The 55,532-nt window shown below is 64.2% G+C and carries 56 protein-coding genes (1 of these 56 running past the window's edge); 20 read left to right on the top strand and 36 right to left on the bottom strand.

Annotation, left to right across the window (positions count from 1 at the left end; translation table 11 throughout):
* Together CQ015_RS17745 and argH are read right to left on the bottom strand one after the other, a co-directional pair.
* On the bottom strand, positions 1-73 hold the start of the coding sequence (locus CQ015_RS17745; RefSeq protein ID WP_105569953.1) for a maleylpyruvate isomerase family mycothiol-dependent enzyme. The gene continues 668 nt to the left of window position 1, outside the view; 73 of the gene's 741 nt are visible here — the first part of the coding sequence; its start codon is at positions 71-73; the stop codon falls past the left edge of the window.
* Between the two features lie 131 nt (positions 74-204).
* On the bottom strand, positions 205-1,623 hold the full coding sequence (gene argH, locus CQ015_RS17740) for an argininosuccinate lyase (protein WP_105650767.1): 1,419 nt from the start codon (positions 1,621-1,623) through the stop codon (positions 205-207).
* Positions 1,624-1,969: 346 nt separating this feature from the next.
* Between argH and CQ015_RS17735 the strand changes: the two genes are divergently transcribed.
* Positions 1,970-2,521 carry a macro domain-containing protein gene (locus CQ015_RS17735; RefSeq protein ID WP_105554645.1) on the top strand — a complete coding sequence of 184 codons (552 nt, stop codon included), beginning with the start codon at positions 1,970-1,972 and terminating at the stop codon, positions 2,519-2,521.
* Positions 2,522-2,604: 83 nt separating this feature from the next.
* Here the strand turns inward: CQ015_RS17735 and CQ015_RS17730 are convergent, their stop codons facing one another.
* From CQ015_RS17730 to argC, 7 genes are all read right to left on the bottom strand, one after another.
* A complete protein-coding gene (locus tag CQ015_RS17730; RefSeq protein ID WP_105650766.1) occupies positions 2,605-4,554 on the bottom strand; it encodes an HNH endonuclease signature motif containing protein in 1,950 nt (649 codons plus the stop codon).
* A 110-nt stretch (positions 4,555-4,664) separates the two neighbouring features.
* Complete coding sequence (locus CQ015_RS17725; protein WP_105554647.1) at positions 4,665-5,168, bottom strand: arginine repressor; 504 nt, start codon at positions 5,166-5,168, stop codon at positions 4,665-4,667.
* Entirely contained in the window at positions 5,169-6,128 is a 960-nt protein-coding gene (gene argF / locus CQ015_RS17720; RefSeq protein WP_105650765.1) for an ornithine carbamoyltransferase, read from the bottom strand.
* Positions 6,129-6,173: 45 nt separating this feature from the next.
* Complete coding sequence (locus CQ015_RS17715; RefSeq protein WP_374955701.1) at positions 6,174-7,424, bottom strand: acetylornithine transaminase; 1,251 nt, start codon at positions 7,422-7,424, stop codon at positions 6,174-6,176.
* Positions 7,421-8,347 carry an acetylglutamate kinase gene (gene argB, locus CQ015_RS17710; protein WP_096288006.1) on the bottom strand — a complete coding sequence of 309 codons (927 nt, stop codon included), beginning with the start codon at positions 8,345-8,347 and terminating at the stop codon, positions 7,421-7,423. Before argB ends, CQ015_RS17715 begins: the two co-directional genes overlap by 4 nt.
* Positions 8,348-8,373: 26 nt before the next feature.
* Positions 8,374-9,573 carry a bifunctional glutamate N-acetyltransferase/amino-acid acetyltransferase ArgJ gene (argJ, locus tag CQ015_RS17705; protein WP_105554650.1) on the bottom strand — a complete coding sequence of 400 codons (1,200 nt, stop codon included), beginning with the start codon at positions 9,571-9,573 and terminating at the stop codon, positions 8,374-8,376.
* Positions 9,570-10,601 carry an N-acetyl-gamma-glutamyl-phosphate reductase gene (argC, locus tag CQ015_RS17700; protein ID WP_105554651.1) on the bottom strand — a complete coding sequence of 344 codons (1,032 nt, stop codon included), beginning with the start codon at positions 10,599-10,601 and terminating at the stop codon, positions 9,570-9,572. Before argC ends, argJ begins: the two co-directional genes overlap by 4 nt.
* A 171-nt stretch (positions 10,602-10,772) precedes the next feature.
* Here argC and CQ015_RS17695 point away from each other — a divergent pair, with 171 nt between their 5' ends.
* The gene (locus CQ015_RS17695; protein ID WP_105650764.1) at positions 10,773-11,741 is read left to right on the top strand and encodes a quinone oxidoreductase; all 969 of its coding nucleotides are present in this window, start codon (positions 10,773-10,775) and stop codon (positions 11,739-11,741) included.
* A gap of 274 nt (positions 11,742-12,015) precedes the next feature.
* On the opposite strand, the gene CQ015_RS17690 is transcribed toward CQ015_RS17695, so the two are convergent.
* Positions 12,016-13,503 carry a DUF5129 domain-containing protein gene (locus CQ015_RS17690; RefSeq protein WP_105650763.1) on the bottom strand — a complete coding sequence of 496 codons (1,488 nt, stop codon included), beginning with the start codon at positions 13,501-13,503 and terminating at the stop codon, positions 12,016-12,018.
* Positions 13,504-13,820: 317 nt separating this feature from the next.
* Between CQ015_RS17690 and CQ015_RS17685 the strand changes: the two genes are divergently transcribed.
* The 8 genes from CQ015_RS17685 (at position 13,821) to CQ015_RS17650 (ending at position 23,271) form a co-directional block, all read left to right on the top strand.
* On the top strand, positions 13,821-17,741 hold the full coding sequence (locus tag CQ015_RS17685) for a Pls/PosA family non-ribosomal peptide synthetase (protein ID WP_105650762.1): 3,921 nt from the start codon (positions 13,821-13,823) through the stop codon (positions 17,739-17,741).
* Between the two features lie 11 nt (positions 17,742-17,752).
* Positions 17,753-19,057 (top strand): M1 family metallopeptidase, encoded by a 1,305-nt coding sequence (locus CQ015_RS17680; protein ID WP_105650761.1) that lies wholly within the window; start codon positions 17,753-17,755, stop codon positions 19,055-19,057.
* A gap of 211 nt (positions 19,058-19,268) precedes the next feature.
* Positions 19,269-19,622 (top strand): PadR family transcriptional regulator, encoded by a 354-nt coding sequence (locus CQ015_RS17675; protein WP_105554656.1) that lies wholly within the window; start codon positions 19,269-19,271, stop codon positions 19,620-19,622.
* On the top strand, positions 19,619-19,987 hold the full coding sequence (locus CQ015_RS17670) for a DUF1048 domain-containing protein (RefSeq protein ID WP_105650760.1): 369 nt from the start codon (positions 19,619-19,621) through the stop codon (positions 19,985-19,987). The genes CQ015_RS17675 and CQ015_RS17670 overlap by 4 nt, the downstream gene beginning before the upstream one ends.
* Entirely contained in the window at positions 19,984-20,763 is a 780-nt protein-coding gene (locus tag CQ015_RS17665) for an ABC transporter ATP-binding protein (RefSeq protein WP_105650759.1), read from the top strand. Before CQ015_RS17670 ends, CQ015_RS17665 begins: the two co-directional genes overlap by 4 nt.
* Positions 20,760-21,524 carry an ABC transporter permease gene (locus CQ015_RS17660; RefSeq protein WP_105650758.1) on the top strand — a complete coding sequence of 255 codons (765 nt, stop codon included), beginning with the start codon at positions 20,760-20,762 and terminating at the stop codon, positions 21,522-21,524. The genes CQ015_RS17665 and CQ015_RS17660 overlap by 4 nt, the downstream gene beginning before the upstream one ends.
* Before the next feature lie 318 nt (positions 21,525-21,842).
* Positions 21,843-22,739 (top strand): polyphosphate kinase 2, encoded by an 897-nt coding sequence (ppk2, locus tag CQ015_RS17655; RefSeq protein WP_105554659.1) that lies wholly within the window; start codon positions 21,843-21,845, stop codon positions 22,737-22,739.
* A 100-nt stretch (positions 22,740-22,839) separates the two neighbouring features.
* Positions 22,840-23,271 (top strand): VOC family protein, encoded by a 432-nt coding sequence (locus tag CQ015_RS17650; protein ID WP_105650757.1) that lies wholly within the window; start codon positions 22,840-22,842, stop codon positions 23,269-23,271.
* A gap of 26 nt (positions 23,272-23,297) precedes the next feature.
* Here CQ015_RS17650 and CQ015_RS17645 read toward each other — a convergent pair whose 3' ends face one another.
* On the bottom strand, positions 23,298-23,573 hold the full coding sequence (locus CQ015_RS17645; RefSeq protein WP_105554661.1) for a hypothetical protein: 276 nt from the start codon (positions 23,571-23,573) through the stop codon (positions 23,298-23,300).
* Between the two features lie 7 nt (positions 23,574-23,580).
* Entirely contained in the window at positions 23,581-23,904 is a 324-nt protein-coding gene (locus tag CQ015_RS17640; RefSeq protein WP_105650756.1) for an antibiotic biosynthesis monooxygenase, read from the bottom strand.
* A 238-nt stretch (positions 23,905-24,142) separates the two neighbouring features.
* Between CQ015_RS17640 and CQ015_RS17635 the strand changes: the two genes are divergently transcribed.
* A complete protein-coding gene (locus tag CQ015_RS17635; RefSeq protein WP_105554663.1) occupies positions 24,143-24,556 on the top strand; it encodes a hypothetical protein in 414 nt (137 codons plus the stop codon).
* 73 nt (positions 24,557-24,629) lie between these two features.
* On the opposite strand, the gene CQ015_RS17630 is transcribed toward CQ015_RS17635, so the two are convergent.
* From CQ015_RS17630 to infC, 9 genes are all read right to left on the bottom strand, one after another.
* Complete coding sequence (locus CQ015_RS17630; protein ID WP_105650755.1) at positions 24,630-24,860, bottom strand: hypothetical protein; 231 nt, start codon at positions 24,858-24,860, stop codon at positions 24,630-24,632.
* 178 nt (positions 24,861-25,038) lie between these two features.
* Positions 25,039-27,579, bottom strand: coding sequence for a phenylalanine--tRNA ligase subunit beta (pheT, locus tag CQ015_RS17625; RefSeq protein WP_105650754.1), 2,541 nt, complete (start codon positions 27,577-27,579; stop codon positions 25,039-25,041).
* Between the two features lie 3 nt (positions 27,580-27,582).
* Positions 27,583-28,662, bottom strand: coding sequence for a phenylalanine--tRNA ligase subunit alpha (locus tag CQ015_RS17620; protein WP_105569967.1), 1,080 nt, complete (start codon positions 28,660-28,662; stop codon positions 27,583-27,585).
* A 116-nt stretch (positions 28,663-28,778) separates the two neighbouring features.
* Positions 28,779-29,429, bottom strand: a complete 651-nt coding sequence (locus CQ015_RS17615) for an LppM family (lipo)protein (RefSeq protein ID WP_105650753.1) — start codon at positions 29,427-29,429, stop codon at positions 28,779-28,781.
* A gap of 76 nt (positions 29,430-29,505) precedes the next feature.
* Positions 29,506-29,940: a (deoxy)nucleoside triphosphate pyrophosphohydrolase gene (locus CQ015_RS17610; protein ID WP_105650752.1), complete on the bottom strand. Its 435-nt coding sequence runs from the start codon at positions 29,938-29,940 to the stop codon at positions 29,506-29,508.
* A gap of 18 nt (positions 29,941-29,958) precedes the next feature.
* On the bottom strand, positions 29,959-30,831 hold the full coding sequence (locus CQ015_RS17605; protein WP_105650751.1) for an RNA methyltransferase: 873 nt from the start codon (positions 30,829-30,831) through the stop codon (positions 29,959-29,961).
* 112 nt (positions 30,832-30,943) lie between these two features.
* Positions 30,944-31,606, bottom strand: a complete 663-nt coding sequence (gene rplT, locus CQ015_RS17600) for a 50S ribosomal protein L20 (RefSeq protein ID WP_105554670.1) — start codon at positions 31,604-31,606, stop codon at positions 30,944-30,946.
* A gap of 103 nt (positions 31,607-31,709) precedes the next feature.
* Positions 31,710-31,904 (bottom strand): 50S ribosomal protein L35, encoded by a 195-nt coding sequence (gene rpmI / locus CQ015_RS17595; RefSeq protein WP_096288052.1) that lies wholly within the window; start codon positions 31,902-31,904, stop codon positions 31,710-31,712.
* 167 nt (positions 31,905-32,071) lie between these two features.
* Positions 32,072-32,722, bottom strand: a complete 651-nt coding sequence (gene infC, locus CQ015_RS17590) for a translation initiation factor IF-3 (RefSeq protein ID WP_374954800.1) — start codon at positions 32,720-32,722, stop codon at positions 32,072-32,074.
* 328 nt (positions 32,723-33,050) lie between these two features.
* Between infC and CQ015_RS17585 the strand changes: the two genes are divergently transcribed.
* The 3 genes from CQ015_RS17585 (at position 33,051) to CQ015_RS17575 (ending at position 34,654) form a co-directional block, all read left to right on the top strand.
* Positions 33,051-33,416 (top strand): DUF1844 domain-containing protein, encoded by a 366-nt coding sequence (locus CQ015_RS17585; RefSeq protein WP_096288056.1) that lies wholly within the window; start codon positions 33,051-33,053, stop codon positions 33,414-33,416.
* A gap of 154 nt (positions 33,417-33,570) precedes the next feature.
* Positions 33,571-34,125: a GNAT family N-acetyltransferase gene (locus CQ015_RS17580; protein WP_105650750.1), complete on the top strand. Its 555-nt coding sequence runs from the start codon at positions 33,571-33,573 to the stop codon at positions 34,123-34,125.
* 37 nt (positions 34,126-34,162) lie between these two features.
* Positions 34,163-34,654, top strand: a complete 492-nt coding sequence (locus CQ015_RS17575) for a GNAT family N-acetyltransferase (protein WP_105554672.1) — start codon at positions 34,163-34,165, stop codon at positions 34,652-34,654.
* Here the strand turns inward: CQ015_RS17575 and CQ015_RS17570 are convergent.
* From CQ015_RS17570 to CQ015_RS17540, 8 genes are all read right to left on the bottom strand, one after another.
* On the bottom strand, positions 34,651-35,988 hold the full coding sequence (locus CQ015_RS17570) for an MFS transporter (protein ID WP_105554673.1): 1,338 nt from the start codon (positions 35,986-35,988) through the stop codon (positions 34,651-34,653). The genes CQ015_RS17575 and CQ015_RS17570 overlap by 4 nt on opposite strands.
* 21 nt (positions 35,989-36,009) lie before the next feature.
* A complete protein-coding gene (locus CQ015_RS17565; RefSeq protein ID WP_105650749.1) occupies positions 36,010-36,891 on the bottom strand; it encodes an SseB family protein in 882 nt (293 codons plus the stop codon).
* 156 nt (positions 36,892-37,047) lie between these two features.
* Positions 37,048-37,785, bottom strand: a complete 738-nt coding sequence (gene priA / locus CQ015_RS17560) for a bifunctional 1-(5-phosphoribosyl)-5-((5-phosphoribosylamino)methylideneamino)imidazole-4-carboxamide isomerase/phosphoribosylanthranilate isomerase PriA (RefSeq protein WP_105554675.1) — start codon at positions 37,783-37,785, stop codon at positions 37,048-37,050.
* Positions 37,786-37,807: 22 nt separating this feature from the next.
* Positions 37,808-37,957, bottom strand: coding sequence for a hypothetical protein (locus tag CQ015_RS19085; protein WP_176484251.1), 150 nt, complete (start codon positions 37,955-37,957; stop codon positions 37,808-37,810).
* Positions 37,958-37,960: 3 nt separating this feature from the next.
* The gene (hisH, locus tag CQ015_RS17555; protein ID WP_105554676.1) at positions 37,961-38,596 is read right to left on the bottom strand and encodes an imidazole glycerol phosphate synthase subunit HisH; all 636 of its coding nucleotides are present in this window, start codon (positions 38,594-38,596) and stop codon (positions 37,961-37,963) included.
* The gene (gene hisB / locus CQ015_RS17550) at positions 38,597-39,217 is read right to left on the bottom strand and encodes an imidazoleglycerol-phosphate dehydratase HisB (protein ID WP_096288070.1); all 621 of its coding nucleotides are present in this window, start codon (positions 39,215-39,217) and stop codon (positions 38,597-38,599) included.
* 25 nt (positions 39,218-39,242) lie between these two features.
* Positions 39,243-40,349 carry a histidinol-phosphate transaminase gene (locus CQ015_RS17545; protein ID WP_105650748.1) on the bottom strand — a complete coding sequence of 369 codons (1,107 nt, stop codon included), beginning with the start codon at positions 40,347-40,349 and terminating at the stop codon, positions 39,243-39,245.
* Between the two features lie 74 nt (positions 40,350-40,423).
* Positions 40,424-40,777 (bottom strand): LysM peptidoglycan-binding domain-containing protein, encoded by a 354-nt coding sequence (locus CQ015_RS17540; RefSeq protein ID WP_146114090.1) that lies wholly within the window; start codon positions 40,775-40,777, stop codon positions 40,424-40,426.
* Between the two features lie 257 nt (positions 40,778-41,034).
* Here CQ015_RS17540 and lexA point away from each other — a divergent pair, with 257 nt between their 5' ends.
* Positions 41,035-41,751 carry a transcriptional repressor LexA gene (gene lexA / locus CQ015_RS17535; RefSeq protein ID WP_105554679.1) on the top strand — a complete coding sequence of 239 codons (717 nt, stop codon included), beginning with the start codon at positions 41,035-41,037 and terminating at the stop codon, positions 41,749-41,751.
* 62 nt (positions 41,752-41,813) lie between these two features.
* Here lexA and CQ015_RS17530 read toward each other — a convergent pair whose 3' ends face one another.
* The 4 genes from CQ015_RS17530 to hflX all read right to left on the bottom strand — a co-directional run bounded on the left by CQ015_RS17530 (position 41,814) and on the right by hflX (position 48,408).
* The gene (locus tag CQ015_RS17530) at positions 41,814-42,896 is read right to left on the bottom strand and encodes a glycoside hydrolase family 76 protein (RefSeq protein WP_258138821.1); all 1,083 of its coding nucleotides are present in this window, start codon (positions 42,894-42,896) and stop codon (positions 41,814-41,816) included.
* 88 nt (positions 42,897-42,984) lie between these two features.
* Positions 42,985-44,667 (bottom strand): DUF222 domain-containing protein, encoded by a 1,683-nt coding sequence (locus CQ015_RS17525; RefSeq protein ID WP_105650746.1) that lies wholly within the window; start codon positions 44,665-44,667, stop codon positions 42,985-42,987.
* An 86-nt stretch (positions 44,668-44,753) separates the two neighbouring features.
* Positions 44,754-46,751, bottom strand: coding sequence for an ATP-dependent DNA helicase (locus CQ015_RS17520; RefSeq protein ID WP_105569972.1), 1,998 nt, complete (start codon positions 46,749-46,751; stop codon positions 44,754-44,756).
* Positions 46,744-48,408: a GTPase HflX gene (gene hflX / locus CQ015_RS17515; RefSeq protein WP_374954801.1), complete on the bottom strand. Its 1,665-nt coding sequence runs from the start codon at positions 48,406-48,408 to the stop codon at positions 46,744-46,746. Before hflX ends, CQ015_RS17520 begins: the two co-directional genes overlap by 8 nt.
* 320 nt (positions 48,409-48,728) lie before the next feature.
* Here hflX and CQ015_RS17510 point away from each other — a divergent pair, with 320 nt between their 5' ends.
* From CQ015_RS17510 to CQ015_RS17500, 4 genes are all read left to right on the top strand, one after another.
* On the top strand, positions 48,729-49,334 hold the full coding sequence (locus tag CQ015_RS17510) for a class I SAM-dependent methyltransferase (protein WP_105650745.1): 606 nt from the start codon (positions 48,729-48,731) through the stop codon (positions 49,332-49,334).
* 232 nt (positions 49,335-49,566) lie between these two features.
* Entirely contained in the window at positions 49,567-50,229 is a 663-nt protein-coding gene (locus tag CQ015_RS18825) for a hypothetical protein (RefSeq protein ID WP_146114089.1), read from the top strand.
* A gap of 19 nt (positions 50,230-50,248) precedes the next feature.
* Positions 50,249-50,509 (top strand): hypothetical protein, encoded by a 261-nt coding sequence (locus CQ015_RS17505; protein WP_146115289.1) that lies wholly within the window; start codon positions 50,249-50,251, stop codon positions 50,507-50,509.
* 24 nt (positions 50,510-50,533) lie between these two features.
* Positions 50,534-50,665, top strand: coding sequence for a hypothetical protein (locus CQ015_RS17500; protein ID WP_258138818.1), 132 nt, complete (start codon positions 50,534-50,536; stop codon positions 50,663-50,665).
* A gap of 74 nt (positions 50,666-50,739) precedes the next feature.
* Here CQ015_RS17500 and dapF read toward each other — a convergent pair whose 3' ends face one another.
* From dapF to miaB, 3 genes are read right to left on the bottom strand one after another with little or no spacing between them, the layout of a single operon-like run.
* Complete coding sequence (dapF, locus tag CQ015_RS17495; RefSeq protein WP_105650743.1) at positions 50,740-51,672, bottom strand: diaminopimelate epimerase; 933 nt, start codon at positions 51,670-51,672, stop codon at positions 50,740-50,742.
* A 9-nt stretch (positions 51,673-51,681) separates the two neighbouring features.
* A complete protein-coding gene (miaA, locus tag CQ015_RS17490) occupies positions 51,682-52,602 on the bottom strand; it encodes a tRNA (adenosine(37)-N6)-dimethylallyltransferase MiaA (RefSeq protein ID WP_105650742.1) in 921 nt (306 codons plus the stop codon).
* Between the two features lie 4 nt (positions 52,603-52,606).
* Positions 52,607-54,118, bottom strand: a complete 1,512-nt coding sequence (gene miaB, locus CQ015_RS17485) for a tRNA (N6-isopentenyl adenosine(37)-C2)-methylthiotransferase MiaB (protein ID WP_105569975.1) — start codon at positions 54,116-54,118, stop codon at positions 52,607-52,609.
* A gap of 216 nt (positions 54,119-54,334) precedes the next feature.
* Here miaB and CQ015_RS17480 point away from each other — a divergent pair, with 216 nt between their 5' ends.
* Positions 54,335-55,507 (top strand): ATP-dependent RecD-like DNA helicase, encoded by a 1,173-nt coding sequence (locus CQ015_RS17480; RefSeq protein WP_105650741.1) that lies wholly within the window; start codon positions 54,335-54,337, stop codon positions 55,505-55,507.
* The last annotated feature ends 25 nt before the right edge of the window (positions 55,508-55,532 follow it).

The raw sequence follows: 55,532 nt of genomic DNA, 5'->3' as shown, positions 1-55,532 counted from the left end.
GCTGCGTGGCCAGTTCGTCTAAGGCGGTGGTGACCTGCTCAAGGAGTTGTTCCGGCGGAAGTTCAGATGTCATGGCACACACTCTAGCGCGCGGGCATATCCGCGCAGAAGTAGCCAGCTCGTTAAATGCCTACGGCGGCGCAATAGCTTCGCGGCATTTCGAAGCTATTGCGCCGCCATCGGTTGCGGAACGAAGGTTTGTGCTTAGCCCTTGACCCAGGCGCGGATCTCGTCGAGCTGGCGCTCGAATTCGGCTAGCTGCGCCGCGACGGCGCTCGGCGCGGTGCCGCCCTGCCCGTTGCGCGCGTTCAGCGAGCCCTCGGTGGAGAGCACCTCGCGCACCGCCGGGGACAAGTGCTCGGAGATGCCCGCATATTCTTCGTCGGTCAGGTCCCACAGCTCCACGCCGCGCGACTCGGCCAGCTGCACGGCGCTGCCGGAGAGCTCGTGCGCATCGCGGAACGGCACGCCCTGGCGGACCAGCCATTCAGCGATGTCGGTGGCCAGCGCGAAGCCCTGTGGCGCAAGCTGCGCCATGCGCTCGGTGTTGAAGGTCAGTGTGCCCATCATGCCGGCCATCGCCGGCAGCAGCATCTCCAGGGTGTCCGCGGCGTCGAACACCGGCTCCTTGTCTTCCTGCAGGTCGCGGTTGTAGGCCAACGGCAGCGCCTTCAGCGTTGCCAGCAACCCGGTCAGGTCCCCGATCAGGCGACCGGCCTTGCCACGGGCCAGCTCGGCGATGTCCGGGTTCTTCTTCTGCGGCATGATCGAGGAGCCGGTGGAGAAGGCATCGTGCAGCTTCACGAAGCTGAACTCCTTGGTGGCCCAGAGGATCACTTCTTCGGACACGCGGGAGAGGTCCACGCCGATCATCGCGGTGATCCAGGAGAATTCGGCGAATACGTCACGTGCGGCGGTGCCGTCGATCGAGTTGAACACCGCGGAGTCGAAGCCCAGCTCGCTGGCGACGAAGTTCGGATCCAGTCCCAAGGTCTGCCCGGCCAGCGCGCCGGAACCGTAAGGGGAAACCGCAGCGCGCTTATCCCAATCGGCGAAGCGCTGCACGTCGCGCAGCAGCGGCCACGCATAGGCCAGCAGCAGGTGCGAAAGCAGGATCGGCTGCGCGTGCTGCAGGTGGGTGCGCCCGGGCATCGGCGCGTACGGGTGCGCCTTGGCCTGTTCGACCATCGCGTCGATGGTGTCGATGACACCGGAGGCGATGATGCGCGCGTGGTCGCGCAGGAACATGCGGCCCAGGGTGGCGATCTGGTCGTTGCGCGAGCGGCCCGCGCGGAGCTTGCCGCCCAGCTGCGTGCCGGCGCGTTCGAGCAGTCCGCGTTCCAGCGAACCGTGCACGTCCTCATCGGATTCTGCCGCCACGTAGGCTTCGGACTTCACATCCGCTTCGAGCTGGTCAAGGGCGGAGATCATCTCCGTCAGTTCGGTCTCGGTCAGCAGCCCGGCGCGGTTGAGCACCTTAGCATGGGCGCGGGAACCGGCGATGTCGTAGCTGGCCAAGCGCCAGTCGAAGTGGGTTGACTTACTCAGGGCAGCCATTGCTTCTGCCGGTCCACCGGCGAAGCGTCCGCCCCAGAGCGATCCTTCATTTGTTGACGAGGCCATGACTCGTTCCTTTCAGCCAGATCCCGCCGGGAGACGGGTAAAGTTTATTAATTCGCTGAAACCACTCTAGCAAAGCTTTATGCATTGGCGCTCATAAATATTCAGCGAGTTTGCGATTGTCCCGTGCGCATCTTGCGGAGCTCCGGTCCTCATCCGTTCGCAGCACCGGCCACCCGCCGTCACATATTTGCGCCCGGCGTGGGTATCGATCGGCTACCTGTGAACTATGCACCGGTTTTTTGAGAGGAGTCGGTGAGTTGCGCGTTTTACACTTCCGCAGGTGCGGAGGCGAGCGTATGGTGAGAGACACACAATCGAATACGGATACTTCGTTGGAGGAAACCCCATGGAAATCCAGTTATACCGCGGTGATATCACCACGTTGAACGTTGATGCCATCGTGAACGCAGCCAATCCCTCATTGTTGGGCGGCGGCGGCGTTGACGGAGCTATTCATGCGGCAGCCGGCCCCGGCCTGCTCGCCGCCTGCCGCGAAGTGCGCACGGCCCGGTACCCCGATGGGATCCCTTCCGGTATTGCCGTAGCGACGAAGGCGGGGAACCTTTCGGCGAAGTGGGTTATTCACACCGCGGCGCCGAACCTGGCACTGATCAAGCCCAACCCGAAAATACTGGCCGATTGCTTCAGCAATTCGCTCTATCTAGCCGCGCGCCATGAGGCGCACTCGATCGCATTCCCGGCTTTGGGCGCGGGTGCGTTCGGCTGGCCGCCAGCGCAGGTCGCACAGATTGGCTTCGAAACGATCAGCGCCTGGATCGAGACGAATAAGCATATTTCGCCGATCCATCGAGTCGTGATGGTGTCACATACCGACGAGGTTCAAGAAGCCTTCGAGCAGGCATTTAACATGTCCTCCGTGGACCAGCTCGCAGCCTAAACGCTCCGATACCCCGGTGTCAGGCACCAAGAACTGCCCGTCATGGCACAGCGCCTGACGGGCAGTTCTTCTCTGGGCCGCGGTCAAGCAGCCGGGTGGGCACTATCGCCCGGGGCTTGCCGGTTGTGCCCCGTTTCCGGATGCTGGTTCATCACGGACGGAGGATCGGCTCCGGATGGAATTCCGGGGCCCTGCGCAGAACCATGTCCGGTGGCATCGAAGGTTTGGAAGTACTGGTTGCGTCTCGGCCTTCGATCCGGATCGAGGTGTTCGGGCAAGATCACGTGCGGCAGCCCGTCGATGCTCACGATCTTGAGGTACCCCAGGTGCACCGCGACATGATGGGCCGGGCATAAGGGGCAGCAATTGGACAGGCTGGTTTGGCCTCCGTGTTCCCAGTACCGGATGTGGTGGTAATCCAGCAGCGCCGGATCCATGGTGCAACCGGGCACGATGCAGCCGCCGTCGCGTGCCCGCGCCGCCCGTTTGATCGATTTGGGAAACAACCTCTGGGATCGTCCGACATCGAGCACCTGCCCCGCCGCATTGAAAACCATGGGGATGATCTCTGCGTCGCACAATAATTTGCGCAGCTCCTCCGGTTCCAGCTCGATCCCGTGGGCGGTGCGGGCGGTACCGCTGGCCAGCTCGCGCAGGTCGCGTAGCGCCAGGTACACGATCAGCTCCGGGGTCACGATTTTTCCCTCGCCGCCTTCACCGCCATGGGGTTGGTTTCGCAAGATGCCCAGCAGGGCATTCAGCCGGCGTCGCGGCACGCTGCACAGCGGATCCAGGTCCGCCTGCGCGGCCAGGTCAGCGGCGGAGGCCGGAAGAGGTTCGATTCCAGCCGGGACCGGCGGTGGGTTGCAGCGCCGCGTCCGGGAAGAAGGTGCTGGCATTGCGGAGTTTTCCTTGCCCTGCGGCGCTCCTTCAGCCTCGCTGCTAAGGTCGGGCGCCGCTTCCTCCGCGGCCGCGGGTTCCGGGATCTGCTCGGGGTCGGGATCTGCAGCCCACCGCGGAGGCGGGCTGCCGCTGCTCCACTGTTGATCCAGTTTTTCTCGCCAGGCCGGCAGCCGCTCCTCGGCCTTTGCGGCGGTTGGCTGCATTTGCGGTGAATCCGTAGGCCGTTTGGGTACCGCCGCGGTCAAGCGGGCCGCCGCCCCGGCGGCCGTACGCTTGTTGTCGGCCTGGGCGATCAGCGATTCGAAGAGCTCGGCGTCGAGCCCCTCCACTCGGATGAGGTACTCGTGCACTCCCTGCTTGACCGGGCGGGGGAAAACCCCGAGTTCCGGGCGGGGCTGCACGGCATGCGTCAGCTTGTATCGGGCCATCAGGGCAGAGATTTTCTTCCGGCTGGTGGCTCGATCGTGTTCCTTCAGCAGCCGGTTGGCGTGCGCCTCGAGGGTTTGGCCGTCCTCTGCCGTGGCGCTGGCGGTGCTGGGCAGCCCATCGAAGGTGGTGTCCTCGGGCTCCATCTTGTCCAGCGCCCTGGCCTGGGCGAGCACCGCGCGCGGATCAAGCTGCTTGTGCTCGGCGAAGGTGCGGGCCAGTTGCGTAAACCGCGGGGCGCAGCCGGTGCCAGCGATGCTGCGCCGGGCATGGATCAGGTGCGCGTCGGCGATGCGGCGACTGGCCTCCTGATAGTCCAGCCCGAGCCACTTGCCCAAAAAATCCGCGGCATCCCGGTAGCAGGTTCGCCCCGGAGCCAGCCGCGCGGCGGCGCTGAAATCGGTGGAGCCGGCACGCAGCGCGTCGAATTCCTCCAGGGCCAGGGCGTGGCTGGCGGTAATTTCCACGGCGCTGACCGCACGCGGCAGCTCGCGGTAGACCTCGCGGTTCAACCGCTCGAGATGCTCGGCGAAGGCGGCCGCCATCCGCGGATCATCGACGGCGGCGGCTTGCTCGGCAAGGACCCCGAACAGCGTGCGGCACGCGTCTTGCGCGGCGATGAGCTGTTCGATACTCAGCGCCGGCGCGGTAACGATCTGGCCGGCCAGCTCGCTGAGCGTCAGGGGCAGTTGTTCGGGGTCCATGCACCGATGATGCCCCGGGGCGGGCGCGGGTTAAACGGCACCGCCACCGGGTGTGGATAACATCCGGTGGCGGGTCGATCGTGCGTGGAGATCGTGCGCGGGCGAGCCGGTTAGCGTGGTTCGGCCAGCTGCAGGAAACGCCCGGCGACCTCCGCTGCTCCATCGGCGGCCCGGGTGATGATCATGATGGTGTCGTCCCCGGCGATGCAGCCGAGGATGGAGGGCATCTGCGAGTGGTCGATGGCCAACGCGAGCAGGTTCGCGGCGCCCGGCGGGGTGCGCAATACGACGATGTTGCCCGAGGCTTCGGCGGTGACCAGCTGCTCCTGGCAGATCTTGGCCAGCCGCGCGTCGAGCACCTCCTGGGTGATGGCGGTTTTCGGGGAACGGTCCCCGCCCTCCTGGCGCACGGCGTAGATCAGCTGGCCGAGGTGGTCGCGGATGCGTACCGCCCCGATCTCCACCAGATCCCGGGACAGCGTGGCCTGGGTGACCTCCAGCCCGTCGTCCTTCAGCAGCCCGAGCAGCTCGGCCTGGCTCTTGACCGAATTGTTCCCCAGGAATGCGCGGATCCGCGCCTGGCGTGCGGTCTTGGTGCTTGGCTGGGCTCCCATTTAAAACTCGACCCGCTCGTCCGCGGCCAGCTCGGAGGCGACCATCAGCCAGGTCATGATGGCCTTCTGCGCGTGGACCCGGTTTTCGGCCTCGTCGAAGACCACCGCCTGCGGGCCGTCGATCACCTCGGCGGAAATCTCGTAGCCGCGGTAGGCCGGCAGGCAGTGCAGCACGATGGCATCGGGCTTCGCCAGCTTCATGGCTTCGGTGGTCACCGAGTAGTCGGTGAACAGCTTCTGGCGCGTCGCCTTCTCGGCTTCCTGCCCCATGGAGACCCAGGTGTCGGTGACCACCACGTCCGCGTCGGCCAGCGCGGCGGCCGCGTCGGTGGTGATCATGATCGACGCGCCGGTCTGCTCGGCGCGGATTTCCGCGGCGGCGATGATCTCGGCGGACGGCAGGTAGCCTTCCGGGCCGGCGATGCGCACGTGCATGCCGGCGGTGACCCCGGCCAGCAGGTAGGAGTTGGCCATATTGTTCGCCGCGTCGCCCAGGTAGACCATGCTCAGACCCTGGGTCTTGCCCTTGTGCTCGCGCACGGTGAGCAGGTCGGCGAGCAGCTGGCAGGGGTGGTAGTCATCGGAGAGCGCGTTGATCACCGGCACCCGGGAGTTCGCCGCCATTTCCTCCAAGCCGGACTGCGCGTAGGTGCGCCAGACGATGGTGGAGACCATGCGCTGAAGCACCTTGGCCGAGTCCGCGATGGATTCCTTGTGGCCCAGCTGCGATTCGCCGGAGTTGATGATCAGCGGGGAGCCGCCGAGCTCGGCGATGCCCGCGTGGAAGGACACCCGGGTACGGGTGGAAGTCTTGTCGAAAAACACCGCGACGGTTTGCGGGCCGGCGTAGGGCCGGTAGCCGTATTTGTCGGCCTTCATCTTAGCGGCGAGGTCCAGGACCTTGGACTGCTCGGCGGGGCTCAGGTCGAGGTCGGTCAAGAAGTGGCGTGTAGCGCTCATGAATCGGTTCCTTTTGCTTCCGGTGGTGCCGGGAAAATGTGTGGGCTAGGCGGCGGTGGCCGCGGTCAGCAGCGCCGGCAGGGCGGCGAGGAAGGTGCCCAGCTGCTCGCGGGTGATGATCAGCGGCGGGGCCAGGCGGATGGTGGACTCGTCCGTGGCGTTCACGATGAACCCCGCATCCAGCGCGGCGCCAACCAGCTTCGGCGCCGAACCATCCATCAGCTCGAAGGCGGTGAGCAGGCCGCGGCCGCGGACCTCCCCCACCCCGTCGATGCCGGCCAGTTCGGCGCGCAGCCAGTTCCCGGTTTCGCGCACATGGCCCAGCAGCTTCTGATTTTCGATGGTGTGGATGACCGCGAGCCCGGCGGCGCAGGCCACCGGGTTGCCGCCGAAGGTGGTGCCGTGGTCCCCCGGGGTCAGCCAGGCGGTGTTCTGCTGCCCGAAGACGATCATCGCCCCGATCGGGAAGCCGCCGCCCAGGCCCTTGGCCAGGGTCATCACATCGGGGATCACGCCGGTGGAGGCGAAGAACTCGCCGGTGCGCCCCATGCCGGTCTGCACCTCGTCGAAGACCAGCAGGGCCCCGGCCGCGCTGGTGATCTCGCGGGCCGCGCGCAGGTACTCGGCGCCCAGCTCGCGCACCCCGGCCTCGCCCTGGATGGGCTCGATGAATACCGCGGCCACGGTTTCGTCCACCGCGGCGCGCAGCGCGGCCTCGTCTCCGGCCGGAATCCAGCTGACGTTGCCCGGCAGCGGCGCGAAGGGAGCGCGGTACTTCTCCTTGTAGGTCAGCGACAGGGCGCCGAGGGTGCGGCCGTGGAAGGCGTGCTCCAGGGCGATCACCTTGGTGCGCGGGACCGCCGCGGTGCCGGTGTTCCGGCGGGTGAGCTTCAGCGCCGCCTCGTTCGCCTCGGTGCCGGAGTTCGCGAAGAACACCTTCGAGCCTTCCGGGGCGGCCGAGATTTCGAGCAGCTTCTCGGCCAGCGCGATCTGCGTCGGGGAGCTGAAGAAGTTCGACACGTGGCCCAAGGTGGCCAGCTGGCTGGTGATCACGGAAGTCAGCAGCGGGTTCGCGTGGCCCAGGGTGTTCACCGCGATGCCGCCGAGCAGATCCAGGTACTGGTTGCCGTCGGCGTCCCAGACATGGCAGCCGGCCCCGCGCACGAGCACCCGCGACGGGGCGCCGAACACGCCGAGCAGCGACTTGGCGTAGCGGGCGGAGAGATCCGCGCCGTGCAGCGCGGAGAGTTCGTTGGCCTCGTTCAGCGCGCCGGTGGCGCGCAGTTCCTGACTCACTTGGATTCCTTAATCTGGGGTACCACCTGGGTGCCGACCCCGGCGGTGGTGAAAATTTCGAGCAGCATCGAGTGCGCCTCGCGGCCGTCGACGATATGCGCCTGGGGCACTCCGGCGTCCACCGCCTTCAGGCAGGCACCCATCTTCGGGATCATGCCCGATTCCAGCGTGGGCAGCATGCTGCGCAGCTCCTCGTTGGTGATCGAGCTGATCAGCGAGGACTTGTCCGGCCAGGCGGCGTAGAGCCCCTCCACGTCGGTGAGGATCACCAGCTTGGCCGCGCCCAGCGCGGTGGCCAGCGCCGCGGCGGCGGTGTCCGCGTTGACATTGAGGATCGCGCCGGTGGGATCGGCGTGCTCGTCGAACTCCGGGGCGACGGTGGAGATGACCGGGATCATTCCGGCCTTGACCAGCGAATCCACCTGGTCGGTGCGCACCCGGGTGACCTCGCCGACCAGCCCGAGGTCAACCTCGACGCCGTCCACGGTGGTGCCGGTGCGCACCGCCTGCAAGGTGGCCCCGTCCTCCCCGGACATGCCCACCGAGTAGGGTCCATGCGAGTTGATCAGGCCCACCAGATCGCGCTGCACCTGGCCGGTGAGCACCATGCGCACCACATCCATCGCCTCCGGGGTGGTCACCCGCAGCCCGCCGCGGAATTCGGATTTGATGCCCAGGGTGTCGAGCATCTTGTTGATCTGCGGTCCGCCGCCGTGCACCACCACCGGGTTGATCCCGGCGTGGCGCAGGAACACGATGTCCTCGGCGAAGGCGCGGCGCAAGGACTCGTTGACCATCGCGTTGCCGCCGTATTTGATGACCATCGTGGTCCCGGCGAAGCGCTGGATCCAGGGCAGCGCCTCGATGAGCGCTTCGGCCTTGGTGCGGGCGGCGCCGAGGTTGGTATGTGCTGTGTGCGGCATGGTGGGTTTGCTCCTGCGAAGGCGGCCTAGCTGGAGTAGGCGGAGTTTTCGTGGACGTAGTCGTGGGTCAGGTCGTTGGTGAGGATCGTCGCCTCGATCGCCCCGGCGTTCAGGTCGATGTCGATGGTGACGAAGCGGTCTTCCAGCGAGATCAGATTGCGGTCCTCGCCGACGCCGCCGTTTTTGCAGACCATCACGCCGTTGATCGCCACGTTCAGCTCATCGGGTTCGAAGGCCGCGGCCGTGGTGCCGACCTCGGAGAGCACCCGGCCCCAGTTCGGGTCCTTGCCGAAGATCGCGGTCTTGACCAGGTTCGAACGGGACACCGCGCGGGAGACCTCCAAAGCGTCGGCCTCGGTGGCCGCGTTGTAGGTGCGCACCGCGATGGTGTGTTGTGCACCTTCGGCGTCGTCGATCAGCTTCGCGGCCAGCTCCTGGCACAGATCTGCCAGGGCGGCGGTGAATTCTTCCAGGTCCGGGGCGATGCCCGAGGCGCCGGAGGACATCAGCAGCACGGTGTCGTTGGTGGACATGCAGCCATCGGAGTCCGCCCGGTCAAAGCTCACCGCGGTGGCCGCGCGCAGGGCCTGGTCCAGCGCCTGGGGCTCGAGCACCGCATCGGTGGTGAGCACCACGAGCATGGTGGCCAGCGCCGGGGCGAGCATTCCCGCACCCTTGGCCATGCCGCCGATGCTATATCCGCTCACGCTGCGCGAGGCGATTTTCGGGACGGTGTCGGTGGTCATGATGCCGGCGGCGGCCGCATCGGCGGCTCCCTGGCCGTCGGCGAGCGCTCCGGCCGCCTGTTTCACCCCGGGCAGCAGCTTATCCATGGGCAGTTGCATGCCGATCAGCCCGGTGGAGGCCACCGCCACGTCGCCCGAAGAGAGGTTCAGCAGTTCGGCCACGTATTCGGCGGTGCGGTGCGTGTTGCCGAATCCCTCGGCACCGGTGCAGGCGTTGGCGCCGCCGGAGTTCAGCACGATCGCATCCACCCGGGCGTCCTTGATGATCTCCTTGGACCAGTGCACCGGGGCGGCGGCCACGCGGTTCGCGGTGAATACCGCGGCGGCGGTGAAGTCCGGGCCCAGGTTCTGCACCAGCACGACGTCGTTCTTGCCGGTGGATTTCAGGCCCGCGGGGACCCCGGAGGCCAGGAAGCCGGCCGGTGCGGTGACGCCGGCCAGTTCGGCCGGCGGAAAGGTGGGGGTGTGGGACAGGCTCACGGTGCGACTCCTTGCATCATCAATCCGGTGGTTTCGGGCAGGCCGAGGGCGATATTCATCGATTGCACCGCGGCGCCCGCGGTGCCCTTGGTGAGGTTATCCAGCGCGAGGGTGACGATCACTCGTCCGGCGTGCTCGTCGAGCGCCAGCTGCAGTTGCACGTGGTTGCTCGCCTGCACCGCGCCGGTGGTCGGCCACTGGCCCTCGGGCAGCAGGTGCACAAATGGCTCGTTGGCGTAGGCCGATTCCCAGGCTGCGCGCAGCGCCCCGGCGGTGACCCCGGGCTTGATCCGCGCGGTGGCGGTGGTCAGGATGCCGCGCGGCATCGGCGCGAGGGTCGGGGTGAAGGATACGGTGACTTCCTCCCCGGCGAGCTTGGACAGGCCCTGCTCCATCTCGGGGATGTGGCGGTGGATGCCGCCGACGCCATAGGTGCTCATCGAGCCCATGGTTTCGCTGCCCAGCAAATGGGTTTTGGCGCTCTTTCCGGCTCCGGAGGTGCCCGAGGCGGAGACGATGACCACGTCCTTGGCCTCCAACAGGCCCGCGCCGTAGCCCGGGGCGAGGGCCAATTGGCCGCCGGTCGGGTAGCAGCCGGGGACGGCCACGCGCTTGGTGCCGATCAGTTGTTCGCGTTGGCCGGGCAGTTCGGGCAGCCCGTAGGGCCAGGATCCGGCATGCGGCGAACCGTAGAATTTCTCCCAGGCGGCGGCGGATTCCAGTCGGTGGTCTGCCCCGGCGTCGATGACCAGGGTGGATTCGGGCAGGGCCGCGGCGACCGCGGCGCTCGCGCCATGCGGAAGGGCGAGGAAGACCACGTCGTGCCCGGCCAGGTTTTCCACGGTGGTCTCCACGAGCACGCGCTCGGCCAGGGAGTGCAGATGCGGGGCGACGCCGCCCAAGCGCAGCCCGGCCTGGGAGTGCGCGGTGATCGCACCGATCTCTACCTGTGGGTGGTTGGCCAAAATTCGAAGGACCTCGCCGCCGGCGTATCCGCTGGCGCCGGAGACAGCAACTGAAATCGTCATGACCTCACTCTACAACTGGTTATGCATCAAACCTAATAAATATGCATAAATAGTTCGTCATTTACGCAACCCGGGGGCTGCCACCCACCCGGCTCACACCCTTCAGTCCTAGACTGGTTACCAGGAGCCGTCAGCAATATGGCATAGGGACAAAGATTGGAAGCGCATCGCATGAATCAGCAGAGCATACTCGTCTCCCACGCAGGTGGGCCCGAAGTTTTGGAGCTCGGCGAAACCCCAATCCCTGCCCCGGGCGCAGGGCAGGTGCTCGTCAAAATCGAGGCCGCCGGCGTGAACTTCATCGAAACCTATCAGCGCTCGGGAGTCTACGCCGTGGACTATCCGTTCACCCCGGGCAGCGAATTCTCCGGCACCGTCACCCAGGTCGGCGAGAACGTGCGCCATTTGAAGGTCGGCGACCGGGTCGCCACCTCCAGCGGCACCAAGGGCTACGCCCAGTACGCCGTGGTCGGCGAGGCCGAGCTGGGCAAGGTGCCCGACAAGGTCGACCTGCGATTGGCCGCGGCGCTCCCCCTGCAGGGCATGACCTCGCACTATCTGACGCATTCGAGCTATCTGGTGCATTCGGGCGATGTCATCCTCAGCTACGCCGGCGCCGGCGGAGTGGGACTGCTGCTCACGCAGATCTTGAAGATGAAGGGCGCCACCGTCATCACCACCGCTTCCACCCAGGAGAAGAAGGACCTGGCCCGCGCCGCCGGAGCCGACTACGTGGTGGATTATGACCAGGTCGAAGCCACCGTGGACAAGGTCACCGGCGGAGTGGGCGTGCACGCGGTCTACGACGGCATCGGCAAGGACACGTTCGAAACCTCGCTGAAGGTACTCAAGCGCCGCGGCACGCTGGTGCTCTTCGGCGGGGCCAGCGGCCAGGTTCCGCCCTTCGACCTGCAGCGGCTGAATGCGGCCGGGTCGCTGACCGTGACCCGGCCGAAGCTCTCGGACTTCCTGGCCACGGACGAGGAACGCGCATGGCGCTTCGGCGACGTCTTAGGCTGGGCCGCCAGCGGGGACTTGGATGTCCGCGTCGGGCAGAAATTCGCGCTGGCCGACGCGAGCAAGGCGCATAGTGCGTTGGAATCGCGCAAAACCACCGGCAAGGTGCTACTCGTTCCCTAACTCCCAGCCCCAGTTAGCTAATGCCTGCCACTGCACCTCAGCGGCGGGCATTAGTCGATTAATGAACTAGCGCTTTGAGCCAATAGCCACTGGCCCATGCCGCTGGCCGATTCCATCTTCTGGAACCACGGCAGCACTCCGGTTTCGAAATACGAGCCACGGTGAAGCACCCTCTTCGCCAAGATTCCGCAGACCATGCAGCCGGCGGAAAACCACCGATCTTCCGAGGGCCCGCAGCGAGCCGGGCCAGCCCAGATCCCCGGGAACCCAGAATCTAGAATCGCGAGGATCCCCCGGCGCCGGAGAAGCTGCCGCCACCGGAATAGCCGTGGGAGACGCCCGAGGAGCTGGCGGCCTCCCGGGAGGTGTCCACCGCGTTGACCCCGGTGGCGTACCCGGCGTTGTAGGAGTTCACCCGCCAGAACATCGAAGCCGGGTAGATCACATCGAGAATGGATCCCGAACGGCTCGCACCGGTGCTGTCGTAGCGGGAGTGGCGCAGCGCTTCGTGCATCTCCTGCTTCTCTTCGGCGCTCGACGCATAGACCTCGACCTGCGCGCTAGCGTAGGCATCGAGTCGTTCGGTGAGCTGGCTGCGCAGTTCGGACAACTTATCAAGGGCGGTATCCACATCGAGCTTTTCGGCCTTCAGCTCGTTGCCCAGATCTGCCACGGCGCGTTTTGCGGTGGCGGAGTAGGAATCCAATGCGGCGGCTTGTGCCTGCAGTTCTTCCGGCGCATCTTCGATCAGCGCGGGCAGCTCGGTCAGATCTTCGAGCAAGGGTGCGGTTTGGCGGCGCCAGGCATCTTCCCACGCGGCACCGCGGGTGTAGAGGGCCGCGGCGTCGTTGATCGCATCGTCGGTGAGGTCCAGGGCCTGGGCGTTGGCGTGGAATTCCTTGGCGCGAGCCACCCCGGGGCTGCTTGAACGCAGCTTCTTGCTCGCCTGCGCCAGCTCTTGCTGCGTGGTGAAGCAAGCGCGGTAGGTGGCGGCAAAGTCGGCGAAGCGGCGTTCGAGTTCCGCGGCGTGGTGCGAGTCGCCAGGCAAGGTGCGCGCGGATAGTTCGGTGGCGTCCAAATCCATGGTCACATTGGTCAGGTGCGCGCTGCCCGATTCCAGCTGCTCGGCGAAGCTCTTTCGCCGCCCCGAACGCACCGCGAGCGCTATGCCGGTACCTCCGATGGCGCCCAGGCTCCCCAGCCCCACGGTCCAGCCGAGCGCCGGATGCCGATACCAGGGGCGGTTGATGATGTTCGCGCCGCGCGCGGCGACGGCGACAACTCCGTCGGTCCAGCGGGCCTGGTTAAAATCCTCGGAGCCCGCCTCATGGATCGAGCGTATCTGGGAGTCGGACACCTTGCGGTCCTCGCCGAAGTAGGTCCCGATCTGGCCATCTCCAGGGCCCTCCACGGACAGCGTGATGATGAAGTAGCCGTTGGCCCAGTAGTCGCCGTAGTCCTCGGGGTCCGCCGAGATCCATTCGGGGTGCGCGCTGCGGGCGTGGCCTAGCGTCTGGCTGTTGATGTCATCCGCATACTGGCCCTCGCGCGAATACACGGCGACCTTGGTGGGCTCGTTGAAGTCGATCTCGCCCACCGCGTCGCGCAGCTTCTGCTCGTTGAGCACGTTGGCGGTGTCATCGATGGTGATCGAATCCAGGTTTATTCCCTCTGCCTGCGCCGCGGGCGGCACGGCGAGGAACAGCAGCGTGGCGGCGGCCGCCGCGGCCAGTGCACGGCGTGGAGAATTGAGCTGGCGCATGGAGAATTCCTCTCAGGCAGATGATGCGAATTATTCCGAACGTTAGGCCAATAGCTCCATCCTAACGGCTGGAACGGGGTAGCTTCGCAGCCCGCGGGGCGCCGCGGCACGCTGCCAGGAGGAGCAGTGATGTGATTCCAACGACCAATTGACCCTTCAACTTCCCGGTAGGCGGTCCGAGGGTATTTAATGGGTTCTGGACGCCGCAACGTCCGATCCCCTCCAGGATCCGTACCCCCTTTTCCGAGAGTTCACTCCCCCTGAGCGCTCGAACCACTTGTGCATGACACTTTAGTGAAGGGACGGATCCGCAAAGTATGGACTCCGTAAATAGTTCAAAGACCGAGGAGCCTGGGCTCCACTCGCCCCAGTTCCCTTCCGGTGCGCTAGCTCCTGCCGAGCGCACCCTCATCGACATTCTGCAGGCCACCGCCACGGCGCATCCCGACGCGCCGGCCATTGACGACGGCGAACGCAGCGAAAGCTACGCGGAGCTGATCGAGGAGGTTAAGGCCAAGGCCCGCGCCCTGCATGAACACGGGCTTGGCGCCGGCGACCGAATCGGCGTGCGCGTCCCCTCGGGAACCCGCCAGCTTTATGAATGGATCCTCGCGATCCTCTGGGTCGGTGCCGCCTATGTACCGGTTGACGCGGACGATCCGGGCGAGCGGGCGAAGGTGGTCTTCACCGAGGCCGAGGTCGCCGGCATCGTGAAGGGCCTGGAGGAGATCGTGGTTTCCGCCGATCGCCCCACCCCCTTCCCGAACCCGCGCGCGCCGCAGCTGGACGACGACGCGTGGATCATCTTCACCTCCGGCTCCACCGGCAAGCCCAAGGGCGTGGCGGTCTCCCACCGTTCGGCCGCCGCCTTTGTGGATGCCGAAGCACTCATGTTCCTGCCCGAAGACCCGCTGAACACCTCGGACCGCGTGCTGGCCGGACTGTCGGTGGCCTTCGATGCGTCCTGCGAGGAGATGTGGATCGCCTGGCGCAACGGCTCCTGCCTGGTTCCCGCCCCGCGGGCGCTGGTGCGCAGCGGCATGGATCTGGGCCCCTGGCTGATCTCCCGCTCCATTACCGCGGTCTCCACGGTGCCCACGCTCGCCGCCCTCTGGCCGTCGCAGGCGCTGGAGTCCGTGCGCCTGCTGATCTTCGGCGGCGAGGCCTGCCCGCCGGAGCTTGCCGGACGCCTGGCCACCGCGGGCCGCGAGGTGTGGAACACCTATGGCCCGACCGAGGCCACTGTGGTGGCCTGCGGCGCCACCATGGACGGCAGCCTCCCGGTGCGCATCGGCCTGCCGCTGGCCGGCTGGGACCTGGCGGTAGTCGACGGAGAGGGAATTCCCGTCGCCGAAGGCGAAACCGGTGAGCTGATCATCGGCGGGGTGGGCCTGGCCCGCTATCTGGACCCGGAAAAGGACGCCGAGAAGTACGCGCCCATGCCCACCCTGGGCTGGGACCGCGCCTACCGCTCGGGCGACGTGGTGGTCAATGACCGGCTGGGGCTGATCTTCATCGGCCGCGTAGACGACCAGGTGAAGATCGGCGGCCGGCGCATCGAACTCGGTGAAATCGACGCGGCGCTGAGCTCGCTCGACGGCGTGTCCAGCGCCGCGGTGGCGGTGCGCGAAACCGGTACCGGAAACAAGCTGCTTGTCGGCTATCTGGCCGCCGACGCGGGCTATGACCTGGATGCCGCGCGCACCGAACTGCTCAAGGATCTGCCCGCGGCGATGGTGCCGCTGCTCACCGTGGTGGACAGCATGCCGATGAAAACCAGCGGCAAGGTGGACCGCAACGCGCTGCCGTGGCCGCTGGCCGGGGCCGAATCCGAGCAGTCCGGCGAGGAGCTGGCCGGGCTCGATGAGACCGGCGACTTCGTGGCCCGGGCCTGGAAGGGCGCGCTGGGCATCGCGGCCTCCAGCGCCGACTCCGACTTCTTCGGCTCCGGCGGCGGCTCGCTCTCCGCGGCCCAACTGGTCTCCGCTTTGCGCGCCCGCTACCCGGACCTGACGGTCGCCGAGCTCTACGACTACCCGCGCTTTGGCGCGCTGGTGGAATACCTCGGCGGACAGCAGGTCAACGACGAGGTCATCGAGCCTCGCATCGTCAAGCGCACCAAGCGCATCACGCAGATCGCCCAGACTCTGCTCGCGGTGCCGCTGTTCATCCTTTCCGGCCTGCGTTGGTTCACCTACCTGATGCTCGGTCACTGGTTCCTGCTCAGCGTGGGAATCCTCGAAGCGCAGCTGCCGATTCCGTGGTATTCGATTCTCGCTTCCTGGCTGATCTTCGTGACCCCGGCCGGGCGCATGGGGCTCTCGATCCTGGCCAGCAAGCTCTTGCTGCGCGGGCTGAAACCGGGAACCTACCAGCGTTCGGGCTCGATGCACCTGCGCTTGTGGCTGGCGCAGCACATTGCCGACGTGGTCGATCCGATTTCCCTGGCCAGCGCGCCGCTGCTGCCTTGGTACGCGCGCATGCTGGGCGCAAATATCGACAGAACCGCCACCATGCACACGCTTCCTCCGGTGACCGGAATGCTCACCGTCGGACCGGGGGCCACCTTGGAACCCGAGGTCGACGTCTCCGGCTACTGGATCGACGGCGACAAGGTGCACGTGGGCCATGTGAGCGTCGGCGACTTCGCCTCCGTCGGCGCCCGCTCCACCTTGGTTCCCGGAGCCGTGGTTGGACCACACACCATCGTGGAAGCCGGATCCGCCATCTACGGCGAAACCCGCGAGAACTCGCGTTATGCCGGATCCCCGGCCGCTCGCGAGGGACGCGCCAAACCACGCTGGCCCGAAGAAATTCTGTCATACCGGGTCCTTCCGCGCGCGCTGGGCGCGGTCGGCTCGATATTGCTGAACCTCTTGCAGTGGTTGCCGGTGGTTTTGGCCGTGTTGGCGGTCACTCCGATGCTGCGTGCCGAGGAATCGCTGACCTCGATCGGCTGGAAAATCATCCCGGCGGTGCTGCTTGCCGCGCTGGTATGGTTCCTGTCCATGATGGCGCTGATCGTCATCGAGGTGCGGTTGCTGTCCATCGGCCTGGTCGAAGGCTGGCATCCGGTGACCTCCCGGGTCGGCTGGCAGGCGTGGGCGACCGAACGCGTGCTGGATACCGCCCGCGATGTGCTCTTCCCGCTCTACGCTTCATTGTTCACCCCGGTGTGGCTGCGGCTGCTCGGCGCCAAGGTCGGCCGTGACGTGGAAATCTCCACGGTGTTGCTGATCCCGAAGATGACCACCATCGCCTCGGGCGCTTTTTTGGCCGATGACACCATGGTCGCCTCCTACGAATTGGGCGGCGGCTGGATGCATATCGCCCCGGTGCGCGTGGGCAAAAAAGCGTTCCTCGGCAACTCCGGCATCCTGCATGCCGGTCGCCGAGTGCCTAAGCGCTCGCTGATTGCGGTGCTTTCGGCGACCCCCCGCAAGATGAAGGCCGGAACTTCCTGGATCGGCTCTCCCCCGCATAAGCTGCGGCGCACCACGGTGGATGCCGAATCCGAGCGTACCTACCAGCCGCCGATGAAGCTCAAGATCATGCGTGCGGCCTGGGAGCTGTCGCGTTGCCTGGCGGTCTTCACCACGGTAGGCATCGCCGCCGGAGTGCTCTGGGCGCTGTCCGCGCTGGTGACCCACGTGAACCCGCTGTCCGCCGCGCTGCTCTCCGGCGCGGTACTGGTCTTGGCCGGAGCTCTCGCCGCAGCCAGCGCGTTGGCTGCCAAATGGCTGGTGGTCGGGGTGATCCGCCCGGGCGAGCACACGCTGTGGAGCTCGTTCATCTGGCGCACCGAGATGGTCGACTCCTTTGTGGAGCTGGTCTGCGCCCAGTGGTTTGCGCGGTTGGCCTCCGGCACGCCGGCCCTGGTCTGGTTCCTGCGTGCGCAGGGCGCAAAGATCGGGCACGGGGTGTGGTGTGAAAGCTACTGGTTCCCCGAGGCAGACCTGGTCACCTTGGAAGATCACGCGACGGTGAACCGCGGCAGCGTATTGCAGACCCACCTCTTCCACGACCGCATCATGTCCATTGACACGGTCACCCTCGGGTCCGGGGCTACGCTCGGCCCGCACAGCGTCATCCTGCCGGCTGCGAAGATCTCCGATGGCACCGCCACCGGACCGGCTTCGCTGGTGCTGCGCGGCGAGGTGCTGCCAGCAAATACCTACTGGCGCGGCAATCCGGCGGTACGCTGGAACATCACACCCGACGAATCACAGACAGCATAGGACCGCGCCGGATGCCCCAGAAGATCTTGGATGAATACACCAAGCACCACGGTTCGGCCGCGTACACCGTGGACCGCTACGACCTGGAACTGACTTGCAAGCTCGCCAGCAACCTGCTCGAAGGCAAGGCGGTACTGCACCTGCGCGCGCTCCAGGACCTGGACACCGTGCAATTGAACCTGCACGGGCTGCGCGTACTGAAGGCCACCTGCCAAGGCAAAAAGGCCCAGGTCTCCAAGCGCAACCACCGCATCGAGGTGCAGCTGCCGAGCCGCTTGGCCGCCGGCGAGCGCACCGAGCTGACCCTGCGCTATGCAGGCAACCCCGGGGTGCAAAACGGCATCTGGGGCGAGGTCGGCTGGGAAGAGCTGACCGATGGGGTGCTCGTTTCCGGTCAACCGACCGGCGCGGCGACCTGGTTCCCCTGCAACGACCACCCGAGCCACAAATCCACCTACCGCTTCTCCATCGCCACCGACGCCGGCTACCGGGCGGTGGCCAACGGCGAACTGATCAACCATTCACGCGCCGCCAGCCGCGACACCTGGGTCTACGAGCAGCGCGAACCGATGGCCAGCTACCTGGCTACCTTGCAGATCGGCCGCTATTCGGAGATCCCCTTCGACGAGGATCGGCATCTGGTGGCCTATGCGGTGCCCGGCATGGATCTGAAGGTCCGCGAGGCCTTCGGCAAACAGACCGAAATGGCAGAGGTCTTCGAACGGCACTTCGGCCCGTACCCCTTCGAGAGCTACAAGATCGTGGTGGTCAACGACGAGCTGGAGATCCCGCTCGAGGCCCAGGGGCTGAGCATTTTCGGGCTGAACCACCTGTCCATGGACTGGGAGGCGCAGCGCCTGATCGCCCACGAATTCTCCCACCAGTGGTGGGGCAACTCGCTGACCTTGAAGCGTTGGAAGGACATCTGGCTGCACGAGGGCTTCGCCTGCTTCAGCGAGTGGCTGCATTCCGAAGCCGCCGGGGTCATGCCCATGGCCGAACGCGCCCGGCTGGCCTGGGAACTGCTCGACGGGCAGGACCAGGATTTGGCCATCGGGGATCCGGGGGCCAAGGACATGTTCGATGACCGCGTGTACAAGCGTGGCGCGATGGCGCTGTTCGCGCTGCTCGGAGGGCTTGGCACCGAAACCTTCTACACGATGCTCAAGGAGTGGGTGGCCGCCCGAAGCCACGGGCACGTAGACACCGAGGCGTTCATCGCGCACGCCCAGGGTTTCGCCCCCGACGCACTGGATGTCGCCGCCCTGCTGCGGCCGTGGCTGTACGACCAGAAGCTGCCGGTTTTCCCACGCTAGCACGCCGCATAGAGCACCACCTACGAACCGTCGAGTCTGCTCGGCGGTTCGTTTCTTTAAGCGCAGTTGCGCACTGCTCCATGGTCCTGCCCGTTTGCATCGTCGGATTCTGAATGCCAAAAACTTCGCTACTCGGTATTGCTAACTACCAGTAGTCTGCGATACTATCTACTGGTAGTCATTATCACTAGATAGCGCTTGGAGGGCCTCTATGGCAAAGCAGATGACCGAAATGCTCAAGGGCACCCTGGAGGGGATCGTCCTGGCGATCTTAGATGAATCTCCAGCCTACGGATACGAAATCACCGCACGGCTGCGCGGCAAAGGGCTCAGCGACATCGTCGAAGGAACCGTCTACGCCCTGCTGATCCGCTTGGAGAAACGCGGTCAGGTCGACGTGGAAAAGGTGCCCTCGGAAAAAGGGCCACCGCGCAAGGTCTATACCTTGAACGCGATGGGCCGCGATTACCTCGAAGAGTTCTGGAAGAGCTGGTTCTTCCTCTCCGAGCGCATCGAAGCATTGCACAAAAATTACACCAACCACCCAGAGGGAAAATCCTCATGAGCACCAAATGGTACGAAATCCTCACCGGCCAGCTGCAGCAGAAAAAGCAGTACAAGGAAGCCAAGGCCCGCTTGGACGCGCTGCCCGAGCCCTACCGCGCCACGGCTACGGCGTTGAATCGCTACTTCATGTATTTCGGCGGCATCACCGATGGGGACACCCTGGTGCAGATGTTCATCGACCACGCTGACCTGTGGGAGCGAGCCTCCATCGACCGGCTGCCGCTCCGTGAAGTTGTTGGCGAGGACCCAGTGGAATTCGCTGAAAACTTCACCCTGTCCTACGGAGGAAAACAATGGATCGACAAGGAACGCGCCCGGCTGATCAAGGCAGTTCAGGACGCGAAACGAAGCGAAGAATCATGAACACCGAGAGTGCACCCACCGCAATCAGCGTCCGCGGGCTGAAAAAGTCGTATAAGGACCTCCAGGTGCTCCGCGGGGTTGACCTGGAGGTAAGCCCCGGAGAGATCCTGGCGCTGCTCGGCTCGAATGGCGCCGGGAAAACCACACTCGTGCGGATACTTTCCACGCTGCTGGCCGCAGATGCAGGCAGTGCGCTCGTCGCCGGTTTTGATACCGCCACCCAGGCGCACCGGGTCCGCGAAACGATCAGCCTGACCGGTCAATTCACCGCCATCGATCCGGTGCTCAGCGGCCGCGAAAATCTAGTCTTGATGGCGCAGCTGCGTCACCTGAAAAACGCGAGTCAGCATGCCGAGGAGTTGCTGGAACGATTTGCGCTTAGCGACGCTGGCGACCGGAAGGCCGCGACCTATTCCGGAGGAATGAGCCGCCGGCTAGACATTGCGATGAGCCTGATCGGGAATCCTCGCATCATTTTCTTGGACGAGCCAACCACCGGCTTGGATCCGCAGGCACGCTTGGAGGTCTGGGATACCGTACGCCGGCTCGCCGCGGACGGCACCACCGTGCTGCTGACCACGCAGTACCTCGACGAGGCCGAACAGCTGGCGGATCGTATCGCGATCTTGCACCGGGGAACCATCATTCAAAACGGGACCCTCGACCAACTCAAGGACTTGCTGCCGCCAGCCCACGTAGAATATGTGAAGAAGCAGCCCTCCTTGGAGGACGTGTTCCTCGCCTTGGTCGGCGCCCCCGATCAGGAGCAGCCATGAGCACCCACGCGCTACACGACACCGGCGTACTCACCGGACGCTCGCTGCGTCATATCCTGCGCAGTCCCGACACGATCATCACCACCGCGATCACCCCGATCGCCATGATGCTGTTGTTCGTTTATGTGCTCGGAGGTGCAATCAATACCGGCACCGATGGCTCCTACATCAACTACCTATTACCCGGGATCCTGCTGATCACCATTGCCTCGGGCATTGCGTATACCGCCTACCGGCTGTTCCTGGACTTGCAAGGGGGCATCTTTGAACGCTTCCAGTCCATGCCGATCTCCCGATCCAGCGTGTTGTGGGCGCATGTATTCACCTCGCTGCTCGCAAACCTGGTATCGATCGCCATCGTCATCGGGGTGGGACTGCTGATGGGCTTCCGCGCCCAAGCCTCGATCGGGGGCTGGTTGGCGATAGTCGGGATTCTGGTGCTCTTCGTCTTGGCGTTGACTTGGCTCGCGGTCATCGCCGGGCTGAGCGCGAAGACCGTAGATGGGGCCAGCGCATTCAGCTACCCGTTGATCTTCGCCCCATTCATCAGTTCCGCTTTTGTGCCTACCGCCTCGATGCCCTCTCCGGTGGCCTGGTTCGCCGAACACCAGCCGGTGACCTCCATCGTTGACACGCTTCGGGCCTTATTTTCCGGACAGCCGGTTGGACAAGAAATATGGGTGGCGCTGGCCTGGCTGCTGGGAATCCTAGTGATCGCGTACTCGCTGGCGAATCTGATCTATCGCCGTAAAATCAGCTAGCCGCGAGATGACTGCAGCCGAGCCGAGGCATGCGCATACCCTTACCCGACTCGGCTCGGCGGATCGCCCACAATGATTGAGCGGATTCGCTGCGCATAGCAGGCCACCGCTGCACCAATGAAATTTCAACCGGATCGTTAACCGGCGAACGCCGACCGTTCCCCGCATTCCCCTTCGACGCCACGAGGCGAAGCCCGCGCCCTGCGAGTTCAATTTTCGCTTCTGTCCAGCAAACCGCATTAATCACATCTACCCTTTTCAAGCCCTGGTTTCCCAATTGTTCATCTTGTGTTAACCGGGAAAAATTAGGCTGGGGTTATGACGGTTGAACTCCCCCTCCTCGAAGAGGCTTTCCGCGGATATTCGGTTCTAGACAATGACGACGACGACCCGGTCTTAGTTCGCGCCGACGGGAGCATCGTGGACACTTGGCGGGAGGACTACCCGTACGAGGCCAAGATGGACCGTGTCACCTACGACGCGGAGAAGCGAGCGTTGCAGATCGAACTGCTGAAGCTGCAAAAGTGGCTCAAGGTGCATGGTCGACGTCTGATGATCGTCTTCGAGGGCCGCGATGCCGCTGGCAAGGGCGGCACGATCAAGCGGTTCGCCGAGCACCTGAACCCCCGCGGCGCTCGTGTAGTCGCGCTCGAAAAGCCGACGGAGCGCGAATCCAGCCAGTGGTACTACCAGCGCTACATCGAGCATTTCCCGACCGCCGGGGAGATCGTGCTCTTCGACAGGTCCTGGTACAACCGCGCCGGGGTGGAACGCGTGATGGGGTTCTCCACGCAAAACCAGGTGGAGCATTTCCTGGAGCAGACCCCGCACTTCGAACGGCTGCTCGTCGAGGAGGGCATCGACCTGGTGAAATTCTGGTTCTCCGTCTCCGCCGGCGAACAGCTGACCCGCTTCACGATTCGCCGGATCGACCCGGTGCGCCAGTGGAAGCTCTCCCCCATGGACCTGGCCTCGCTGGACAAGTGGGATGACTACACGGCCGCGAAGAAGCAGATGTTCTTGAAGACCGATACCGAGCACGCCCCGTGGACGGTGGTGAAGTCCAACGACAAGAAACGCGCCCGGTTGCAGGCGATGCGCCATGTGCTGAACCTCTTCGAATACAAGGGCAAGGACCACGATCTGGTAGGCACCCCGGACCCGAAGATCGTCGGCCGCGCCGCGCGGGTCATCAACCACGGCGAGGAGTTCTAGCGCCGGTCCTTGTACCTCGGCCGCAGCCGGCACTACGCTGAGGCAACCGACAAACACCGCCGCCAGTTGACGGCGGGATGCCCAGCGCGAAGGAACGATCATGGCCGAATCCGCGGAAACCGAGCGGCGAGCCGCCGCGCCCGCTCCCTATGTGCTCTTCCCCGGGACCGCCCGGGAAGCCTTGGGCCGCTACGCGCAGATCTTCGGCGGGGAGCTTGCACTGTTCAGCTACGCAGAATTTTCCCGCACCGATGGCGCCGGCGAGGCGATCGCCCACGGAATGCTCGATGGCGTTGTCACCCTCTTCGGGGCGGACGCCGCCGAAGGGGAAAAGTCCGTGGCCATGCAGGGGCTGATGCTTTCGTTGCTGGGAACCGCGCCCCCGGAGGTTTTGCACGGCTGGTTCGACCAGCTCGCGCAGGATGGTTTGGTGATCGATCCGCTCGCGGCTAAGCCGTGGGGCGCCACCGACGGGCAGGTGGTGGACCGCTTCGGACTGCACTGGCTGATCGGCTACGACCCCGAAGGCTAGGCCCCTCCGGAGCGCGACGGCATGCTTTATGAGGGCAGCGGATTCCCGTACGGATAATCCACCCACACCCCATCGCCGCGCTCGGGGCAGTGCCGCTCGGCCCCGTTGCGCACGCAATGCGTGTCCGCCGGGTAGCGGTGCCCCTGCAGCAGCTTGCCGAATTCGATCGATCCCAGATCGGATACCTCGCGTCCGTCTCGGTAGCGCAGCGCGTAGTTGAAATAGCGGAAGCGGCGCTTGGTGAACCGGCGGATCCCGGACAATGCCGAGGCGCGCACCGCAACGGGCAGCTCAAGACTCATGGTGCCATCATTCCGCATGGCCGGACGCGTCGAATCCGCTGGCGACGACCATGGTGAAATGCTCAACGACGGGGAACGGCTCGTAGAAGTGATGCAGCGCCTGCTTCCACCGCTGGTATTCCGGCGAACGGCGAAAGCCCTCGGTGTGGGCCGCAACCGACACCCAGCGCACCAGCAGCAGATAGTCTCCCGGGGATTCGATCGAACGCGATAGCTCCAAGTTCGCGAACCCCGGTTGGCATTCGATCAGCTTTCGCGCCTCGGCGAAGGCGGCCTCAAATTCTGCTTCCTGCCCTTGTCGGACAGGAAGTATCGCGTGTTCCAGGATCATTCTCTGAGCCTAGCAATTCACGGTTTAGCGGATCCTATGTGACGCGCCGCGGCCCGCCGTCGCGAGGGCTAAGCGGCCCACCGCTCGCTTCGTGGGCCCCGTTTTACGAGCTCACGCGCGGAAGATGCGGCGCGGGATCTTGGCTGGCTCCGCTGCCCTATCCAGATGCGGCGGCTCTGCCTATGCTGGGAGGCGTAGGTCCCATGCCGCGTCCAACAATACGAAGGAAGGCATCCTGATGGAACCAGAGACCCTTGTGCTCGCCGGAATTCTTTTGCTGTCGCTGATCGCGGTGACCACCGGAGGTCAGCTGCTGCTCAGGATCACCACCGGTGCGCTGTACGCCAATGAGCTGCAGAAGTCCTGGTTTCGTGCCGGGCACGCGCATGCCGGCGTGCTGCTCGTGCTTTCTCTGGCGCTGCTTCCCTATACCGATCATTTCGCCACGGAGAACTTTTTCGGCTCTGTGGCTCGGCTCGGCGTACCAGTTGCCGCGATTTTGATGCCGGCGGGATTCTTCCTCAGTGTTATCGGCAAGGACCCGCAAAAGCCCAGCAAGCTAGCTTGGCTGATCGCGGTCGGGGCCGCTTCGCTCATTGCGGGCCTGCTCGCCGCGGGAATCCTGGCCATTCAAGCCGGGGCCGGCGGATAATCCACCGGTTCGAGGGCGCGGGTTTGTCCCGTTGAAAGGGCTGGCAGGTTCGGCAGGCGCAGCTTTCGAAGGTTTAGGAGCCCAGCTCGTCTTCGGGAAGCGTGGCACGCGGCCCCAAGGGTTCGTCGGATTCCTCTTCCCACTCCATCGTGGGTGTGGGTGGATCATCCAGGTGCACTCCGGCGCCGCGTTGGATCATGGTGACCGCCCCCATCGCCAGGAACACCGCAACGGCAACCGCCGCGGCACCGAGCACCAGGATCAGCAAGACGGCGCCGAGGCGCGAAGCTACACGTGAGCCCATGGGATACCGCCTTCCGAGTCTGCCATAAACGCTAATTCTATCCGTTCGCGCCAGATTCGGCCGGGACAACGGCAGAAACCTTCGGCCTGTTCACGAAATTTTCATCCGGCAACGGCAAACGCCCCGAGATTTCCGCGGGCTGCGGATCTCTCGGGGCGTTGGGCGTGATAGGCCGTGCCTAACGCTGGGTGGCGCCGAACTTCTCGGTAGCCAGGGCCACCGCGGCGGCGCGCGCCTCGGACGCTTCATCGGCGGTCAGCGTGCGATCCGCGGAACGGAAACGCAGCCCGAAGGCCAGCGACTTCTTGCCGTCCTCGATGCCCTTGCCCTGATAGACATCGAATAGGGCGATGTCTTCGAGCAGGGCACCGGCACCTTCGCGCAGGGTGCGCAACACGTCGCCGGCGACAACGTGCTCGTCCACGATCAGCGCGACATCCTGAGTGGCCAGCGGCTGGGTGGACAGGTGCTGTGCGACGACCACGGCGGGAGCGGCTGCCATCAGTGCGGTGGCGTTCAGCTCCATGGCGACCGTGCGGGCCGGCAGATCGGCGTCCTTGAGCAGCTGCGGGTGCAGTTCACCGGCGTAGCCGATGACTTCTCCGTTGAGCTTCAGTGCTGCGACACGGCCCGGGTGGAAGGCCTGGTGGCTGCCCTGGGCAACCTCCAGCGGTGACCCGAGCAGATCCGCGATCGTGCGTGCGGTATCCAGCGCGTCGGCCCAGTCCCAGGCGCGCGGGGTGAACCCGGCGCCTGCGGCGGCCTCGTGGCCGGTGAAGACCGCGGCCACATGCCACGGCTGCTCCGGCACCCCGCCGAACAGTTCGGCCAGTACCTCATCGCTTGGTTTGACGCCCAACGGAGGCAGCACCGATGAGCCCAGCCGTTCTCCCGGCAGGAACACCAAGCCGCCCTCGTAGAGGGCCAGGTCGCGGAATCCGCGGCCCAGGTTGCGCCGTGCGGTGTCCAGCAGGCCCGGCAGCATCGAGGTGCGCAGGAAACGGAACTCCTTGGAGATCGGGTTGGCCAGGGTCACCGCGTCGACCGTGGTTCCGGCCACCGGTGCGCCGAAGGCGTTGTTCTGCGCCGCGGAGACGAACGGGTAGGACAGGATTTCGGTCAGCCCGAAGTCGGCCAGGCCCTGCAGGATGCGGCGGCGCTGGGACTGCGTGCGAGTCAGGCCGCGGCCCGGAGGGGCCACCGGCAGGGTCGCGGGGATCTGGTCGTAGCCAACCACGCGGGCGACCTCTTCGACCAGGTCCTCCTTGATCGCCAGGTCCGGGCGCCAGCTCGGTGCGGTGACCGAGAAGCCGACGGCGGTCTGCGCGACGGACGCGCCGATGCCTTCCAGCGCCTCGATGGTCTGCGCGTCGGTGTACGGCACGCCGATCAGGCGTTCGGCGTATCCGGCCGGCAACTCGATCACGGTGGGCGCCGGGATTTCGCCGGCGTCGGTGACCCGCGCGGTCTCGGTGCCGCCGGCAAGTTCGACCAGCAGCTGCACCGCGCGCTGTGCGGCAATCTGCATCACCTGCGGGTCAACTCCGCGCTCGAAACGCTTGGAGGCTTCCGAAGGCAGCTTGTGGCGGCGGCGCGAGCGGGCAATGGAGACCGCATCGAAGTGCGCGGCCTCGATCAGCACGCGGCCGGTCCCATCCGATACCTCGGTAGTGGTCCCGCCCATGACGCCGGCGATGCCGATGGCACCGGACTGATCGGTGATCAGCAGGTCCTCGACGTGCAGCTCGCGCTCCTTGGCGTCCAGGGTGGTGAGCTTCTCCCCGGGGTTTGCCCGGCGCACGGTGATGGGCCCGGTGAGCTTGTCCGCATCGTAGAAGTGCAGCGGCGCGCCGAGTTCGAGCATCACGTAGTTCGAAATGTCCACGATCAGCGAGATCGAACGCATGCCGGCCAGCTGCAGGCGCGAGGCCATCCAGCGCGGGGTCGGGCGGCTCGGATCGACGCCGGTGACTTCGCGGGTCACGAAGCGGGTGCAGCCTGGCACGCCGTAGATCGGGGCCTGGTCCGCCAGGGTGACCGGCAGGCCTGCCTCGGCGGCCGCGGTGACCTTCACCGTGGTGGCCGGGTCGGTGAACGAGGTTCCGGTGGCCAGCGCGTATTCGCGGGCGACGCCGCGGATCGAGAAGCAGTAGCCGCGGTCCGGGGTCACGTTGATCTCGGCGGCCTGATCGGTCAGCCCGAACAGTTCCATGACGTCGGTGCCCAGCTCCGGGTCCAGGCCCAGGGTGGAGAGCACCATGATGCCATCGTGGTCCTCGCCGATGCCCAGCTCGCGGGAAGAGGCGATCATGCCGGCCGAGACGTGGCCGTAGGTTTTGCGCGGGGTGATCTTGAAGTCCCCGGGCAGCACCGCACCGGGCAGGGTGACAACAACCTTGTCGCCCTCCACGAAATTGTGCGCGCCGCAGATGATGCCCTGCACCCCGGATGGCTCGATGCCCTCGCCGGTCAGGGTCTGCTCCTGGCCTTCCGGAACGACGCGGACCTGGCACCAGTTGATGGTCTTGCCGTTGGTCTGCTCCTCCTTGACCAGGGAGAGCACCTGGCCGACGACGATCGGGCCGGACAGGGTGTCGGAGGGACGGTGCACGTCCTCTTCCTCGAGGCCGACCTTGACCAGGTCTGCCATGATGTCTTCGGCCGAGGCGTCGGCCGGTACCTGCGCATACTCGCGCAGCCATGAAAGCGGAATACGCATAACCTAGATCTCCATCCCGAAGTGCTGGCTGAAACGGACGTCGCCCTCGATCATGTCGTGCATGTCGGGAACGTCGTTGCGGAACATGAGCGTGCGCTCGATGCCCATGCCGAAGGCGAAGCCGGAGTACTCTTCCGGATCGATGCCGGCGGCGCGCAGCACATTCGGGTTGATCATGCCGCAGCCTCCCCACTCGATCCAGCGCGGTCCGCCCTTGGCCCCGGGGTGCCAGATATCGAGCTCGGCGCTCGGTTCGGTGAACGGGAAGTAGGCCGGGCGCAGCCGGATCTGCGCCTCGGCGCCGAACATCTGGCGGGCGAAGTGCTCCAGCGTGCCGCGCAGATCGGCCATGGTCAGGCCCTTGTCCACGGCCAGCCCCTCGAACTGGTGGAAGACCGGGGTGTGGGTGGCGTCCAGCTCATCGGTGCGGAAGGTGCGCCCCGGGCAGAGCACGTAGACCGGCACCTCGCGCTCCAGCATCGAGCGGACCTGCACCGGGGAGGTGTGGGTGCGCAAAACCAGGTGCGCGTCTGCCGGCTCGATGAAGAAGGTGTCCTGCATTTCGCGGGCCGGGTGGTCCGGCTTGAAGTTCAGCGCGTCGAAGTTGAACCATTCGGATTCCACCTCGGGGCCCTCGGCGATTTCCCAGCCCATGCCGACGAAGATGTCCGAGACGCGGTCCTGCAGGACCGAGAGCGGGTGGCGGGCCCCGGCGCGGCGGCGGCGCGGCGCGGCGGTGACATCGACGGTCTCCTCGACGAGGATGCGGGCGGCTTCGGCTTCTTCGAGCACTTCGGTGCGCGCGGCCAGGGCCTTGTTGACGCGGCCGCGGGCGCCACCGACGAGCTTGCCGGCTACGGCCTTCTCGGTTTTGTCCAGCTTGCCGATCTGGCGGTTGGCCAGCGACAGCGCGGACTTCTCCCCGGTGTGAGCCAGCCGTGCGTCTTTTAGTTCGGTCAGGTCGCCGGCGGTCTCGATGGCTGCTAGTGCCGCCTGGACCGCGGCGTTGATGCCTGCTTCATCGGTCGGATGCGGGACGCTTTGGTCCGTTTCCGTTGCCTCTTGGGTTGTCTGATCAGACATGGGATCGATCGATCCTTCTCTTCGCTCGTGGAACTCTTGGTTCCTATTCTATTTGCTAGGGCCCGCCAACGTTTCAACGATGACGGGCCCGGGCCGTGAAGATGCTTACGATTCGCCTAGTGGCCGCTCGGGTCCTTGGCACCCTTCGGCGCAAAGGCCAGGGCAATGATCAGCACGAGCACCAGCAGGGCGCCGCCGAAGATCATCGAGTAGAACAACGCGTAGTTGGCGCTGCCGGTGGCCTTGTATTCCTCGGCGCCGGCCATCATGTCGAAGGCTACCGAGTGGTGCTCGACCTCGCCCGCAGAGTGCGAAACAACCTTGCCCGGGAAGCTGACTACCAGGTTTGCCTCGGTGAACTGTTCGTTGACCACGACTTCTCCGGCACCGGGCATCGAGAACTCAAATTCGCCGCCCTTGTCGGTCAGCGAGATCGGGAAGCCGAAGGTGCTGAAGGCATCCTGCAGCTGGACGAAGTTCATCTTGCCGACGGTTTCGAAGCGCAGGCCGACGTTTTCCCCGTCGTCGACGGTGGTGTAGCTCCACTGCTCGCCGAGGATCTGATCCAGTTCATCGGTGTTCAGCTGGCTGGCCAGCACCTCTTCGAAGGGCTGCCCCTGCAGGTTTTCCTGATGAGTGGTGACCTGCAGCGCACCGGTGGCCTGATCGGCACCGGTCACATTGACTTCAGCGTTCATGTTGACGCATCCGGACAGGGCCAGGATTGCGGTAAATACCAGCGCGAGAACGCCAAGAAGTCTCTTCACTCGGATTGCTCCTCAAGTTTATTGATTGATTATCTACATTTTGCCGACACCGGGCACTAGTTCCAGCTTACGCGGTTTAGAGCGTGCGCCCTGCATGGGCTTGAGCCAGGCAGGCGGCGACGATCGGCGCGTCCGCTTTGATCCACGGCACCGCGGCACCCAGCGACTCATCCAGAGCCAGCCAGGCCAATTGGTCGTGCCCGTCGAGCGTGTCGGGAGTGCCGGAGCTGATGGTGGCGAACCAGACTCGCATGGCGGCCTGCTCGTTCAGCGCCCAGCCCTGCGCCAGCGGTCCGGTAACTTCGGCGCCGAGCGTGAGCTGCACGCCGAGCTCCTCGCGCAGCTCTCGATGCACCGCCTCGATATCAGACTCCCCCGGTTCGACCTTGCCACCGGGAAATTCCCAGAGGCCGGCCAAGGCTGCCGGGCGGTTGCGCCGGGCAGCCAGCATTTTCGTCGGCGACGCGAAGTTATCGACGATGGCTACGGCGACGATTTGTTTCAGATTCATGGAGGTGTTCCTTGGGCTTTAGCGTTGGGCGCGGGCCGAGGCATACAGGCAGACCGTCGCGGCGGTGCTCACGTTCAGCGATTCGGCCACCCCGTAGAGCGGCACCGCGACCTTGTACCCGGCCAGTTCCTTTTCCTGTTCGTCGAGCCCCTGCCCCTCATTGCCGAAGAGCCAGATGGTGGGCCGCTCGAGCGCCGGTTCATTCGCCGGCAGTTCGGTTCCGGTCCCCGGGCGCAGCACCGCCGAGTCCTGCAGGGTGTCCAGGTTGTGGGCCGCGTAGCCATCGGCCGCGAGCACTTGCAGGCGTTCCCCGGCGGCAGCGATGAAGTCGTTGAGGTCGACGTCGCTGAGCACCGGCAGGTGGAAGAGCGAGCCGACGGTGGAGCGCACGGCCTTCGGATTGTAGATGTCGACGCTGTCCTTGGTCAGGATCACCGCGTCGGCACCCGCCGCGTCGGCGGCACGCAGGATGGTTCCGGCATTGCCCGGATCCTGGATTCGGCAGAGCACCGCGATCAGCTTGGGGTTGCTGGCCAGCACCTCGGAAAGCTGCGGCTGGGACATTGCGACGACCGCGAGGATGCCCTGCGGGTTCTTCGTATCGGCCATCGCCGAGATGACATCGCCGGTGACAAAATGGGTGCGCACCTTGGCTGCGTCGAGCAAGGCCGTAAATTCTTCGTGGCGTTCCAGGAAACCAGGGACCACGTAAACTTCTTGGACCAGCTGGTCGTTGGAACGGTGCGCAACCAGCGCCTCGCGGACCGCTTGCGGGCCTTCGGCAAGGAATTCGCCGGTTGCCTCACGGCCCTTGCGGTGGGCCAAGCGGGCGACCGCCTTGACTCGGTCGGCGCGCGGATTGGACATCACGTCTGGGGGAAAGCTCGTCATTATTCGAGAATACCGGTAGAAGCACCGAAGGGTGGGTTCCACACTATGTGCGGTACCCACCCTTCGGTGTGATCTGTCCTACCTGAGGCTTAGCTCAAAGGGAGAAACGGATTTACTTCATCTGCTGGCGGGATTCTCCACCTGCTGGCTCGAAGCCTGCGCCCTTGGCAGCTTCGATCGAGTTGAACCAGAACTCGGCCTCGGTCTGCTCGTACCAGGTCGAGCCTGGGACGTGGTACTTGTTCGATCCGGCGTTGCCCTTGATGACGAAGCCTTCTGGTGCGTCCTGGCCTTCAACGGCCTTGATCACGCCTTCGCCTTCGACGCTCTTGGCTGCTGGTGCAGCTGCGGCCTTTGGAGCCTTGGCAGCCTTTGGTGCGGAAGCTGGTGCTTCTGCGCCGCGAGGAGCGTTGACATCTGCCGGAAGAGCGTCCTTTGCAACCTTGACCAAGGTAGCGAAAGCGTTCGAGTCCGAAACAGCCAGCTCGGAGAGCATGCGACGGTCAACCTCGACCTCAGCGGCCTTCAGGCCCTGGATCAGACGGTTGTAGGTCAGGCCGTTGGCGCGGGATGCAGCGTTGATACGCTGGATCCACAGGCGACGGAAGTCGCCCTTGCGCTTACGGCGGTCGTTGAAGCTGTAAACGAACGAGTGGAGCAGCTGCTCCTTGGCCTTACGGTACAGGCGCGAACGCTGACCGCGGTAACCCTTTGCGCGTTCCAGAACGACGCGACGCTTCTTATGGGCGTTTACTGCCCGCTTCACACGTGCCACGTGTGTACTCCTTCAAGTCAGTTCCTCCCACCCGGGATAACCAGGTGAAAGCGAAATCTATGGTTGTTGGGGTTGTGCTTCCCCGAATTGCGAAAGGGAGAGCTTAGAGGCCCAGCATCCGCTTGATGGTCTTCACATCGGCCTTAGCTACCAGCTGGTCAGAAGCCAGGCGGCGCGTGACGCGCGAGGACTTGTGCTCCAGGTAGTGACGACGGTTGGCCTGCTGGCGCTTGAGCTTGCCGCTACCAGTCAGCTTGAAGCGCTTCTTGGCGCCACTGTGAGTCTTGAACTTCGGCATAGCTGCCGTTCTCCTAACGTGCTCCACATAAATCGTGAGATCTGTGGGGATCATCCGAAGCGGGCCTCTTGGCAAGGTGACCGCTGCTGTTCTCTTGTAGTTGGACCTTCGCAAGGAAGATCCTTCACCGTTTCCGATGACGGGCCCGGAGGCCCAACAGGCTTGGGCTAGGCTTCGCCTTCAGCCGCGTTGCGAGCCTGCTCCAGCTTCGCGAGAGCTTCATCATCCATCGCTGCTGCGACGTTCTGACCCTCGGTCTCTTCTGGGGCGTCGGTGCGGATCTTGCGCTTCGCGCTTTCCCGGCCACCCGACTTCTGCTGCTGTTCGCGGCGAGCCTCTGCCTTGTTCTTCAGCGGACCTACAACCATGACCATGTTTCGGCCATCGATGCGAGGGGTGGACTCTACGAGCCCGACCTCTGCTACGTCTGCTGCAAACTTTTCTAGCAAGCGAATGCCCATCTCTGGGCGTTGCTGCTCACGTCCACGGAACTGGATCATGGCCTTGACCTTGTCGCCTGCGCCTAAGAAGCGCAGTGCGTGGCCGACCTTGGTCTCGTAGTCGTGGGTGTCGATCTTCAGACGGAAGCGGACTTCCTTCAGGATCGTGTTGGTCTGGTTCTTACGAGCTTCACGAGCCTTGACAGCGGCTTCGTACTTAAACTTGCCGAAGTCCATCAGTTTGCATACAGGAGGCTTGGCGGTCGGTGCCACCTCGACCAAGTCCAGATCGGACTCGACAGCTAGTCGGAGCGCGTCCTCGATGCGGACGATTCCTACCTGCTCACCATTGGGGCCGACGAGACGTACCTCTGGCACGCGAATGCGCTCATTAATGCGTGGATCGCTGATGTGTCACTCCTGATTTTCGTAAGTCACTTACTCGCAAATGAAGAAGGCCCCCGTCTGCGAAGTGCAGGCGAAGGCCAAAGAATAGACGACACAATAGTTTTACGATTCTTCCTCGTAAAGCTATTTCCGGATACTCATAAATATCCTGCCGAATTACCCGGAAGCCTAAACGGCTACTGCGGGTGGGAGTTGGCCTCCACTTGCATGGCTCAACACTGATCTCTTGGTGACATCATCCGGATACCGGACGCTCTCAAGTACCTGTATTGAGTCGGTCTGTGACAAGCTTAGCAGTATGAGTACCGAAGACACCAACTCGCAGCAGCACGCCGTCGAGCAGCAGATGCGCGACATCGCAGAAGTTCCAGCAGTAGAGATCATCACCACCGCCGCAGTTCACCTGATGAGCGCGGCCGCGGTCAAATGCGGACTGGCAGAAGGTGATGATGCCGATGAGCTGAAGGATCTTGATGAAGCTCGCAAGCTAATTACCGCTCTGGCTGGCCTAGTCACCGCGGGGGCACCCGAGCTTGGTTCACAGCACGCGGCACCGCTGCGTGACGGTCTGCGAAGCCTTCAGCTCGCCTTCCGCGAAGCATCATTGATCCCGGATGCACCAGGCAAGGGCCCGGGCGAGAAGCTCACCGGACCGGTCAACTAGCGATTGTTTCGCAGAATTTTAAGAGATTAACGTCATGGATCCGCTTCCTTTGGGAAGCGGATCCATGCTCGTTTAAACACGAGCTTTCCGTTTCGGAACAGATATTGCCGGATCGGAACGAGCCACAACGCCTTGCACTAGATAGGCTTCGGTAATGGATACCTTCGAACAGCCGGTACTGCATGCCGGGCGCTATGTCTTGCGGCCGTTCGACATCGGCGACGTGGCATTGATCGAGGCGGCTTCGCTGGATCCGCTCATTCCGTTGATCACCAGCGTTCCCGTTAAGGGATCCAGCCAGGACTTCGCGGACTTCATCTCCAGGCAGCAGCAGCGTGTGGCTGACCGCACCGGGTATTCCTTCGCCATCGCCGAGGCACAGACGAATCGGGCGATCGGGCAAATTGGGCTGTGGCTGCACAACGTTACTGCCGGCCGGGCAAGTATCGGATACTGGATCGATCCTGCACAACGCGGACGCGGTGCAGTGAGCGCGGCGTTGGATGCACTCACCGTTTGGGCCTTGAAGCTTGCGGCCATCCATCGGGTGGAGCTGTACATCGAGCCTTGGAACGAAGGGTCCTGGCGGGCCGCCGAAAAATGTGGTTTCACCCGCGAAGGATTACTGCGAAGCTGGCAACTGATCGGCACCGAGCGCAAGGACATGTACTGCTACTCCCGGCTGAAAACCGAGGGCCCGGCGCACTAGCAAAAGCACGATTCCACTACGAGAGGCAGGATCATTGATGGACCGTCAAACGCAGAAGATTGTTCTGGAACCATTGCACGAGGGGCATCGGCAGTTCGTCATTTCCCTGGCCTCCGATGAACGAGTCACTCGCTATATCGGTGATGGTTCGGTCTGGGACGACCAGACGATCGGCGAGCGAATTCAATTGGCACTGAGCGCTTTGCCGCTTGCCACGGTTGGGGCCACTCGCTGGTTTGTGGCTATCGCTGCGGGGCATCCGGCAGGGCTGGTCGTGGCCACCCGTAAACCCGAGGGAGTCGAACTTGGGTATTGGGTCTCCCCCGGCTATTGGGGTCAGGGAATCGCCGGTGCCATGGTCAATAGCGCGCTAGGGCTCATCCCCGAACTATTTCAGGTGCGCCGTTTGATCGCTCGGGTCGACCCAGCCAATGTTGCCTCGGCCAAGTTGTTGGCGCGCAGAGGCTTCACGGGGCGGTCAAGCACCGACGGGCTGGATCACTACGAGCTCAAACTCACCTCGGCCTAAACGAAGTCGCCCATCCGCGCGCGACGGGTGCGGCGCACTCGTCGGCGGATCTGCTGGGCGATCAATGCGATTACCACGATGAATACCGCCAGCAAGCCGATGCCGATAAATGCCTGGGCGGGGCCGAGCGTATCCACGAAGATGCCGGTCAGCGGTGAACCGAGCGCGGTGCCGGTGGTCATCGCCGAACCGTACCAGCCCATGGCCTCGCCGCGGCGTTTCTCCGCGACCAGATCGGTGAGCCATTCGGAGGCCGCCGAGAGCGTGGGCGCGCAGAGCAGGCCCGGGGCGAGCGAGAGCAGCGCCAAGCTCCAGGTGTCGGTGGCGAAATACATGGGCACGGTCAGCACCGCCATCGCCAAGAGCAGCAGGAGCGGGGAGATGGCCCGGTTCATCGAGCCGTAGACCAGCCCGCCGATCAGCGACGAACCGCACCAGAAGAGGAATACGATCCCCAGGTCACCGGAGCGTGACTGCGCTTCGAGTTCGGCAACGATGCCCACCTCGGTGCCCGTGAGCAGCGCACCGGCTCCGCCGGCGGCGATGAACACCGCAAGCACCGAGGCGCTGATCCAGTTGAAGCGGCTCTTGAACGCACGTCCGCGGCTCTTGATCCGGGCGCGCGCGGACTTCCAACCCGCGGTGATCAATTCGCCTTCGACCTCGGCCACGCCGAAGGGGGCCGCGGCGATGAAACTGGCCTCCGCGCCGAGACGCTCCTCGTGCACGTTGGCGCGCAGGGCCACCGCCTTGGGGTCATCACTGCGCGTCGGCGGATTCAAAATCATCAGCGCCAGACCGGCGACCGATGCGGTCACCCCGATGACGCTCAGCCCGATGGTGCTGCTGATCTGCGTGGCGACGATCCCTGCCGAGGCCGGTCCGACGATGAATACCAGTTCGGTGGCCGTCGCATCGAGCGCAAAGGCGGTGCGCCGGTTATCCCCGGTGGTCATGATGCCCAGGGCGGTACGGACTACGGAGAACACCGGCAGCGAGAAGAGCCCGCCGATGAAGGCCAGCGGGTACACCCACTCCAGCGACACGTGCGGGACGGTGCACCAGACGATGGTTTCGACGAAGATCGAAGGAATCAGCGCCCGGCGCAGCCCCCACGCATCGACCCGGGCACCGCGCCACGGGGCGCCGATGGCAATGCCGAGGGTCATCAGCGCGGTAACCAGCCCGGCGGACACCCAGCTCTGATCGAGATTCGTAACCAGGTGCAGAAGCAGCAGCATGCTCAGCGCCGAGTGCGGCAATCGGGCAATCATTCCGATGACTAGCAGCGATGAAATCTGCGGCTGCCGCAGAATCTGCCAATACCGTTTCATACCCGGTGGTGTCCTTTTCTCTTAGTCTGGTGCGCTGAGCAAACTCACTTCGAGCGAATCGACCGCTTCGGCGAATTCTGGGTTTTGGGCGAGGCGCCCATGGATGTCTTTGGTGCTCTGGCGGGCTTCGGCCTCGGGGGTTCTGGCGGCGAAGACGAACTGCAGGTTCAGTTCCGGTCCGGGGCCGCCGCCCAGCACCGCCGCTCCAGAGACATCTCGCGAGCCGACTCCCCGGCCCGGCGCCACCTTCACCGCGCGGAGCGCCGGATAACCGGCGGTCGCCTCTTCGACGAGCTTGGCGATGTGCTCGCTGAGATAGCTGGGGGTCCAATCGGTCTGCTTGGCCAGGTTCCACATCCCGGGACGACGCAGCACGAAGGTGAAATCGCTGCCCGGGTCGAGCACCAGCAGCTGGGCTTCTTCGCTCACCGCAGACAGGGCCGCGCGGGGTGCGTAGACCGCCACCGGTCGGGCCTCGCCATGCCAGGCCTGCAAGCGCTCGACCGTGGTGAATACCGGCAAGGCCATCCGCCCATCGGGTGCCTTGATCTTGACCAACGCCATGTCGGCTTCCTTATCGGCGGCGAAACCATGTTCGGTCAGCGCTTCTTCGCCGAGCTGGGCGACAACCGCCACGAAGACGCGAGCCTGGGACAGGGCCCGATGCACTCCGGCCTCGTCTCCGGTTCCCGCGCGGAGCTCGGCCAGAGCCTGCACCACGGCCGGGTCGGCGGCTCCATCGTCCTTGTCAAACTTGTGCAACGGATTTTCCTCGCCGCTCAAGTCCCGACCGTCCCAGCCTTGGCCGGCAGAATCTGCGCGGTTGCCAGCTTGCGCCAACGCCGCGGCGATATGCCCGGGCAGGTGGCGTTTGGGATCGGATTCGGGGTGCGAAATGCTCATGAAACTATGCTATCTGCCGGGTGCAAATGCGAAAGTCCTGCGACGAAAATCCGTTCATGACCTTTGCCACGCACCCCGGCTCCGGTGCGGAAGGCAAAAGACCCGAACCGGGCCGGTGGGCGCTGGTTCGGGTCCTGGCTCAAAAAATGGTGGAGGCTAGCGGCGCCCTGCCACGTCCAGCGCTTGGGCGAGGGTGAACTGGCCCGCGTAGAGCGCCTTGCCCATGATCGCCCCTTCGATTCCCTCCGAGACCAATTCGCGCAGCACGCGCAGATCTTCCAGCGAGGAGATGCCACCGGAGGCGATCACGGGTTTGGTGGTCTTGGCGCAGATTTCGCGCAGCAGGTCCACGTTCGGCCCGCGCAGGGTGCCGTCCTTGGTCACGTCGGTGACCACATAGCGGGCGCACCCGGCATCTTCCAAGCGTGCCAGCACGTCCCAGAGGTCGCCGCCGTCCTTGGTCCAGCCGTGGCCGGACAGGGTGGTTCCGCGCACGTCCATGCCCACGGCGATCTGCTCGCCGAAGCGTTCGATGACGCGCGCGGTCCAGTCGGGGTTTTCCAATGCTGCGGTCCCCAGGTTCACGCGGGTGGCCCCGAATTCCAGGGCGCGCTCCAGCGAGGCATCGTCGCGGATGCCGCCGGAGAGTTCCACCTTGATGTTCAGTTCGTCGGCGATGCGGCGGACCACCTCGGTGTTATTGCCGCGGTCAAAGGCCGCGTCGAGATCCACCAGATGGAGCCATTCGGCCCCTTCGCGCTGCCAGGACAGGGCCGCCTCCAGCGGGTCGCCGTATCCGGTTTCCGACCCGGCTTCGCCCTGCACCAGGCGAACGGCTTGGCCGCCGGCGATATCTACCGCCGGGAGCAGTTCAAGAATTGGTTGCTCGCTCATAATTTCCTTCTGTCGCTAATGTCTAGAGAGTCTGAACCCAGCCGGCGACAATTGCCGCGGCGGCCAGGGCCCACAATGCGATGATCCACGAGATATGCGCTTTCTGGCTTTTGAGCGAGATCGCGCCGCCGGCGAGGAAGGCACCGAGGGTTAGCAGGATGATGGCCCACATTTCCTAAAGTGTCTCCAACCAGTTGCGCAGCAAGCGGGCCCCGGCGTCGCCGGACTTCTCCGGGTGGAATTGCACGGCGGACAGCGGACCGTTTTCCACGGCCGCGACGAATTCGGTGCCATGGGTGGACCAGGTCACCTGGGGCGGGGTCATCGCCGGTTGGGTGACATCGAACTCCCACTTCTGCACGCCATAGGAATGCACGAAGTAGAACCGCTCGTCCTCGATCCCGGCGAAGAGCCGGCTGTTCTCCGGCGGGCGCACGGTATTCCAACCCATATGCGGAATGACCTCCGCCTGCAGTCGCTCGACCACACCGGGCCACTCGCCGATGCCTTCGGTTTTCACCCCGTGCTCAACACCTTGCTCGAAGAACACCTGATGTCCCACGCAGATGCCCAGCACCGGCTGGCCACCGGCGATGCGGCGGCCGATCCAACGCAGCGCGCCGACCTTGGTCAGCTGCTCCATCACCGAGGCGTAGGCTCCCACGCCGGGAACGACGAGGCCATCGGCGGCCAAGATCGCTTTTGGATCCGCGGTCAGCTCCACCTCGGCGCCGGCGGCTTCCAGCGCGCGCACGGCCGAGCGGACGTTGCCGGATCCGTAATCGAGGACGACGACAGTTTTTTTCGCCACTTAGAGGGCACCCTTCGTGGATGGGATCTTGTCGCCCATGCGGGCGTCCGGCTCGACCGCTTCACGCAGCGCGCGAGCGAAGGATTTGAATTGGGCCTCGACGATGTGGTGCGGATCGCGCCCGGAGAGCACCTCGATATGCGCGCAGATCTGCGCGTGGAAGGTGATGGCCTCGAATACGTGCCGCGTCATCGAACCGGTGAAGTGCCCGCCGATCAGGTGGTATTCCTGGCCTGCGGGTTCCCCGCCGTGCACCAGGTACGGGCGCCCGGAGACGTCAACGACCGAACGGGACAGCGCCTCGTCCAGCGGTGCGTAGGAGGTGCCAAAGCGGCGTATGCCCGCCTTGGTGCCCAGGGCCACGCGCAGCACCTCGCCGATGGTGATGGCCACGTCTTCGACCGTGTGGTGCACGTCGATGTGGGTGTCACCGGTGGCGCGCACGGTCAGGTCGATGAGCGAATGCTTGGACAGGGCGGTGAGCATGTGGTCATAGAACGGCACGCTCGTGCTGATCTCCGAGACCCCGGTTCCGTCCAGGTCCAACTCGACGAAAACTGATGATTCGCTGGTCTCGCGTTCCATCCGGGCGCGACGAGCGCCAATCAATTCGGCAGACATGTCTTCCTTCGCTTGTGTGTGAATTCTACTTCTGTGCACCCAGCAACAAGGCCAGGTGCTCCAGGAAGGCGGTGGTTTCGGCTTCGGTGCCGGCGGTGACGCGCAGCGTTCCCTTGATTCCATTGTCGCGGACAATGATGCCGGCATCCAACAGGCCCTGCCAGATGGCGTGCGGATCTTCCAGTCCGCCGAAGAAAACGAAGTTCGAATCCGAGACAGATGGCTTCAAGCCGAGATCGATCAGCGTGGACACGATGCGGTCGCGCTGGGTCTTGATGTCTTCAACCTGCGCGAGCAGCAGCTCGATGTTCTTCAGCGCCGCGATGGCGGTTGCCTGGGTGACCGCGGAGAGGTGGTAAGGCAGACGCACCAGGCGAATCGCGTCGGTCACCTCGGGGGCCGCCGCGAGATAGCCCACGCGGGCTCCGGCCAGGCCGAAAGCCTTGGACATCGTGCGCGAGACGATCAAGCGCTGGCGCCCTTCGAGCAGGGTAAGCGCCGATCGAGTACCTGCCAGCGAGAATTCTGCGTAGGCTTCATCCACGATCACCATGGCGCCCGTTTCGCTGGCGGCCTCATAGACCGCTTCGATGACGTCTAAGCCCAGTGCGGTTCCGGTCGGGTTATTCGGGGAGCACAGGAATACCACGTTTGGGCGGTGTTCGCGCACCTGCGCGGAGGCGGATTCGGCCGAGAGGGTGAAATCTTCGGCGCGGTTTCCGGCAATGAATTCGGTATCGGTGCCACTGGCGAGCAGCGGGTACATCGAGTAGGTGGGGACGAAACTAAGCAGGCTGCGCCCCGGGCCGCCGAAGGCCTGCAGGATCTGCTGGAGAATTTCGTTGGAGCCGTTTGCGGCCCAGATGTTGTCGGAGGTCAGCCCGTGACCAAGGTAGTCGGCGAGCAGCTCGCGCAATTCGGTAAATTCACGATCCGGGTAACGATTTAGGCTGGCAGCCGCTTTGGCTACTTCCTGAGCGATGGCATCGATAACGGTCGCTGGCAATGGATGGGTGTTCTCGTTGACGTTCAGCTGAATGGGGACGTCAATTTGTGGCGCTCCATATGGGGATAGCCCGCGGAGATTCTCACGCAAGGGCAGCTGACTCAGAAGTTCACTACGGTCATTCACGCATTAATTCTAATGCTGAGGCACTCTCGCCGGTGAATCCACGACAAGAACAGGTAACAATAGTGAGCTGGCACCTAGTTCGAGAGTACCGGGATATCCAAAGTGTCCCCGGCGTACAACACACCGGCATCGATGGAGTTCAATTCCTCAATGTGGCTCATCGCCGCGTTGACTTCGTAGCCCACGGCGTACTCGCTGGCCAGCCCCCATAGGGTGTCACCGGGAATCACGGTGACCTCCACCGTCGCCGGGCCGGTGGGAAGGTCCGTGGACGCTTGGGCGCTGCTGGTGAACATGGTGACCATGAACGCCGCGGCGATCGTGAGCAGGAAGACCGGTATGCCTACCAGTACTGCCCAACCGCGACGATTGATGCGGATCCTCATTGGTGTCTTGCTCTGCTGTGGGTGAAGTGCCAGAGTTGCCACGACTTTTTCTCCTCAACGATTACGGGTGATGCGAACCAATATTCGAATACAATCTTCGAACACCTGTTCGATACTAGTACATCTTTTCTAACAGAGCCAGATCGAACTTGTCCAGATGTTTTCGAACAAATCTTTGAAAGAAGCCCTGCGATCAACTAAGATTTCGAAGTAGTCGATCAATGAATACATCACAACATTGGGCACCGACAGTTTGTAGCTTCGAACTGAGGACCGAATGCAAGGGAAGGCAAAAATACATGTCAGCATCACAGCGCACTCCCCGGTCGAACGCCCGTTCGCTGACGATACGTCAGAAAAAGATCCTCGAAACCATCCAGCGTGCGATCGGCAAGAATGGCTACCCGCCGTCGATGCGTGAGATTGGCGACTCGGTCGGGCTCAAAAGCCTTTCGAGCGTGACTCACCAACTCGGTCAGCTCGAAAAGCTTGGGTACATTCGTCGCGACCCGCGGCGTCCACGAGCGATGGAGATTCTGCTTCCGCTGCAGCTTGCAGAGGACGGCGAGGGAAGCAGCGAGCCGCTGAGCGCGCCGGAACCCGCTGAGGACACGAAGGTCATTGAGCTGAGCTCCTCGGCAGACACCACAATGGTTCCCTTGGTCGGACGCATCGCCGCCGGTGGACCAATTTTGGCGGAGCAAACCGTCGAAGACGTCTTTTCCCTACCCCGCCAGCTGGTTGGCCACGGCGAGCTGTTCATGCTCAAGGTATCGGGCGATTCGATGGTGGATGCGGCTATTTGCGATGGCGACTGGGTGGTCGTCCGTCGCCAGCAGACCGCGGAGAACGGCGATATTGTGGCCGCATTGCTTGACGAGGAAGCCACGGTGAAGACCTTCCGTCAGCGTGACGGCCACACCTGGTTGTTGCCACAGAATTCGCGTTATGAGCCGATTCTCGGCGACGCGGCCACGGTGATGGGACGCGTCGTGTCGGTGATGCGCTCGCTGTAGCAGGCAAGTTTATTCCAACGAGCCATTCGGCCTCACCCCTTGTCGGTGAGACCGGATGGCTTTTATTTTGCGCTGAGGTGGCTCGGCGGCAGGCTCACGCGCCCGGCCGCCTGGAGGATCGTCCAGCGTTGGGTGGCCGCCGAAAGCTGCGTCTCGACCCGGTCCGCGATCTGGCTCGCCGTGTCGCGGACCAATCGCGCGGCGGTGCGGCGGGTCTCAGCGGGCAGACGTTCGTCGTTCGCGGCGAGCGCCAGGTAGCGGCAGAGGATTCCAGTGAACAGATTGCCGTCTCCGCCGGATTCCAGGCGCAGGCCCTGTGCCGCAGTGGCGAGCTGGTCGTTGATCGCCTGAATCAGCGAGGCGGCTTGTGCCAGATGCTCAGCGGTCCCGGTGGCCAGCAATGCGCCGAGCACGGTGCCCTGATTGTAGGTGTAGATCGCTTCCTCGGTGCGCGGGCCGCCGGCGGTCAGGCGGATGCCGTCGAGGTAGAGCCCGGAGGATGTTCTGTAGAGCTCGCGACGCAGCCAGTCCAGCAGCCCGGTGGCGGTGCTCAAGTCCGCGATGCGTGCGAAATACAGGGCCGCCGGGGCGTTGGTGGGCGTGTTCTTGAAGTCGCGTTTGCGCGACCAATAGAGCCCGCCGCCGAGCTTCTCGTCTTGGCCGCGCACCAGCTGTCGAGCCAGTGCACGCATGGCTAGGGTGGCGAGCAGCGCCGGGCGGGCGGTGAGCTGCTGGCTCAGCCCATTGAGCCGTTGGCTGGCAAGCAGCAACCAGGCCATGTCGTCGTAGAAGTAATTCGGGAAGCGGCCGAAATTGCGCAGCAGGATGCCGCGCAGCAGCTGGTTGGCCCGCCGCCAGTGCCTCTGGGCCGCGCACCGGTGACCGGAGTGCAGCTCGCGGAAAGCCGCGTCGAGGATCGCGTCGAGATAGTGCGCCTGCCACCAGTAGTGCCATTCGGACCAGGGGCGCGGGCGTTTGCCAGGCGCTGGCGCGGTAGGCGTCGCATGCAGCGAGCCGATCCAGGTGCCGGGCAGGCCCATGAGCCGATGGCCGAATCTGGCGTGCAGGTCCTCGCCTGCCACCGCGGCCAGGGCCTCCCAGTGCTCGGGGTCGTGGTTGCCTGGCTGATGCTGCGCTTCATTCACGAGTCGGCTCCCACTGCTCAATTCTCCGGTTGTGTGCACCAGCGTAGCCGCTTCGCCCGCCGGCATCGAGCACATCGAGCGGGCGGGATCAGGCCGCGAGCACTTCGGCGGCCGAGAACCAGTAGGTGTTGCGTCGCGGTTGTTGATCGGGGTCCAAGAATTTGGGCAGCAGCACCGCCGGAGGTTTGCCCTCGGCCACCACGAGGCTGAAAAGCCCGGCATGGCGCGCGTGGTGATGCATGGGACAGAGCAGAACGCCACGATCCACGCGGGTCTGTCCGCCCTCCTCCCATGGATCGACGTGGTCCGCCTCGCAGCGGCTGGCCGGCATCCGGCAGCCCGGGTAGAGGCAACCGCGGTCGCGGGCGGCCAGGGCGCGTTTCATATGCGGCGGAAAGAGCCGTTTGGATCGGCCGATATCCAGCGGTTGGCCTTTGCCGTCCAGCACCGCCGGGTAGATTCCGGCATTGCACATGAGCGTTCGGGCCTCCGCCGCGGTCAGCGGCAGGCCATTTTCGGTGCTGGCGAAGCTGGCGGCGCCAGCGAGCATTTTCTCGTAGTTCAGGTGCACGATCACCTGCGGGGCGATCAGCCCGGCGCCCGGATTTTTGCCGCCAACGCGATTGGCACGCAGCACCGCGAGCAATCCGGTCAGGTGGCGCAGGGCCGGGCTCAGATCTTCGAAGGGCTGCTCGGGCGGCGGGGCGAGGTTGCTGGGTGGTTTCGGTGGTTCGGCTTCCGTCGCTTCGGCAGCCGGGGTGCGGGCCCAACCGGGCATGCTCGGCGCATCGTCCCATTCCTTGGGGGTGGGTGGCATTGGCGCAACCGGGGTTCCGGGCTCGACCGATGCGGCGGGCTCGTCCGATGGGGCGGGCTCGTCCGATGCGGCGGGCTCGTCCGATGCGGCGGGCTCGGCGTGGTTGGGATAGCTGGCGTGGACGAGCTCGTTGAGCTGTTCACGGTTGCCGGCGATGGTGTTGGGGTTGTCGATCTTGGCGCGGAGCGACTCGATGAGTTCGGCATCGTGCGGGAAGACCTTGAGCTGGTAGATGACCAGTCCGCCTTTTGTGCCACGAGGGAAGAGTCCTGCCTCGGCGAACAGCGCCTCGGGCGGGCGCTGGGCCTGGAGCTGTTCGGTGATGAGGCCGGACAGGTGCTTCGCGGCGCTGGCCGGTTCCTGGGTGATGAGCTTAACCGCCTGCGCTTCGAGCTGGGCGCGGGCCTGCGGGCCGGGCAGGTCCGCTTCGGCGTTGCGGATGGCCCGGGCGGCGCCGATCGCCGGGCGCGGATCCACGTTGCGGTTCGCGAAGTGGGCGGCAAGCTGCGGGCAATCGGGGGTGGTCCGCTCCCCCGCCTCGGTGACCTTGGCGATCAGCGAGCCGGCGGCCGCGAGCCGGGAGAGAGCCGCGCCGTGGGCGATGCCCAGCCAGCCGGAGTGCAGGTCCGCGGCGTCCTTGAAGCTGCTGCGGCCCAGCGAGCAGGTGCCGTGCAGCGCGGCGAGCTGCTCGTCCGTGGGTGCGGCGCCGGCGTCGGCGATGGCATCGAGGGATTCGGTATCCAGCTGGTGGCTGCCGCTGCGCTGAACCGCGTCGGCCGCGTGGATCTGCAGGCGGGACAGGGTCTGCGCCGTGCGTTCGGCCAGCCAGGCGAAGTAGGCTGCCTGGCCGGCGGGCAGTTCCTGGGAAGAGAGTTGCGCGCAGGCGGCATCGAGGGTGGTGATGGCCTGGGCCATCGCCCCGAGGGCCGCATGGTTGCTGGTGAGTTCTTCCATACCCACCACCTTGCACGGTCCGCGGGCGGGTGCCGGCGGATCGGGCGCAGGGTGTGGAAAAGCGGGCGTGGCCGGTTTGGCGCCGGCTACTTTTCCGGTTGCAGGCGCTGCAGCACGCCGGTGATGACCTTTTTGTCGGTGGTCGGCCACATCGGCGGCAGCGAGCTTTTCAGGAACGAGCCGTACCGGGCGGTGGCCATGCGCGAGTCGAGGACCGCGACCACCCCCTTGTCCTGCACCGAACGGATCAGCCGGCCGGCGCCCTGGGCGAGGCGGATGGCCGCGTGCGTCGCGGAGACCTGCATGAAGCCGTTGCCGCCGTGCTTGGCCACGTCCTCGGTGCGGGCCTTGGAGATCGGGTCGTCGGGGCGCGGGAAGGGGATCTTGTCGATGATCACCAGGCGGCAGGAATCCCCGGGCACGTCCACTCCCTGCCAGAGGGTCATGGTGCCGAACAGGCAGGTGTCGCGCTCCGCGGAGAAGTCCGCGACCAGCGACTTCATGCTCGCGTCGCCCTGGCAGAGGATTTTCACGTCGAGCTTCTCGCGCAGGATCGCCGCTGCTTCCTCGGCCGAACGCTTGGAGGTGAACAGCGCCAGCGCGCCGCCTCCGGAGGCGGTGATCAGGTCCTCGATCTCGTCCAGCGTCTCCGCGGCCAGCTGGCGCCCGGGCTTGGGCAGGTGTTTGGCGACGTAGAGGATGCCCTGGTTCGGGTAGTCGAACGGGCTGCCCACGTCCACCCCGGTCCAGGACGGGGCGCCCTGGCCCATGAGCCCGAGCGATCCGGCCACCGAATCGAACTGCGAGCCGATGGCCAGGGTGGCGCTGGTGAGCACGACGGTGCGCCCGTCGAACAGGCCCTCGCGCAGCTTGCCGGCCACCGAGAGCGGCGCGACATTCAGCGTCGCCGGCTGGCTGTCCTCGGTTTCCACGTAGCCGCGGCCCTCGATGAACTCGCGCGGGCGGGAGGTGAAGAGCACCTCGCGGCGCTCCTCGGCTTCGAGCATGCGGATCGCGTCGTCCATCACCGCCTGCATCTGCGAGCGGGCGGTCTGCCGGCCGCCGTCCGCCGGGGCGTTCGCCTCCGGCTTGGACAGCGCCAGCACCAGTCGGGCCTGTTCGACGATGTCGTTCAGCGCGATGCCCATATCCTCGCGCAGCCCGCGCTCCAGCAAGCCCGTGGGCACCCCGGTGAGCGATTTTTCCAGCCGGCCGGCGGCCTTGGTGAGCTCGTCGACGTTCACGCCGCAGTGCCTTTTGGCGCCGCCGGCGGCGGTGAGCACCCCGCGCGCCGAGAGCGCACCGGAGACCGAGCTGGTGACCCGGTCTTGCAGCTCGTGGGCCTCGTCGATGATCGCGACCTCGAAGTCCGGCAGCACGGACAGGCCCTCGAAGGCGGAGACCGCGAGCAGCGCGTGGTTGGTGATGACCACGTCGGATTCGGCGGCCCGCGCCCGGGCCATTTCGGAGAAGCACTCATCGGCCATCGGGCACTTTTGGGCGCCCAGGCATTCCATGGCGGAGACCGAAACCTGTTTCCAGGCCTTGTCGCTGACCCCGGGGACCAGTTCGTCACGGTCCCCGGTATCGGTCTTCTCCGCCCAGTCGCGCAGCTTCAGCACCTCGGCGGCCAGCGGGGAGAACATCTGCCCGGCGGGCGCGGCCGGCGCGTCCATTTCGAACAGCGTTCCCTCGCTGTCATCCGGGTACCCGCCGCCGAGCTTGTACTGGCAGAGGTAGTTGGCCCGGCCCTTGAGCAGGGCCACGTCCATCGGGCGCGAGAGCTTGCCCTTGAGCGCTTCGAGCAGCCGCGGCACATCGCGCCCCACGATCTGGGACTGCAAGGCGAGGGTTGCGGTGGACACGATCACCGGCTTCGCGCTGGTTTGCGCATGGGCGAGCGCCGGGATCAGGTAGCCCATCGACTTGCCGGTGCCGGTGCCGGCCTGCACCAGCAGGTGTTTTTCGTCCTCCAGGGCCTCGACCATATGCTTGACCATCTGCTGCTGGCCGACGCGCATCTGGCCGCCCATGGAGGTCACCGCGGTTTCCAGAAGGTCCAGGACCTGCTCTTGCTTATCCATGTAGGTTGAAAGTCTCCAACTGAACCGCGAGGGATTCTCGCACCTTGACGATCATCCGGGTTCCGTGATCCGTGTGTTCGCTTTCCAATATTTCCGATTCGCTCTGGTGCAGCTTGGCGATCAGGTCTCCGCGGTCGTAGGGGATGAGGATTTCCAACTGCACCTCGGGCCGCGGGATCGAGCTGCTGATCTGCTCGAGCAGCGCCTCGATGCCTTCCCCGGTGCGCGCCGAAACGATCGTGGTGTTCGACTCGCGGTTGCGCACCCGTTCGATGACGATCGGGTCGGCCACATCGGCCTTGTTCAGCACGATGATCTCGGGAATGTTCAGCGCGTCGACCTCCGCCAGCACCGTGCGCACGGCCTGGATTTGGCCTTCGGGGTCCGGATGGGAGGCATCGACCACGTGCAGGATCAGATCCGAGTCGGCGATTTCTTCCAGCGTCGAGCGGAAGGCCTCCACCAGCTGGGTGGGCAGGTTGGAGACGAATCCGACGGTATCGGCCAGCGTGTAGGTCAGCCCGTCGGCGGTTTCCGACTGGCGCACGGTGGGATCCAGGGTGGCGAACAGCGCGTTCTCCACCAGCACCCCGGCGTTGGTGAGCCGGTTGAGCAGCGAGGACTTGCCGGCGTTGGTGTAGCCGGCGATGGCCACGGCCGGGACCTGGTTGCGCTTGCGGTTGGCGCGCTTGGCCTCGCGGGCCGGCTTCATCGCCTTGATCTCGCGGCGCAGCTTGGCCATCCGGTCGCGAATGCGGCGGCGGTCCATTTCGATCTTGGTTTCGCCCGGACCGCGCGAACCGATGCCGCCACCGGCGGCGCCCACCCGGCCACCGGCCTGGCGGGACATGGATTCGCCCCAGCCGCGCAGGCGCGGCAGCAGGTATTCGAGCTGCGCCAGTTCGACCTGGGCCTTGCCTTCGCGGGACTTGGCGTGCTGCGCGAAGATGTCCAAAATCAGCGCGGTGCGGTCGATGACCTTCACCTTGACGATGTCCTCCAACGCGCGGCGCTGCGAGGGGGCGAGTTCGGCATCCACCACGACGGTATCGGCGCCGGTGGACGCGACGATGTCGCGTAGCTCTATGGCCTTGCCGGAGCCGAGGAAGGTGGAGGAATCGGGCTTGCTGCGGCGCTGCACGACCCCGTCGAGCACCTCGGAGCCGGCGGTTTCGGCCAGCGCGGCGAGTTCGCGCAAGGAGTTCTCCGCGTCGGTGACGCTGCCGGAGGTCCAGATGCCGGCGAGCACCACGCGCTCCAGGCGCAGCTGGCGGTATTCGACCTCGGTGACATCTTCGAGCTCGGTGGAGAGCCCGGCCACGCGGCGCAGCGCTCGGCGGTCGGCTAAATCGTCTTGGTCCCCGTCGAAGGATGAATGCTCGGCGGAAAAGCGGTTCAGCGCGGTCGCCTGTCCGGAAAAGATGTGCTCCTCGACCGGTTCGTCGGCGTGGAATACGGCGGGGGCTTGCGCGTCGTCGGCCGCCAGAATGCGGTCGATGGCTGCCTTGATCTGGGCATCATCCATTGATGCCGCGTCTTGCTCGTGTGACTCGGAGTTAGTCATGGTCTCCTTAGAAGAACTTCTCTGTACAGAATAGTGCGGGGTACCCCCACTTCGCGAGGTGGCGCGATCAGATGTCGGTGGGTGTTCGGTCATACCGGTCCTTGTGCTCAAGACAAATTGCTGTCGGTGATCAGGTGAAGGGGCGGTTACCAAGAGACTGCGGCGGGGCACGAAGGGGTGCGAAGAATCCAGAAAGAAAAAGAAAAGGACCTTGCCGTCTGCAGGTTCATGTGTCCGGTGGGCGCGCAAAATCAGCGCCGGCTCTCCGGGGAACCCTGGTAACCGAGTGGGTTACGTATTAGACGAAAATCAAAGTCATAGGTAAAACTCTATCAGTGGAATGCGCCGCGCGCCTATATCGCGTAGCTCACGTTGTTTGCCCGGCTTTGCGCGCAGGCGATAATCTTTGGTGCATGACCTCGGATCATTACTTCAGCGCCAGCCCCGCCTCGGCCGACGAACGCCGCAGCATCGCGGTGGAATTGAACGGCCAGCGCCGACAGGTGCAGACTGCGCCGGGCATCTTCTCCCCCGCCGGGCTGGACAAAGGCACCGCCGTGCTGCTGGAGCATGTCCCGACCCCGCGCGGGCGGATCCTGGACATCGGCTGCGGCTGGGGTCCGATCGCGCTGACCGCCGCATTGCAGAGCCCGGAGTCCGAAGTTTTCGGCGTGGACGTCAACGAGCGTTCCATCGAACTTGCCAAGCTGAATGCGCAAAGCATGGGGCTGGCCAATCTCACCGTAGGCACCCCGGACTCGGTGGATCCGGACCTTGAATTCGACACCATCTGGTCAAACCCGCCGATCCGCATCGGCAAGGAAGCCCTGCACGAACTGCTGCTGCTGTGGCTTCCGCGCTTGGCACCGGGCGGCGACGCCTGGCTGGTGGTGCAGAAGAACCTGGGCAGCGACTCGTTGCAGAAGTGGCTGGGAACCCAGTTGCCGGCGGACTGGAAGATCACCCGCGAGGCGACAGCCAAGGCCTTCCGCGTGCTGAAAGTGGCCCGTCCGGCCTAGTCGAGGACTGCGCCAGTACCTGACGCATTGATTCCAAGGCATAGACGACTACGACGCCTTGCACAGCCAAATATTTGATCCGGCTTCGCCTTTCCCGCACGTATATGATCTAGAAACGAAGCTGGCTAGCTCATGGCTTCCGTAATAAAACTACGGAAGATCGAGTATTTCGACGTTACTCAATCCATCCGGTTAATATGAATCCATTAGTTAACCGACTTTAAGGACTGCATTGAGTATCGAATGGGTTGCCATCCTTGTCCCAGGAGTACTAACCGGGGTTTTCACCATAGTTGCCGCTCTGGTCACAAGAGCAGGCTCGAAGCCGGAAAATCAGGCGGCACAGCAAAGCAACCCGACCTTCATTAATTCCGGAGTCAATAACGGCGTCCAGAACCTAACTCAATACAATGGGCCACAGGTTCACATCAAAAACACGATCACGCAGAATGTCCGCGCATCAAGACCAGGAAACAGCGAATCCTCGCCGGATGACTCCGCCTGGGGATTAATCATCGGGACGGGGATCGTGGCTGTAATATTTGGCGCCTCGATCAGCACGTGGCCCACTCATGCGCTGGCCATCACAGTCAGATTTTGCGTCGGAACTCTCATCGTTACGCTCATCGCTTCGATTCATGCTCGTAGAGTTGGCAACACCCTGCCTTACGCAGCCGTAATCTCGTGGATACTGACGGCCATATCCATAGCAGCCACGGCATTCGGCGCAATCGCCATTCACAGCTCGGAGCTGAAGAAAACAACATTTGAGTCATTGCACGAAATTGCCGCTGCCGGTGCCAAGAACTCTCTGTTCACAAGCAGAAGGATTTCTAGATCACGTAGCTGCCTACATTATTGGACCGGCTTCGGCCATTTTAGATGCAAAGCTTGAAGGATCGATCCTTTTGTCGGTGGCCATCGCGCTAACGGGCTTGGTCATCGCACTGACCAATTTTTTTGCATTCATCAATTCGATCGCATGGGTCGCATCTTCGAGGCTTTATGCAGGGCCTGTCAAGGCCGAATATAAGCAAAACATGGCCATGCGATTTATCGAGGAAACGAAAGGCCAGCGCGTTGGAAAAGTCTTCGCGATGCTCGTGTTCTTGGTTCTCTCATCGGGCGGCATATTCTGGGTGCTGTCTCTTGCTGTGTCTCAACAGAATCTGTAAAAATCAGGCGGCGACGCCTGGCTGGTGGTGCAGAAGAACCTGGGCAGCGACTCGTTGCAGAAGTGGCTGGGAACCCAGTTGCCGGCGGACTGGAAGATCACCCGCGAGGCGACAGCCAAGGCCTTCCGCGTGCTGAAAGTGGCCCGTCCGGCCTAGCCGGATTTGAACTTTATTCAAAACAGCCTGCCGCCGAATCGAAAGATTCGGTGGCAGGCTGTTTTCGTCGTGGGTTAGCTGGCGCCGATCACGCCGCGGGCGACCAACGTGGCGGGGCCCGAAAGGATCGTGTCTTCCTTGCCGTCGCCGGTGGGTGCGAATTCCACGCCGACCAGCCCGCCGGGCACTTCGACGGCCCACTGGTTGATCAGTGCGGTGCCGCGCGCCCAGTAGCGCATGGCGGCCGCCGCGGCGCACGCCCCGGTGCCGCAGGAGAGCGTCTCCCCCACCCCGCGCTCGTGCACGCGCATCTTCAGCTGCGCGACGCCATCGTTGATCAGCGGTTCGGAGGGAACCACAAATTCCACGTTGCTGCCGTTCGGCGGCGTCGGGGATACCTCGGGGGCGGAAAGCAGGTCGAGGTCCTCCAGCATCTGCGCATCGGGCAGGGCCGCCACGGTATGCGGGTTGCCCATGGTGATGCTCAACGCGGGAAGCGCCTGTTCCCAGCCGCGCGGCTTGACCATCGAGTCGAGTGAGTCCGCCGCGGCCTGCTCCTCGAAGATCAGCCCCCAGGGGCCGAGGTTAGCGGCGTAGCCGTCGGCCAGGCGGGTGACTTCCTTGACTCCGGCGCGGCTGCCGATGAGCAGGCTGGCACCGATCGGGAGGTTGACCAGCCCCTCGGCGAGCAGGTAGTGCACGAAGGCGCGCACGCCGTTGCCGCACATTTCGGCGATGGACCCGTCGTTATTGCGGTAGTCCATGAACCAATAGGCCTTGGGGTGATCCAGGGCCTGCTGCTCGAAGCCGGGGACCTTGGAGGTGGGCACGGCGCGGATCAGCCCGTCGCCGCCGATGCCGAAGCGGCGGTGGCACAGGGCCGCGACCTGCTCTGGCGTCACCTCGTGCTTGGCTTCGGGGTCTGCGAGCAGCACGAAGTCGTTTCCGGTGGCGTGCCCCTTGGCGAAGGGCAGTCCGGCAAGCTGGGCTAGTTCGGTGCGGTACATTGCGCTCCTTTAGATGGTGGGGTCGCTCGGGCGGAGCAGTTGTTGTGCTTTGCCCAGCAGCCCGGGTTCTTTCGGGTTCAGCCAGTGCACCCGCGGGTCGGCGTTGAACCAGGTCAGCTGGCGGCGGGCGAACTTCCGGGTGGCCACGATGGTGTCCTCGATGGCTTGGCCCCGGTCGATCTTGCCGTCCAGGTAGTCGGTGTACTGCTGGTAGCCGATGGCGCGCGCGGCGGTTTTCCCTTCGCGTAGCCCGTGGCCCAAGAGCTCGGCAACCTCCTCGGCCAGCCCCATGCGGTCCATTTTACGGACGCGTTCGGCCAGTGTCTCGTGTAACGCGGGGCGCTCGTAATTTAGTCCGATCTGCAGCGCCGGCTGGAAATACTCGCGGTTGGGCATGTAGGAGCTGAAGGGGCGCCCGGAGATTTCGAAGACCTCCAACGCGCGGACGGCACGCCGGGTATCGAGATTTCGGTCCGCGGAGACCGGATCCACCTGTGCCAGCCGGCGGCGCAGCTCGCCATCCCCGCGCTCCTGCACCTCGGCTTCGAGCCGGTCCCGGACCGCGCGATCGGTGGGCGGGAAGTCGATCACGTCCAGCGCGGCGCGCACGTAGAGCCCGGAGCCGCCGACCATGATCGGCACCTTGCCGTGGGAGCGAATCTGGTCGAAATGGTCGCGGGCTTGGGCCTGGAACTGGGCGACGGAGGCCTCTTCGCGGATGTTCATGATGTCCAGCAGGTGGTGCGCGATGCCGCCGCGCTCGGCTTCGGCGAGCTTTGCGGTGCCGATGTTCATGCCGCGGTAGAACTGCAGCGCGTCGGAGTTGACGATTTCGCCGCCCAATTCTTGGGCCAGCGCGATGGCCAGATCCGATTTGCCGGTTCCGGTGGGCCCAACAATGGAGATCACCGGCAGCTGAGTGGAGTTCATTCGGTTAGCTGCGCGCCTTCATGGTTGGCATGCCCAGGTTGGTTCGGCTTGCCGCGCCGCCGCTGCCGGCGGTAGGCACCGCGCAGCTCTCGGCTTGCGCTCGGTCCCATGCGTCGCCGGCTCGCGAACGACGCAGCGAATACTCCTCGAGCGTCGGATCGGAGACGAGGTGGAAGGCCGCGGCCTCGGTGATCGGCACGGTGACCAGATCGCCTGGGCGTGGCTGATCGGCGCCTTGCGGTACGGAGAAGTGCACCAGCCGCTGGTCTTGGGCGCGGCCGGCCAGGCGGTGGGTTTCCTCGGACTTGCGTCCGGACTGCTCGGTGACCATGACTTCCACGGTGCGCCCGAGCTGCTTGGCGTTTTCTTCCTTGGCGATGCGGTCCTGCAGTGCGGTGAGCCGCTCGAAGCGTTCCTGCACCACTGCCTTGGGCAACTGGTCGGGCAGCTCGGCGGCAGGGGTGCCCGGACGCTTGGAGTATTGGAAGGTGAAGGCGGTGGAGAAACGCGATGCCTCGACCACGTCGAGAGTCGCCTGGAAGTCTTCCTCGGTTTCGCCCGGGAATCCGACGATGATGTCGGTGGTGATCGCCGCCTGCGGGATGCGCGTGCGCACCTTGTCCAGGATGCCGAGGAATTTCTTCGAGCGGTAGGAGCGGCGCATGTCCTTGAGGACCTTGTCGGAGCCGGACTGCAGCGGCATGTGCAACTGCGGCATTACATTCGGGGTTTCGGCCATCGCGTCGATAACGTCGTCGGTGAAGGCGGCAGGGTGCGGGCTGGTGAAGCGCACCCGTTCCAGGCCTTCGATTTCGCCGCAGGCACGCAAGAGCTTGCCAAAGGCCAGCTTGTCGCCGAATTCGACGCCATAGGAGTTCACGTTCTGTCCCAACAGGGTCACCTCGATCGCCCCGTCGGCGACCAGCGCCTCGATTTCGGCGAGGATCTCTCCCGGGCGGCGGTCGCGTTCCTTGCCGCGCAGCGCGGGCACGATGCAGAAGGTGCAGGTGTTGTTGCAGCCAACCGAGATTGACACCCAACCGGCGTAGACCGATTCGCGGCGGGTCGGGAGCGTGGAAGGGAAGACATCCAGAGATTCGAGGATCTCCAGTTCCGCCTTTTGGTTGTGTTCGGCGCGGTCCAGCAAGGCCGGCAGCGAACCGATGTTGTGCGTGCCGAAGACGACGTCCACCCAGGGGGCTTTCTTCAGGATCGTTTCGCGGTCTTTCTGCGCGAGGCAGCCGCCAACGGCGATCTGCATTCCCGGTCGGCGGTCCTTGACGCTTTTGAGCATTCCGAGGTTGCCGTAGAGCTTGTTGTCAGCATTTTCACGGACCGCGCAGGTATTGAACACCACGACGTCCGCCGCTTCGTCGTCGTCCGCCTCAGCTTTGCGGGCAAGGCCCGCGCTTTCGAGCAGCCCGGAGAGCCGTTCGGAATCGTGCACGTTCATTTGGCAACCGTAGGTGCGTACCTCGTAGGTGCGCGATGGATTCTCGGTATCTGCTGGGGTCATCTCGTCGAACTCACTCACCCCTCAAGGTTACCCAATTCACTGGCACGCAACATCTTAGTCAAGGCTTAACCAACGATACGTGCAGACGATCGCGAAACTGCCCGACTTCAAGAATCGGCCTTTAGTTGAAGCATCAAGTCGAATAGGAGATGATCAGGCAAGCCTTCTCAAAAAGAACAAAGCGAAGAGATCCCCTTCAATGAAAGAGCTGCCAGCATGCGTTCCACGCCGATAACCATGACCGATGAGTTTGACGATGCCCTTTCGCGACTGCATTCCGGCAAGAACCTGTTTCTCACCGGAAAGGCTGGAACTGGTAAATCTACTCTCATCCGTACGTATCTCGAACAAACGCAGCGGGCTTCCCTGGTTGCCGCACCGACAGGAATTGCGGCGCTCAATGTAGAGGGCTACACAATACACCGACTTTTTGGCTTTCATTCCGGCACGACGGTTGAACAAGTCCGGTCTAGCGAATACTACCCGGGCCGTTTCGCGAAGGTTCTGAAACGCCTCGAAACTCTAATAATCGACGAGGCTTCAATGGTTCGGGCCGATTTATTCGATTGCCTCGTCGAGGCCCTAACGCGGTTCGGCCCTAAGCCTGGCCACCGTTTCGGAGGTATTCAATTAGTTTTGGTGGGCGATCTTTACCAGCTTCCGCCAGTCGTCCTAGAACCCGAATCAGAATACTTCTCCACCGTCTATGAGTCGCCATTCTTCTTTTCTGCCAATACGTTTGAAACATCTGAATTTCCGGTCGTTGAGCTCACGACTGTCTTCCGACAGCTTGGCGATGACAGGTTGGTTTCGTTATTGAACTCAGTTCGAGACGGTAGCCTCACTCCAGAATCCCAGCAAGCGCTAAATCAGCAGGTGCGTTCAGGTTTCACGCCACCGCTTGACGAGCGTTGGTTGACGCTGACCACGACAAATCGTATCGCTGGCGCCAGGAACAAGAGGATGCTCGAAAAACTAGATGCACCGCTGCATACATCCGAAGCCAAAATCACGGGTGATATTACCGGTTTCGAACCCCTCGCTGACAAAAAGTTGCAGTTCAAAGACGGCGCACAAGTCATGATGCTGACGAATGACCCGGCTGATCGTTGGGTCAACGGAACCATCGCTGAAGTAATCGCAACATCTACGACAGATGCTGGGCATGAAGTAGCGGTCAAGTTGCCAAGCGGAACGACAGCCATAGTAACTGCGCACAAATGGCACGTTACTCGTCCCGAGTTTTCCGATGGAACGATTAAACACGAATCAGTTGGATCCTTCGTGCAACTTCCATTTAAACTTTCTTGGGCTATTACGATCCACAAGTCTCAAGGTGAACCGTCCCGGAAATCATGCCGCCGTCTTATGTGCGGCAGCGTCGGGTAACGAGCCTGTCATTTCATCATAGTAG

It is taken from the genome of Arthrobacter sp. MYb221, assembly GCF_002979835.1.
In the GTDB taxonomy this organism is placed as follows: domain Bacteria; phylum Actinomycetota; class Actinomycetes; order Actinomycetales; family Micrococcaceae; genus Glutamicibacter.
This window is presented reverse-complemented; position numbering and strand designations above follow the sequence as displayed.

What these genes read in the sequence shown, in the direction of transcription:
- CQ015_RS17730 (WP_105650766.1), bottom strand. Translation starts at nt 4,554, where the DNA reads ATGGACCCCGAACAACTGCCCCTGACGCTCAGCGAGCTGGCCGGCCAG.
- CQ015_RS17725 (WP_105554647.1), bottom strand. Translation starts at nt 5,168, where the DNA reads ATGGGAGCCCAGCCAAGCACCAAGACCGCACGCCAGGCGCGGATCCGC.
- CQ015_RS17525 (WP_105650746.1), bottom strand. Translation starts at nt 44,667, where the DNA reads ATGGAAGAACTCACCAGCAACCATGCGGCCCTCGGGGCGATGGCCCAG.
- CQ015_RS17675 (WP_105554656.1), top strand. Translation starts at nt 19,269, where the DNA reads ATGGCAAAGCAGATGACCGAAATGCTCAAGGGCACCCTGGAGGGGATC.
- CQ015_RS17585 (WP_096288056.1), top strand. Translation starts at nt 33,051, where the DNA reads ATGAGTACCGAAGACACCAACTCGCAGCAGCACGCCGTCGAGCAGCAG.
- miaA (WP_105650742.1), bottom strand. Translation starts at nt 52,602, where the DNA reads ATGAACTCCACTCAGCTGCCGGTGATCTCCATTGTTGGGCCCACCGGA.
- hisB (WP_096288070.1), bottom strand. Translation starts at nt 39,217, where the DNA reads ATGTCTGCCGAATTGATTGGCGCTCGTCGCGCCCGGATGGAACGCGAG.
- CQ015_RS17580 (WP_105650750.1), top strand. Translation starts at nt 33,571, where the DNA reads ATGGATACCTTCGAACAGCCGGTACTGCATGCCGGGCGCTATGTCTTG.
- CQ015_RS17510 (WP_105650745.1), top strand. Translation starts at nt 48,729, where the DNA reads ATGACCTCGGATCATTACTTCAGCGCCAGCCCCGCCTCGGCCGACGAA.
- CQ015_RS17665 (WP_105650759.1), top strand. Translation starts at nt 19,984, where the DNA reads ATGAACACCGAGAGTGCACCCACCGCAATCAGCGTCCGCGGGCTGAAA.
- CQ015_RS17570 (WP_105554673.1), bottom strand. Translation starts at nt 35,988, where the DNA reads ATGAAACGGTATTGGCAGATTCTGCGGCAGCCGCAGATTTCATCGCTG.
- hflX (WP_374954801.1), bottom strand. Translation starts at nt 48,408, where the DNA reads ATGACCGAACACCCACCGACATCTGATCGCGCCACCTCGCGAAGTGGG.
- CQ015_RS17645 (WP_105554661.1), bottom strand. Translation starts at nt 23,573, where the DNA reads ATGAGTCTTGAGCTGCCCGTTGCGGTGCGCGCCTCGGCATTGTCCGGG.
- ppk2 (WP_105554659.1), top strand. Translation starts at nt 21,843, where the DNA reads ATGACGGTTGAACTCCCCCTCCTCGAAGAGGCTTTCCGCGGATATTCG.
- CQ015_RS17650 (WP_105650757.1), top strand. Translation starts at nt 22,840, where the DNA reads ATGGCCGAATCCGCGGAAACCGAGCGGCGAGCCGCCGCGCCCGCTCCC.
- CQ015_RS17640 (WP_105650756.1), bottom strand. Translation starts at nt 23,904, where the DNA reads ATGATCCTGGAACACGCGATACTTCCTGTCCGACAAGGGCAGGAAGCA.
- argF (WP_105650765.1), bottom strand. Translation starts at nt 6,128, where the DNA reads ATGAGCGCTACACGCCACTTCTTGACCGACCTCGACCTGAGCCCCGCC.
- CQ015_RS19085 (WP_176484251.1), bottom strand. Translation starts at nt 37,957, where the DNA reads ATGTGGGCCATCATCCTGCTAACCCTCGGTGCCTTCCTCGCCGGCGGC.
- rpmI (WP_096288052.1), bottom strand. Translation starts at nt 31,904, where the DNA reads ATGCCGAAGTTCAAGACTCACAGTGGCGCCAAGAAGCGCTTCAAGCTG.
- priA (WP_105554675.1), bottom strand. Translation starts at nt 37,785, where the DNA reads ATGAGCGAGCAACCAATTCTTGAACTGCTCCCGGCGGTAGATATCGCC.
- dapF (WP_105650743.1), bottom strand. Translation starts at nt 51,672, where the DNA reads ATGTACCGCACCGAACTAGCCCAGCTTGCCGGACTGCCCTTCGCCAAG.
- CQ015_RS17605 (WP_105650751.1), bottom strand. Translation starts at nt 30,831, where the DNA reads ATGACGAGCTTTCCCCCAGACGTGATGTCCAATCCGCGCGCCGACCGA.
- pheT (WP_105650754.1), bottom strand. Translation starts at nt 27,579, where the DNA reads ATGCGTATTCCGCTTTCATGGCTGCGCGAGTATGCGCAGGTACCGGCC.
- CQ015_RS17565 (WP_105650749.1), bottom strand. Translation starts at nt 36,891, where the DNA reads ATGAGCATTTCGCACCCCGAATCCGATCCCAAACGCCACCTGCCCGGG.
- CQ015_RS17520 (WP_105569972.1), bottom strand. Translation starts at nt 46,751, where the DNA reads ATGGATAAGCAAGAGCAGGTCCTGGACCTTCTGGAAACCGCGGTGACC.
- CQ015_RS17695 (WP_105650764.1), top strand. Translation starts at nt 10,773, where the DNA reads ATGAATCAGCAGAGCATACTCGTCTCCCACGCAGGTGGGCCCGAAGTT.
- argH (WP_105650767.1), bottom strand. Translation starts at nt 1,623, where the DNA reads ATGGCCTCGTCAACAAATGAAGGATCGCTCTGGGGCGGACGCTTCGCC.
- argB (WP_096288006.1), bottom strand. Translation starts at nt 8,347, where the DNA reads ATGCCGCACACAGCACATACCAACCTCGGCGCCGCCCGCACCAAGGCC.
- lexA (WP_105554679.1), top strand. Translation starts at nt 41,035, where the DNA reads ATGTCAGCATCACAGCGCACTCCCCGGTCGAACGCCCGTTCGCTGACG.
- CQ015_RS17670 (WP_105650760.1), top strand. Translation starts at nt 19,619, where the DNA reads ATGAGCACCAAATGGTACGAAATCCTCACCGGCCAGCTGCAGCAGAAA.
- CQ015_RS17480 (WP_105650741.1), top strand. Translation starts at nt 54,335, where the DNA reads ATGCGTTCCACGCCGATAACCATGACCGATGAGTTTGACGATGCCCTT.
- CQ015_RS17630 (WP_105650755.1), bottom strand. Translation starts at nt 24,860, where the DNA reads ATGGGCTCACGTGTAGCTTCGCGCCTCGGCGCCGTCTTGCTGATCCTG.
- miaB (WP_105569975.1), bottom strand. Translation starts at nt 54,118, where the DNA reads ATGACCCCAGCAGATACCGAGAATCCATCGCGCACCTACGAGGTACGC.
- CQ015_RS17685 (WP_105650762.1), top strand. Translation starts at nt 13,821, where the DNA reads ATGGACTCCGTAAATAGTTCAAAGACCGAGGAGCCTGGGCTCCACTCG.
- CQ015_RS17635 (WP_105554663.1), top strand. Translation starts at nt 24,143, where the DNA reads ATGGAACCAGAGACCCTTGTGCTCGCCGGAATTCTTTTGCTGTCGCTG.
- CQ015_RS17680 (WP_105650761.1), top strand. Translation starts at nt 17,753, where the DNA reads ATGCCCCAGAAGATCTTGGATGAATACACCAAGCACCACGGTTCGGCC.
- CQ015_RS17575 (WP_105554672.1), top strand. Translation starts at nt 34,163, where the DNA reads ATGGACCGTCAAACGCAGAAGATTGTTCTGGAACCATTGCACGAGGGG.
- CQ015_RS17620 (WP_105569967.1), bottom strand. Translation starts at nt 28,662, where the DNA reads ATGTCTGATCAGACAACCCAAGAGGCAACGGAAACGGACCAAAGCGTC.
- CQ015_RS17735 (WP_105554645.1), top strand. Translation starts at nt 1,970, where the DNA reads ATGGAAATCCAGTTATACCGCGGTGATATCACCACGTTGAACGTTGAT.
- argC (WP_105554651.1), bottom strand. Translation starts at nt 10,601, where the DNA reads ATGACGATTTCAGTTGCTGTCTCCGGCGCCAGCGGATACGCCGGCGGC.
- CQ015_RS17690 (WP_105650763.1), bottom strand. Translation starts at nt 13,503, where the DNA reads ATGCGCCAGCTCAATTCTCCACGCCGTGCACTGGCCGCGGCGGCCGCC.
- CQ015_RS17660 (WP_105650758.1), top strand. Translation starts at nt 20,760, where the DNA reads ATGAGCACCCACGCGCTACACGACACCGGCGTACTCACCGGACGCTCG.
- CQ015_RS17610 (WP_105650752.1), bottom strand. Translation starts at nt 29,940, where the DNA reads ATGAATCTGAAACAAATCGTCGCCGTAGCCATCGTCGATAACTTCGCG.